44 protein-coding genes, 2 tRNA genes and 1 pseudogene (2 of these 47 only partly in view) are annotated in these 57,671 nt (G+C 32.9%); 30 read left to right on the top strand and 17 right to left on the bottom strand.

From position 1 onward, the window contains the following. On the top strand, window positions 1-441 hold the final stretch of the coding sequence (locus tag BUE22_RS18305) for an aromatic amino acid hydroxylase (protein ID WP_073397241.1). Its footprint begins 1,326 nt before the window's first position; only the last 441 of its 1,767 coding nucleotides appear in the window; its start codon lies beyond the left edge, outside the window; its stop codon occupies window positions 439-441. 276 nt (window positions 442-717) lie between these two features. On the opposite strand, the gene BUE22_RS18300 is transcribed toward BUE22_RS18305, so the two are convergent. From BUE22_RS18300 to BUE22_RS18280, 5 genes are all read right to left on the bottom strand, one after another. Next, the gene (locus BUE22_RS18300) at window positions 718-1,347 is read right to left on the bottom strand and encodes a DUF4230 domain-containing protein (RefSeq protein WP_073397239.1); all 630 of its coding nucleotides are present in this window, start codon (window positions 1,345-1,347) and stop codon (window positions 718-720) included. 164 nt (window positions 1,348-1,511) lie between these two features. After that, on the bottom strand, window positions 1,512-3,827 hold the full coding sequence (gene tamL, locus BUE22_RS18295; protein WP_073397238.1) for a translocation and assembly module lipoprotein TamL: 2,316 nt from the start codon (window positions 3,825-3,827) through the stop codon (window positions 1,512-1,514). Further along, entirely contained in the window at window positions 3,811-8,913 is a 5,103-nt protein-coding gene (locus BUE22_RS18290) for a translocation/assembly module TamB domain-containing protein (protein ID WP_073397236.1), read from the bottom strand. Before BUE22_RS18290 ends, tamL begins: the two co-directional genes overlap by 17 nt. Window positions 8,914-9,119: 206 nt before the next feature. Beyond that, window positions 9,120-10,079 carry a GSCFA domain-containing protein gene (locus tag BUE22_RS18285; protein ID WP_073397235.1) on the bottom strand — a complete coding sequence of 320 codons (960 nt, stop codon included), beginning with the start codon at window positions 10,077-10,079 and terminating at the stop codon, window positions 9,120-9,122. 95 nt (window positions 10,080-10,174) lie between these two features. After that, on the bottom strand, window positions 10,175-10,993 hold the full coding sequence (locus BUE22_RS18280; RefSeq protein WP_073397234.1) for a hypothetical protein: 819 nt from the start codon (window positions 10,991-10,993) through the stop codon (window positions 10,175-10,177). A 168-nt stretch (window positions 10,994-11,161) separates the two neighbouring features. Between BUE22_RS18280 and BUE22_RS18275 the strand changes: the two genes are divergently transcribed. Further along, window positions 11,162-12,304, top strand: coding sequence for a M12 family metallopeptidase (locus BUE22_RS18275; protein ID WP_073397232.1), 1,143 nt, complete (start codon window positions 11,162-11,164; stop codon window positions 12,302-12,304). 78 nt (window positions 12,305-12,382) lie between these two features. Here the strand turns inward: BUE22_RS18275 and BUE22_RS18270 are convergent, their stop codons facing one another. Next, window positions 12,383-13,186: a hypothetical protein gene (locus BUE22_RS18270; protein ID WP_073397231.1), complete on the bottom strand. Its 804-nt coding sequence runs from the start codon at window positions 13,184-13,186 to the stop codon at window positions 12,383-12,385. Window positions 13,187-13,333: 147 nt separating this feature from the next. Between BUE22_RS18270 and BUE22_RS18265 the strand changes: the two genes are divergently transcribed. Further along, window positions 13,334-15,079, top strand: coding sequence for an ABC transporter ATP-binding protein (locus tag BUE22_RS18265; protein WP_042563968.1), 1,746 nt, complete (start codon window positions 13,334-13,336; stop codon window positions 15,077-15,079). A 306-nt stretch (window positions 15,080-15,385) separates the two neighbouring features. Here BUE22_RS18265 and alaS read toward each other — a convergent pair whose 3' ends face one another. Then, window positions 15,386-18,022 (bottom strand): alanine--tRNA ligase, encoded by a 2,637-nt coding sequence (gene alaS, locus BUE22_RS18260; RefSeq protein ID WP_073397230.1) that lies wholly within the window; start codon window positions 18,020-18,022, stop codon window positions 15,386-15,388. A gap of 257 nt (window positions 18,023-18,279) precedes the next feature. Between alaS and BUE22_RS18255 the strand changes: the two genes are divergently transcribed. The 8 genes from BUE22_RS18255 to BUE22_RS18220 all read left to right on the top strand — a co-directional run bounded on the left by BUE22_RS18255 (window position 18,280) and on the right by BUE22_RS18220 (window position 25,848). After that, complete coding sequence (locus BUE22_RS18255) at window positions 18,280-19,257, top strand: M23 family metallopeptidase (protein ID WP_073397228.1); 978 nt, start codon at window positions 18,280-18,282, stop codon at window positions 19,255-19,257. 47 nt (window positions 19,258-19,304) lie between these two features. After that, a complete protein-coding gene (locus BUE22_RS18250) occupies window positions 19,305-19,637 on the top strand; it encodes a MerR family transcriptional regulator (RefSeq protein WP_042563965.1) in 333 nt (110 codons plus the stop codon). A 40-nt stretch (window positions 19,638-19,677) separates the two neighbouring features. After that, the gene (locus BUE22_RS18245) at window positions 19,678-20,259 is read left to right on the top strand and encodes a LemA family protein (protein WP_042563964.1); all 582 of its coding nucleotides are present in this window, start codon (window positions 19,678-19,680) and stop codon (window positions 20,257-20,259) included. 77 nt (window positions 20,260-20,336) lie between these two features. After that, on the top strand, window positions 20,337-20,774 hold the full coding sequence (locus BUE22_RS18240) for a TPM domain-containing protein (protein WP_042563963.1): 438 nt from the start codon (window positions 20,337-20,339) through the stop codon (window positions 20,772-20,774). 3 nt (window positions 20,775-20,777) lie between these two features. Then, a complete protein-coding gene (locus tag BUE22_RS18235) occupies window positions 20,778-21,617 on the top strand; it encodes a TPM domain-containing protein (protein WP_073397362.1) in 840 nt (279 codons plus the stop codon). A 108-nt stretch (window positions 21,618-21,725) separates the two neighbouring features. Beyond that, window positions 21,726-22,139 (top strand): RrF2 family transcriptional regulator, encoded by a 414-nt coding sequence (locus BUE22_RS18230; protein ID WP_042563962.1) that lies wholly within the window; start codon window positions 21,726-21,728, stop codon window positions 22,137-22,139. Between the two features lie 247 nt (window positions 22,140-22,386). After that, complete coding sequence (locus BUE22_RS18225) at window positions 22,387-24,936, top strand: TonB-dependent receptor (RefSeq protein WP_073397226.1); 2,550 nt, start codon at window positions 22,387-22,389, stop codon at window positions 24,934-24,936. Window positions 24,937-25,110: 174 nt separating this feature from the next. Beyond that, window positions 25,111-25,848 carry a DUF2490 domain-containing protein gene (locus BUE22_RS18220; RefSeq protein ID WP_073397224.1) on the top strand — a complete coding sequence of 246 codons (738 nt, stop codon included), beginning with the start codon at window positions 25,111-25,113 and terminating at the stop codon, window positions 25,846-25,848. Between the two features lie 78 nt (window positions 25,849-25,926). On the opposite strand, the gene BUE22_RS18215 is transcribed toward BUE22_RS18220, so the two are convergent. From BUE22_RS18215 to era, 3 genes are all read right to left on the bottom strand, one after another. Continuing rightward, entirely contained in the window at window positions 25,927-28,683 is a 2,757-nt protein-coding gene (locus BUE22_RS18215; RefSeq protein WP_073397222.1) for an outer membrane beta-barrel protein, read from the bottom strand. Window positions 28,684-28,816: 133 nt separating this feature from the next. Continuing rightward, window positions 28,817-30,127 (bottom strand): ribosome biogenesis GTPase Der, encoded by a 1,311-nt coding sequence (gene der, locus BUE22_RS18210; protein WP_042563958.1) that lies wholly within the window; start codon window positions 30,125-30,127, stop codon window positions 28,817-28,819. A gap of 389 nt (window positions 30,128-30,516) precedes the next feature. Then, entirely contained in the window at window positions 30,517-31,398 is an 882-nt protein-coding gene (gene era, locus BUE22_RS18205; protein WP_073397221.1) for a GTPase Era, read from the bottom strand. 116 nt (window positions 31,399-31,514) lie between these two features. Here era and BUE22_RS18200 point away from each other — a divergent pair. Next, window positions 31,515-31,587: transfer RNA gene (locus BUE22_RS18200), tRNA-Met, on the top strand. A gap of 83 nt (window positions 31,588-31,670) precedes the next feature. On the opposite strand, the gene BUE22_RS18195 is transcribed toward BUE22_RS18200, so the two are convergent. The 5 genes from BUE22_RS18195 to BUE22_RS18175 form a co-directional block, all read right to left on the bottom strand. Then, entirely contained in the window at window positions 31,671-32,087 is a 417-nt protein-coding gene (locus tag BUE22_RS18195; protein ID WP_073397220.1) for a hypothetical protein, read from the bottom strand. Window positions 32,088-32,693: 606 nt separating this feature from the next. Continuing rightward, entirely contained in the window at window positions 32,694-33,554 is an 861-nt protein-coding gene (locus BUE22_RS18190) for a hypothetical protein (RefSeq protein WP_073397219.1), read from the bottom strand. A 155-nt stretch (window positions 33,555-33,709) separates the two neighbouring features. Further along, window positions 33,710-34,648 carry a hypothetical protein gene (locus BUE22_RS18185; protein WP_073397217.1) on the bottom strand — a complete coding sequence of 313 codons (939 nt, stop codon included), beginning with the start codon at window positions 34,646-34,648 and terminating at the stop codon, window positions 33,710-33,712. Between the two features lie 160 nt (window positions 34,649-34,808). Continuing rightward, on the bottom strand, window positions 34,809-35,579 hold the full coding sequence (locus tag BUE22_RS18180) for a hypothetical protein (RefSeq protein WP_073397215.1): 771 nt from the start codon (window positions 35,577-35,579) through the stop codon (window positions 34,809-34,811). Between the two features lie 377 nt (window positions 35,580-35,956). Continuing rightward, a complete protein-coding gene (locus tag BUE22_RS18175) occupies window positions 35,957-37,969 on the bottom strand; it encodes a M13 family metallopeptidase (protein ID WP_073397213.1) in 2,013 nt (670 codons plus the stop codon). A gap of 213 nt (window positions 37,970-38,182) precedes the next feature. On the opposite strand from BUE22_RS18175, the pseudogene BUE22_RS18170 reads away from it, so the two are divergent. After that, window positions 38,183-38,878, top strand: a pseudogene (locus BUE22_RS18170) (pseudouridine synthase). Window positions 38,879-38,951: 73 nt separating this feature from the next. Here the strand turns inward: BUE22_RS18170 and BUE22_RS18165 are convergent. Next, window positions 38,952-39,410 (bottom strand): RNA methyltransferase, encoded by a 459-nt coding sequence (locus BUE22_RS18165; protein ID WP_042563926.1) that lies wholly within the window; start codon window positions 39,408-39,410, stop codon window positions 38,952-38,954. A 261-nt stretch (window positions 39,411-39,671) separates the two neighbouring features. Here BUE22_RS18165 and BUE22_RS18160 point away from each other — a divergent pair, with 261 nt between their 5' ends. Beyond that, window positions 39,672-40,808, top strand: coding sequence for a helix-turn-helix domain-containing protein (locus BUE22_RS18160; RefSeq protein ID WP_073397212.1), 1,137 nt, complete (start codon window positions 39,672-39,674; stop codon window positions 40,806-40,808). A gap of 88 nt (window positions 40,809-40,896) precedes the next feature. Beyond that, window positions 40,897-41,451 (top strand): porin family protein, encoded by a 555-nt coding sequence (locus BUE22_RS18155; RefSeq protein WP_073397210.1) that lies wholly within the window; start codon window positions 40,897-40,899, stop codon window positions 41,449-41,451. Window positions 41,452-41,627: 176 nt separating this feature from the next. Here the strand turns inward: BUE22_RS18155 and BUE22_RS18150 are convergent, their stop codons facing one another. Next, complete coding sequence (locus BUE22_RS18150; protein WP_243396796.1) at window positions 41,628-42,752, bottom strand: acyltransferase family protein; 1,125 nt, start codon at window positions 42,750-42,752, stop codon at window positions 41,628-41,630. A gap of 215 nt (window positions 42,753-42,967) precedes the next feature. Between BUE22_RS18150 and BUE22_RS18145 the strand changes: the two genes are divergently transcribed. The 15 genes from BUE22_RS18145 to BUE22_RS18080 all read left to right on the top strand — a co-directional run. Next, complete coding sequence (locus tag BUE22_RS18145; protein WP_073397208.1) at window positions 42,968-44,104, top strand: helix-turn-helix domain-containing protein; 1,137 nt, start codon at window positions 42,968-42,970, stop codon at window positions 44,102-44,104. A gap of 154 nt (window positions 44,105-44,258) precedes the next feature. Beyond that, window positions 44,259-45,317, top strand: a complete 1,059-nt coding sequence (locus tag BUE22_RS18140; protein ID WP_073397206.1) for a serine hydrolase domain-containing protein — start codon at window positions 44,259-44,261, stop codon at window positions 45,315-45,317. A gap of 323 nt (window positions 45,318-45,640) precedes the next feature. Continuing rightward, window positions 45,641-45,712: transfer RNA gene (locus BUE22_RS18135), tRNA-Glu, on the top strand. A 306-nt stretch (window positions 45,713-46,018) separates the two neighbouring features. After that, window positions 46,019-47,113, top strand: coding sequence for a Ppx/GppA phosphatase family protein (locus BUE22_RS18130; protein WP_073397204.1), 1,095 nt, complete (start codon window positions 46,019-46,021; stop codon window positions 47,111-47,113). Window positions 47,114-47,790: 677 nt separating this feature from the next. Further along, window positions 47,791-48,393: a Pvc16 family protein gene (locus BUE22_RS18125; RefSeq protein ID WP_073397202.1), complete on the top strand. Its 603-nt coding sequence runs from the start codon at window positions 47,791-47,793 to the stop codon at window positions 48,391-48,393. Beyond that, complete coding sequence (locus BUE22_RS18120; RefSeq protein ID WP_073397200.1) at window positions 48,390-49,232, top strand: hypothetical protein; 843 nt, start codon at window positions 48,390-48,392, stop codon at window positions 49,230-49,232. Before BUE22_RS18125 ends, BUE22_RS18120 begins: the two co-directional genes overlap by 4 nt. 18 nt (window positions 49,233-49,250) lie before the next feature. Continuing rightward, entirely contained in the window at window positions 49,251-51,344 is a 2,094-nt protein-coding gene (locus tag BUE22_RS18115) for a phage tail sheath C-terminal domain-containing protein (RefSeq protein WP_073397199.1), read from the top strand. A gap of 30 nt (window positions 51,345-51,374) precedes the next feature. Continuing rightward, a complete protein-coding gene (locus BUE22_RS18110; RefSeq protein WP_042563917.1) occupies window positions 51,375-51,803 on the top strand; it encodes a phage tail protein in 429 nt (142 codons plus the stop codon). A 2-nt stretch (window positions 51,804-51,805) separates the two neighbouring features. Next, window positions 51,806-52,252, top strand: a complete 447-nt coding sequence (locus tag BUE22_RS18105) for a phage tail protein (RefSeq protein ID WP_042563916.1) — start codon at window positions 51,806-51,808, stop codon at window positions 52,250-52,252. Between the two features lie 2 nt (window positions 52,253-52,254). Further along, window positions 52,255-52,413, top strand: a complete 159-nt coding sequence (locus tag BUE22_RS23810; protein ID WP_165768479.1) for a DUF5908 family protein — start codon at window positions 52,255-52,257, stop codon at window positions 52,411-52,413. A gap of 2 nt (window positions 52,414-52,415) precedes the next feature. Then, the gene (locus tag BUE22_RS18100) at window positions 52,416-53,099 is read left to right on the top strand and encodes a CIS tube protein (protein WP_042563915.1); all 684 of its coding nucleotides are present in this window, start codon (window positions 52,416-52,418) and stop codon (window positions 53,097-53,099) included. Beyond that, window positions 53,099-54,844 (top strand): type VI secretion system tip protein VgrG, encoded by a 1,746-nt coding sequence (vgrG, locus tag BUE22_RS18095; RefSeq protein WP_073397197.1) that lies wholly within the window; start codon window positions 53,099-53,101, stop codon window positions 54,842-54,844. Before BUE22_RS18100 ends, vgrG begins: the two co-directional genes overlap by 1 nt. A 4-nt stretch (window positions 54,845-54,848) precedes the next feature. After that, window positions 54,849-55,139, top strand: coding sequence for a PAAR domain-containing protein (locus BUE22_RS18090; RefSeq protein ID WP_073397195.1), 291 nt, complete (start codon window positions 54,849-54,851; stop codon window positions 55,137-55,139). A gap of 2 nt (window positions 55,140-55,141) precedes the next feature. Further along, the gene (locus BUE22_RS18085; RefSeq protein WP_073397194.1) at window positions 55,142-55,552 is read left to right on the top strand and encodes a GPW/gp25 family protein; all 411 of its coding nucleotides are present in this window, start codon (window positions 55,142-55,144) and stop codon (window positions 55,550-55,552) included. Window positions 55,553-55,918: 366 nt separating this feature from the next. Continuing rightward, window positions 55,919-57,671: the 5' portion of a baseplate J/gp47 family protein gene (locus BUE22_RS18080; protein WP_073397192.1), read on the top strand. Its footprint extends 1,430 nt past the window's final position; the window shows 1,753 of its 3,183 coding nt (coding positions 1-1,753); it begins with the start codon at window positions 55,919-55,921; its stop codon lies off the right edge, out of view.

Here is a 57,671-nt window from a genome sequence, read left to right as displayed (position 1 = left end):
ACTATTTTGTTTCAGCCAGAATGGGGAAATTATGATATGGCAATTGGTAAAAAAGTAGTTTCTGCTTTTTCCGGTCCAGCCGATGTAAATAGTTTTGATCTTATTAATAATGTTCCGAAAACTACCACTATAAAAGCAAAACATACAGACGAGCGTGATGATTTAGAAGTTTTATATCAAACAGTTCGTATGATTAGAGAAAACAAAGATTCTAAATCTGAACTGAAATCTGTTTTTGAAAAACTGAAACACAATCATCAAAACGATTGGTTGCTTTCTATAGAAATTGCTGAACTTTTAAAAGATTCTGAAGAAAAACAACTTTTGCAGGAAGTCTTGGTTTATCTGGATCAACTAAAAGAAAAACGTCCTGAAGTTGCACATTTAATTGCTGGCGGATTGGATTTGATTTTTGATAGTTCTTTGCCACAAAGGCACTAAGGCGCGAAGTTTTTTTGTTATTGCGGAAATTTTGCCCACGGATTTTACTGATTTAAATCGATGAACGCAGATTGATTTCTCAAAGAAAGCAATAAAATACAAGCTTTTGTCATTTCGACGGAGGAGAAATCACACTAGTAATTCCGCAAAGAATATTGTCAATCTTTGTCGAGTTTCGCGTGTGATTTCTCGTTCCTCGAAATGACAAACAGTATATTAATGAACAATTATCTTAACAAAAAACTTTGAGCCTTAGTGCCTTCGTGGCAAATCAAATTACAATTTCAAATCTTCGTTAAAATCTTTGTCAGATTCTATTGTTTTTCCATTGTATTGTAGTTTCCAACCCATAGAATTTGTTAAAATCAATATCTTAGATAATTCGCTGATTAACCTATTTTGGGCATTACTTTTAAGTGAAGATTTATCGATTTTTTTAGCCAGATTCGCTTTTACTGATTTGTTGATTTTATTGTAATCGTCGCCAGTAAATGGATTTAGTTTGCTTTGTTCGACATCATAAAACTGAATATCGGGATTGATGGTAATTTCTTCTTTGGGAATATTTAAAATCGTAATGGTTTTGTTTTTTTCGTCGATATCGTATTTCATTTTATGCAAATCGTAGGCAACGGTAACATTTGCATTTACAACAACTAATGCTTTCTTCTCAAAAGAAACCATATCCATTAAATATTTCTGTTGATTTTTATAGGTGATAACTTCAGAGAAATGTCCTTCGGTAACAACCAACTTTCCAACGTTAAGAATTTGCTGCTGAATTAGATTGGTATTGTAATCAATTGTAAAATCGTCGTCTTTTTTGAACTGACAATATTTGAAAGCCAAAACAACCAAAAGCACGACCGAACCTAAAACTATAATCCTTTTTATTAAATTTTGCATTCTATTAATTTATTAGACCAATTTACAAAATGTGAATTAAAGTTTGCCACGAATTGCACTAATTTTCGCTAATTATAATTTACACTTAAAGAATGGTTTTAAAAAATAATTCGTGCCAATTCGTGAAATTCTTGGCGAAAAAGAATAATTTGTGGCTAAAAAAACTAAAAAGGATATCCAATAGCAATATTCAAAATTAGGTTTTCTTTTCTCCAGGGACCGCTTCCAAAATCAATATCTTTTATTACCCATCTTTCGTTTTCAGGCAAATAGGGTTTTCTTAACGGAAATGCCAAATCAGTTCTTAAAATCAGGAACGACAAATCAAAACGTAATCCGGCTCCGGCACCAACGGCAATTTCTTTCATAAAATCTTTCGAAAATTTAGCGCCGGGTTTATTTGGGTCTTCGTTCATCAACCAAATATTTCCAGCATCAACGAACAATGCGCCTCGCACGATACTAAAAAGTTTCGCGCGATATTCGGTACTAAATTCTAATTTTAAATCTCCAGATTGATCCGGCAGATAATCATTTACAGTTGGCACATTGAAATAGCTACCCGGTCCAAGTGATCTCGCTCTAAAGGCACGAATACTATTTGTTCCTCCCACTACAAACTGTTTTGATGTTGGCAATGAAAGTGAATTTCCATACGGAATTCCTGCACCAACTATAATTCTGCTTGCTAATTCGCTTTCTTTACTTAATTTCAAATAATGTCTAAAATCAGCACGAATTTTTACGTATTGACTAAACGGAACATCAAATATATTTTTCTGATTGCCTTCTTTAATATTGGCTCCGGTTACCAAACCAGTTACGTTTCCTGCCAGATCTATTTCTCCGTTAAAATAGAACGTATTTTTTTTACGCTTCTGCATCGTATTGGTGTACGTATATTGATATGTTGGCCCAAAAATTAATTGTTTTTCGATCACTTTTCCCAATGCGGGATCTGCATCGATGTCAGCCTGATATTCTTCAGTAACATTATTCGGACTTACATATGTTACATCCAAAACATTCAATTGATGTTCTTTCCTGATGTTTTCTTTCCATAAATATCCAAAAGAAGCATTAAAAGAATTCAGTGCATAAAGCTGTGTCCTGTTTTGAAATTCATATCGAAGTGTGGCTTTGGTCCTTGGCACAAATTCACTTGAACCGGCAATTTTCTTAAAAGGCACAATAAATCTTGGCCAGGTCAAACTGGTTTCTGCACCGAGTTTATAGATGTTTTTTCCGTTATTGGCTCCGGAAAGCTGAAAATCGGCACCTCCAAAAACAGAAACCGTAAGCAATTCCGCACCTCGAAATAAGTTTCTGTTATTCCAGTTTACATTGACTTCTGTTCCGGTATAACTCGCTGAATTTGTTTTTCCTAAAACCTCAACACGAATAAATTTTTTCGGCAAAAGTGTTAAATAATAATACGAATCCAATGTGTTTGGTAAACTATCCGATTGCCTGAATTCATTTTTTACAAAATTAAACGTCCCCAGATTTACAAATCGGTTTAAGGTTAAATTATGGTCTTTTCTGTTATAAAGATCCCCTTTTTTAAAATATATAGTTCTGTCAAAAACCCTCGGGTTGAAAGTATTTGCCGTATCTATTATCGTAAAATCATTATACTGCGTAATATCTTTTTGAGTGTATTTTATACTGTCTTTTGAAATCGAAAAATTGGGATACACGACAATTTTACCAATTTTATATGCTGTTAGCGCTTTTGGCGGTGCATCGGCTTTTATTACCAATTTAATTTTTACCTCGTGATCGCCTTTACTGCTATCAACCTGAGCCAAAATATAATCGGGATTAAAGTAATAATATCCTTTTTCTTTCAGTCTGGCATCGATACGCTCCCGTTCAGATTTAATGACTTCTAAATCATACGGTCTACCGACTTTTAATAAACTTCTTCGACTTGATCTTCCAATTATTTTTGACATTTTTAAAGAGTCATCCGGAAAAGTCACACTTTTAATGATGTATTGTTTTTTGGGTATGACAGTATATTCAGCTGTCGCTCTTTTATTTTTAGCTGTAGAATCTGCACTTACACGTGTTTTAAAATAGCCGCGGTTTTCGGTATAGTTTCTTAATACTGACGCATTATAATCTAAATCGACTTTGCTGAAAAGTACCGGTTCTTCTCCCACTTTATTTCGCAGCCAATATCGTATTCCTTTGTCTTTTTTAGGTTCTCCTGCAATATTATAAATCCATAATTTAGGTCTTAATCCTAAAAATTGTTTGTTGGGTTTCGGGCGTAATAAATCTTCTAACTCTTTTTCAAGTTCTTTTCTTTGTTTCTTTTTAATCACAGAATCCTTTACCTCAACAGAAGCTCCTGTGTATAATAGATCGCCTTCCGGCAAATATTTTGTGTTGCTGCATCCAAAAACAAAAAACAAGGATACCAGCATCATCAAATATTTTATATCTTTAATATGACTATGTTTTTTGCTCATTTCCTTCAATTTGGTCATTCTCCTGATTCTGTTCTTTTTCCTTTTCTTCTTTTTCTTTCTGTTTCTTTTTTTCTTTACGAAGTTTCTCTTCTTTAATCATTTCCTTTTCTTCTGCAGAACGATGAAAAAGTTCACGAAATTTATTGTAACTCATTGTGATAATAAAAGCAACTCCGGTTTCTATAACCTGCCCTTCTACCGCAACCTGATATTCATTTTTTCGATACGCACGAACCATGTATCGTCCGTCTTTTGTAAGCTGATAATCTAATGCTACATCTCCCGCAATATTGGTACTTTCTTCATTGGCGCGTTCCTGGCCTTCAACTCCAAAACTGCTTCCTACGGTCACTTTTAATCGGTCATCCAAAAGCTTTTTAGAAACCCCAACATTCAAATCAGTTCTGTTTTCTCTGGTTCCGGTGGTGTAATCATCTGTAGATTCAAGGTCGAATTCTAATTGAACACCTTTAATTAATTCTCCGGCAAGATCATTTAATTGCTGCGAAAGAATTTTGCTCACACTTTGTCTCGCCAAAGATTCAGCACTTGTTCCGCCACTTTCACTTGCAAATGGATTTTCGCCAATAAATCGGTTCAGTAATAAAAGTGCAAAAACCTGTTTGTTTAGTTCTGCCGGTTCTTGTCTAAGCTGTTCCAGTTTTGCCTGAGAAGCCGAAACAATATCAGATGAAACATCATAATTTCCGTCTGGCAGAACAATATCAAAACTAATTTCGGGTTTTAATAATTCACCTTTCATTTTCAAATGTGTCTCAAACGGAATTTTCTGTTTGTAGGTATTTTTAACTGTTGAACTAACTGATCCTAATTGGTTTCCAAGCAAATCAATTGGAGCGGTTTCTACTTTATAGATCGCCGTAATATTTAAAGTTGCCATCGTTGGCTCGCCGTTCCAGGTTATCGAACTCCCTTTTTGAATATTAAATTTTCGACGAATCATATTGAAATTCATTTCATACGCTCCGTCTGTAAATTCATATTTCCCTGTTAAAGTTGTTTTTCCAGATGGATCAATACCGCCTGTAAGCTGTGCTTCACCTTTAAGATTTAAATAATCCCCGTTTCCTTTATCGATCACCAAAGTAAGTTCTGCTTCTTTATCGATCGTAATATCAACGCTTACGTCCATTCCTTTTAACTCAGACTGATTGAGTTTTTCCTGCATTGCTGCGGTTTGTTTCAGATACAAATTATCTTCGTCAACAAATTCTACAATTCCTTCTCTATCAGCAATTGAAGGATCTGATTGCGGTAAAACCACAGAGAATTTTGTTTCTTTATTGATCTTTATATTTCCATTAATAACGGGGCTTTCAAGCGTTCCTTTGACATTTAATTTGGTATCTAAAAATAAATCGCCGTAAAACAAATCATTGTCTGCAGCTTTTGAATGAATCGCTCTAAAATCATTGGCAACAACGGTTAAACCAAAATTGTATTTTCTAAAATCAGGGGATTGAATTGTTCCGTCTAATGATAATTCGTTGTCGTTTTCATCTATAAGCGTAAACTTATCAAACGAAATCACATCATTTGAAAAAGTAATTTTTTCCTGATCTGTTTTAAAATATGAATTTAGCTGAGTTACTCTAAAAGCCGTATCGTTAAAGTTTAATTCTCCGCCAATTTTAGGAGCAGAAGCATTTCCTGTAATTTTGAAATTTCCTGATAAATAGCCTTTCCCTTCGGTAATATTCCCCATTGTGAATCCCTGAATACTTTTGATATTCAGTTTGTTGATATCCACATTAAAATCCAAATTTCCACCATTTATCGTATAATTTCCGGTCAATTTTACGTCATTATCCTGTCCGGTTAAATTGACATTTGCAGCCAGAATATTATTGGTTTTATTATCAACTTTGATTTCAATATCGCCCACAGGTTCTGCTTTAAAGGCAAAATCAGTAATTTTAATGTCCGAAGTAAAAGTTGGGGTTGTCATTACGTTTTCAACAACGGCATTTCCGTTTATCAATCCCTGCATCAACAACTCGTCTTTTTTTACCATATTTAAAACAGTTTCGATTTTGAAGTTTACAAAATCTACCTGCAAGGGCGCATTATCCTGAGTTCCCTGTGATTGTATTTTTAATTCATTTCCGGCATTGTCCAAATAAAATTTATTGATATAAAGGCGTTTTCCTCCAAATTCAACGACATTTTCAGTGTCAATATTCCATTTATCATAATTAAGAACAAAATTTTCGGCATCAATTTTAAAGATATTTTTACTATCATCACGGTTTAAATTTCCGGCGATAAAATACTGTTGTTTGTCTTTTGCATCTTTTACTTCAAGCGCATAGGTCAATATATTATTTTCGACTTTACCTGATAAACTGGTAAACGGAATTTTCATCGAACCGCTTTCGATTGTTGCGACAGAAATTTGGTATTCTAAAGCATTTTCTTTGGCTTCGATATTTATTTTTCCGTCGGCAATTGTATTGTTGTTGTACACAATTCGCGGAATCGTTCCTTTTATTTCTAATGAATCGGTTACGTTGTTGTATTTTCCTGTAATTTTAATTGGCTCTAAACCAGTTAATTTCGGAATTAATTTAAAAATCAGCGGATCGTTATCTACCGTTAATGTAAAAGCCAATCTTTGTTCATCAGATTCTCCGTTAACTTTTGGATTTTGTAAATCAAGATATTTTGATAATGACTTTTTTATCGCCGCTGTTAAGGTTGTCAGTTTGTATTTACCGTCAACCTCAGCTTTTAAAAACTGAGACGAAATTTTGATATTATTTCGACTTTCGTCTGAAAAAGCAATTACGCGTATCGAATCCAATACAATTGGTTCTGCATCCTGCAAAATCTGAACGTTAGAAAGAAACACTTTTCCGTTTAAAAAATCCGGATTACTATTGGCAATATCAGCGTCAATATTTCCGCGCAACTTCATTGGTCCGGCATGAAGATTTAGTTTTTCAAGATCGGCAATATCCAGGTTTAATTTTAATTGAATAGATGGGTATTTATCTTTGGTATTTCCGCTCGCGGCTAAATTAAAGTTCAAATTTGGGTCGTTCATTCCTGATTTTACGTTAAAAGACCCGTTTTTAATATTTCCATTTAAAGCTAAATCCCTGTATGTATATTTATTAAATACCGCTTTCTGAACCAAACCATCCAATTCTGCCTGAGCCGTTTTGGGGTCTAAACCTTTGCCTTTTACTTTCGCTTTAAGCGTAATTTTTCCAATCGAATCATTTTTGATTAATCTCCCTAAATCAAAATCAAGCAAATAAACGGTTGCATCGTATTTCTCTTGTTTTTTAATTCTTTGATCGAATAATGCATCGACTTTTGCATTTCCAAAACTACTGTTTAATGCCAGATTTGTTTTGAAATTCTGAACCGAACCTTTAAATTTTCCCTGCAAATTAAATTGAGATGGCAATTGAATATTTTTCGGAATTGTTCCAGCAGGCACAAACGAGTATACATCTTTTGATGTACTTGATAGCTTTTTAATATTCAGATCATAATAGGCTTTTTGAGCATCTGGTAATCCTTTTATTTTTCCCGAAAGAGAAACTTTTGTAGTACCGATTCCGCTCATTTCAAATTGCGGAATATCAAGGTCTTTTATTTTTCCACTTAAGCGTGTATTGAGATATAAAATAGCATTTGGATTGCTTTTAAACGGATTTGTTTTTTGCAAATCTGGAGCAAAAAGCAAAATATCTTTAAACCCAATTTTGGATTGATTTAAGTTTGCATCTAAAGTCAGGTTTCCTAAATCTTTTTTTAATGCGTCAAGCGAAGTGTATTTCACTTTAATTTTATTCTGCAAAAGCGTTTGAGGCGTTCTTACATATAAATTTTCTAAAGACGCATTTTTTGGTCCGTAAAAGAAATTGGTTTTTAGAGACTGAATTTCCAATCCACTTTTTTCATTTGCGGCAAGCGATTTTATATTTCCGGAAATTACACCGTTTCCATAATAAAGTTCTTCTCCTTTCAGATTAAATTTACTCAAATCTAAATGGCTGTAATCAATTCCTTTTTGAGTTGGCTTTGATTGCATATCATCAAATTTGAAAACTATATTTTGTATGTCAACATCATTCAGTTTCACCTTCCATCCGGTTTGTTTTATGGAAGTTGAATCTAAACTTGGTGCTTTTATTTGTTTGTCTTTTACGCCTAATCTTAAATTCCCTTTTAAGTTTTTTAATTCGAAAGAATCAAAATCTAAAAGCTGCTTATTTAAATCAATTTCGTTAACGGTTAAATCTAAATTTCCCAGCTTAATTCCGGAATCTAATTTTGAATCTTTATTATCATAAGAAACATCAATTTTAGACAAACTGATTTTATCTAATTTTAATTTAAAGTCTTTCCTTTTCGAAATTGTATCAACCGTTTCAACTGAAACTTCGGCAATTTTCTCCACGGCATCCTGATCTAAAACCAATTTTAATCCGTTTAAATTAATATTCGGGATATCAAAATTCATTTTATCCAATTCAAATTTGTTGAATTTAGTATCAAAATGTGTCAGTTTTACTTTTACGTCATTTTTGGCGAAATCATCTTTAAAATTAAAATTAATGTTATCCAGATTTACTTTTACGACTGAAATTTTGAAAGGTTTGCTATCCGGATCTTCCACTTTTGGTTCTTTCGATTCGAATGCTTTTATGATATAATCGAAATTAAAAACGCCATTTTTATCTCTCGAAATATTAGCTGTTGTGTTTTCTAATGAAACAGAATTGATTTCTAATTCGCTGCTTATCAGCTTAAATAAATCAACATCAACTTCTAAACGTTTTCCGGCAAGCAAAACTTTCTTTTTTTGGTCTTCAAAATAAAACCCTTCCAGAACTACATCTTTGGGGAATTTGATTAAAATTCGGTCTAACGAAACTTTGGTTTTTATTTTATTATGCAGATACGTTATGGCTTTATCTTTAGCGTAATTCTGAATTGATGGGATTTGGATTAAAATAGTAAGAAGAAGTAAAAGTGCAACTATAGAACCCACGCACCAAAGTAGTACACGTAGTCCTTTTTTAAGAAAATGAATGGGTTTCTTATTCATACGTCAGTAAAACACAATTAAGATTAAAGTTGCATTATTTATAAAACTGTATTTCTACAGTTTACAAAATTGTAAATTTTAATTCTTAACAATTTACATAATTATGCACAATTATTCTAAAATTATACGAACAAATAGTTAATTTCTTACTTTAAGATTTGCCACGAAGACTTGAAGACACAAAGTATTTCTCTCGCTAACTGCGCTTAAAATCTAATGTGTGGTAGTTTTTCTCCCAAAATATTTATTCTTTGCTGAAGTTTGGCTAAGAATTTCTGATGCTGTTCTGATTCCGGATTAAAGCTTCTGTGGCGCAGACTTTTTTGAATTTCTTCTATTTCATTCATGATCGAAATCGCGTTTTCAGCAATATAATTTTCACTGAATTTATGCCAGATATAATCAATTGCAACGGCATTGGGATGCAGCATGTCTTCTCCATAAAAGCGATAATCGCGAAGTTCGTCCATCACGATTTCATAAGAAGGAAAATAGTTAGCAGTTATGAGTTTTGAGTTATGAGTTTTTAGAACCTGATGAAGTGCAGCAAACAAATGCGATTTACTCAATTGATTCTCAGCGAAACCATCTTTTATATGGCGAACGGGTGAAATGGTAAAAATGAAGTTTATATCCGGATTTAATGTCTGGATTAAATTGATGGTGTTTTGAATACTTTTTTCGATTGCATCGACAGTTAATAATTCTTTTGAAAACTGCTTTTGAGGGACTTTATGACAATTGGCAACGATTTGTTCACTTTCCAGATTTCTATAAATCCAGGACGTTCCGTACGTAATAATGATATGAGTTGTCTCTTTTAATTGTTTACGAGTTTCTGAAATCGCTTTGTTTAAAGTTTCCAATAATTCTTGTCGATCTGAATTGCTTAAATCAGAATGCACTTCAAAACTATGCCAGCGTTCGTTGTGAAAGAAAACATCTTTTTCTGTAAACCATTTTTCCTGAACTGTCCTGTCAATTATTTTCTCAATCGAAACCGGATTAAAAATAATTCCAAATGGATTTGTTTCATTTTGAAACTTAAAATAATCAAATTTATTGGCCATATTTTCTGCAAAGCAGGAACCAAAAGAAAGTACTTTCGAATTATAATCGATTGGATTATTGGTTTTAGAAAGCGGGATTTGGGTTCTGAATTGCATGGCTTTTTATTTAAACACGAATTTCACCAATTTTCACCAATAAAAAAACCAAATACAGAAAGTATTTGGCTTATATGAAAATAAACTTTTTTTGATTAGTAAGTGTATTCGATCGTTTCGTTTACTGATCCATCTTCATTGTAAGACGTTTTTTTGGTTGGATAACCTTGCTTGTTATATTCATAAACACTTTTTTCAGAATAGGGTTCAAATACCATTCCATCATAAGGATCCAAAACAATTTCTGGATCGCGACTTGTAGATACACTATATTCTTTAATATTATTTATTGAAAAAAAGTTAAGTTCTGAAAAACCTAAATTTGCTTGATCTAACAACAAATTAAAACCTAAAATATTTTTAAAAGCATTATTTCTTACATCATAACCATAATGATAAGTATGAATATAAGCTCCATCGGCCCAATGTAAAACAGATTTTATTATATTTCCTTTTTCAAATGTCAACATGTCAATACTGTAACTTTCTGACTGTTTTCCTGTTTTGATATCAATTTCATATATTTCTTTTTTAATCGTTCCATCACCATTATCAATATATACACATTTTGTCTTTTTTCCGTTTAATGATTTTGTAACAATTTTAAGATTATCATTTGAATAGCTATATGATTTTTCAGTATGGCTTTCACCATAATTCCTATATTGATTTTCTTTTACTATACGATTACCATCATAAGTAAAATCAATGTATATATTTTCACTAGAAATACTTTCAATTTTATTACCATTATAACTAAAAATTGTTGTTTGATAAATCTTGTTGTTTTTATCCCTATATGTTATTCTTTTTGGCAGAATCGAACTATTATTATCACTATTTTCATCATTTGTACAGGAAGCAAAGATTAATGCTACAGAAGCTATTAAACAATAAAGTAATTTGGTTTTCATAATAGTTTGTTTTGAAGATTAATATCATGTAAAATGACATGTTTTTATTAAATAATAATCGTCACAATACGGTATAATTACAACACTTTAAGACATATCTGAAAATTACGTATCTGAAATAATCTTTTGATGATTAAATTGCGTGTTAACTTTGATTAACCGCAAACCATGGAAAGATTAAAAATTATAATCGCCTTTTTAGCATTAGGATTTTCATCCTGCGCTCAACAAAATGAAGAAAATAGCAGTAAACAATTCTCGCCTTCATCCGGTAAAAAAGCAGTAGATATGTGCGCTTTTGATCTTATAAATTCACAAGATGATTTCATTTCAAAGCCTGATGCCGCAATTTTACAATGGCCATTATGGAAACCGGGCCAAACTATTAAAATTAAATTTTTGGATGGCGATAGCGCTTCTCAGGAAAAAGTAAAAAGAATCGCAGCACAATGGACTTTGTATGCAAATCTTAAATTTGAATATGTAACTAAAGACGAATATGCAGATATTAGAATTGGTTTCCAAATAGGTACTCCCGGCGCTTGGTCAGAATTAGGAATGAGATCTGCTTATGGCGATTTAGACAGACAAACAATGCGTTTAGGTACTTTAACTGGTGATGAAGCCTCTTCAAGAAGAACAATATTACATGAATTTGGGCATGCATTGGGACTTATCCATGAAAATGCAAGTCCAATAGCTCAGATTAATTGGAATTTATCAAAGGTATATCAGTATTATAGTGAATGGTCTAAAGAAGAAGTAGATCGATTTGTAATAAAAAGTCCTGAACAAACAAATTATACTACATATGATCCTTTATCTATAATGCATTACTATATAGATCCTTCTCTAACAACTGATGGAGTTGGTATAGCTGAGCAAACCGAATTATCAAAAATTGATATAAAGTCAATAAATAAGTGGTACCCGTTTCCTATAGTATCTATTTTAGAATCGGGACAAAGTATATACAATCTTCCTTGGGATAAACGTATAAAATCTCCTAATGGAAGATATTCGCTAGAATTTGATCCAGGCCTTCTAAAAGTTATTGATTTAGATGAAAAAAAAGCAATTTGGGAAGTTGGAAATTCTTCTTATCGTCGTAAACCAAGTTGCTATTTCGAATCAACAACCGGAAATATTATAATTAAAGGTTCAAAACTTAGTGTGCTTCCTACAAGCATAATCTGGACAAGTAATACAACTGGATTTCCCGGAGCAACATTGCATTTAAAAGATGATGGCAATCTTCAATTAATTCATAATGGTATTGTAAGATGGTCCTCTAAAACTGGAAAAATATAAACTCAATTCTTCTAATAAAAAAGTCCAACAGGTTTAATATTCTGTTGGACTTTAGTATTTTAAAAACTTTTAAGATTCTTAATACGTGTACTCCACTTCATATTCTACAGATCCTCCCCCACTTAATGATGTTCTTTTGGTTGGATAATCGCTATCGTTATAAACATAAGTAGTTACGTAGTTTGCTTGTGTTGGAAAATCACTTAATACACTTGTGGTTTTAATAACATTATTTTTTCCAAATGCAGTAATTTCATTTAATAATAAGTCAAATCCCAAAATATTTTTTAGAGGATTATGCTTTGTATCATATTCATAGGTTCTTGTTCTTGTCGATGATCCTGAAATTTGCACTTCTTTGATGAGATTTCCATCTTTATAAGTCAAAGTTCCTTCGCTATTTTTAACTTCTTCTTTTGTATTTTTATTCACATTATAATTAATATATGAAATAAGGCTGGAAGAATGTATATAAACGATTTTTTCAATATACTCTCCATCAGGATATGCTGGTCTAATATCCTCCTTAAAAATTCTGGTCTTTAATTTACCATTTTCATATCTATATTCAACTTCTGCACTTTTAATTTCATTCCCTAATTCATTAATATCAAATTGTTCTTGTTTTACAATTATGTCACCATCATAAGTAAATACTGTTTTTGAATCATTTTTAACACTGCTTATGATCTTGTTACCATTATAGGTATTTGTACTGATACTATTTGTACCCAAAATTATATCCGGATAAGTATAAGAAATAGTTTTAGGTAATACAGAGTTATCTTCTGAAGAAGAATCTTCCGTAGAAGAACTTTCATCATTTGAACATGATGTCAGTACCAATGCAAGAGCAAAAAAAAGAGATAGAAGTTTTTTCATTTTTAGTAGGTTATATAGTATCAATTGAACAAATATAATCGAAAATCAAAAACATGAAAATATTTAATAGTTTTTTAAACTAAAAATCAACTTTACAAAGCAAAACTATTCACTACTTTTGCATCTTCCATAAATCTAAATTCATATATGAAATTATTATATTCTTATATAATCAAACATAAAATGCTACTATTTTTTGCTTTGATTATGGCTGCTATTAACATCTGTTTCAGCTTATCAGATTCTATTATTACCGGTAAATTAATGCAGGATTGCGGTGTTGGACTGCATAAATACAAAGGAAACGAAATTGGATTCATTAAATCTCTGTCCTTTTGGTTAGGACTTTCGCTTGGTGCTGCAATGATTTCCAGAATTACCAAAAACTTTCAGGATTATTTTACCAATGTTGTTATTCAGCGAACAGGCGCGCAAATGTATACTGACGGAATTAAAAAATCACTCGATTTACCTTATGCAGAATTCGAAGATCAGCGAAGTGGTGAAACTTTAAGCAAATTGACCAAAGTACGTATTGATTCTGAAAAATTAATTACGCTTTCTATTTCTTTAATCTTTCAAACCGTTATCGGATTTATATTTGTAATTCTTTATGTTGCCCGAATTGATTATCGTATTTCGCTTATCTTTTTGGTAACGGCTCCAATTATTGCTTTAGTTAGTTCGTATTTAGGTAAAAAAATTAAAATTGTATCTAAAAAAATCGTTAATCAAACGAACGCTTTAGCGGGTTCTACAACCGAAAGTTTACGAAATATCGAACTTGTAAAAAGTCTTGGCTTAACGTATCAGGAAGAAAAACGTTTGAATCTAAATACATTTAAAATCCTTCAGCTTGAATTACAAAAAATCCGTTTTATCAGAAGTTTGAGTTTTATTCAGGGTACAACAGTTCACTTTTTAAGAACTTGTGTTGTTTTTACTTTATATTATTTCTTATTTGGAGGAAAAATTATTGTGGGCGATTTGTTGACAATGGTGTTTTTTACTTTTTTCATTTTTGGACCTTTACAGGAATTAGGAAATTTTATCATTGCATTGAATGAAACAAAAGTTTCAATGGAAAATTTCAAAATTTTACTAAGTGCTCCAAAAGAATTCCGCCCAAAAAATCCAAAGCATGTTGGAGCAATTCAATCGTTACTTTTTTCTAATGTAAGTTTTCAGCATAAAACAGCAAAATTCAAAGCTGTTGAAAATATCAATTTTGAAATTAAACAAGGGCAAACCGTGGCTTTTGTTGGTCCGTCTGGTTCCGGGAAAACAACTTTAGTAAAATTATTGGTTGGTTTATACACCCCTGCAGAAGGGCAAGTGCTTTATAATGAAATTGATTCGACTGATATTGATTTATTAGACCTAAGAAAACAATTAGGATTTGTAACTCAGGATGCACAATTATTTTCCGGAACAATTCGTGAAAATTTATTGTTTGTAAAACCCAATGCAACCGATGAAGAAGTTTACGACGCTCTGAAAAGAGCAAGTTGCGAAAAATTACTAAACCGTGCCGAAGATGGCTTAAACACCACAATTGGTGAAGGTGGAATCAAAGTTTCGGGTGGAGAAAAACAACGTTTATCAATCGCAAGAGCTATTTTAAGAAATCCGAATTTGTTGATTTTTGATGAAGCAACTTCTGCATTAGATTCTATAACCGAAGAAGAAATCAACGCAACAATTAGAAATATATCTGATAAAAACAGAATCACTGTTTTAATCGCCCACCGTTTATCAACTGTAATGCATGCTGATAGAATATTTGTTTTAGAACAAGGTAAGATTATCGAATCAGGTAAACATGAGGATTTGATTGTGGAGAAAGGTTTGTATTACGCTATGTGGCGTCAGCAAATTGGGGAACGCAAATAAGTTTTATTAGCTGCAAAAAATAATCTCGCAAAGAGGTAGAGTCGCAAAGTTTTTTAAGCTTTGCGGCTTTTCTTTTTCTATATTTTAAGTTTAAATAAAAATCGCGCAAAGGCGCAAAAGTTTAGTTTTAATTTTTTTTGCGCTTTTATGAGATTCAAAAAAAACTACTTAAAAAAAGACAAGCTTATAAAAACTTTGCGACTCTGCATCTTTGCGCGATTAAAAAAGCTACTTTAATCACGCTACAAAAAAAAGCCGCAAAGCTTAAAAAACTTTGCGACTCTACCTCTTTGCGAGATTAAAAAATTACTTCACAAAATCAATTGCGTGAGCCAAAGCCTCAGCAACTCCATTTGCATTTTTACCTTTTCCGGATGCGAAGAAAGGCTGCCCTCCTCCGTTTCCGTCAATATATTTTCCTAATTCTTTAATAACAGCATTTGCGTTTAAGTTTTTGCCTGCTACTAATTCTTTAGCAATATAACAATGAATATTTGGCAAACCATCTTCAATTGAAGCTAAAAACACAAAAGAATCAGCTTTTGAACTTCCTAAAGCAGAAGCCAAATCTTTAGTTGATGCCATGCTTAAATCTACTTGTTTAGCAAGGAAATTTACGCCGTTTACTTCCTGAAAATCTTTTTCTAATTCAGTTTTTAAAACACCTATTTTTTCTTTTAGCAATTGCTCGATTTGCTTTTTCAGTTTTGCATTATCATCCTGTAAAGAAGCTACTGATTTTAAAATATCCTGTGGATTTTTTAATGTTTCTTTTATTTCAGCTAAAGTATTCTCCTGATTTTGATAGAAGTCTTTTACTGCATCGCCTGTAATCGCTTCAATACGACGAATTCCAGCCGCTACAGCTCCTTCAGAAATGATTTTGAAATGCCAGATTTCTGCCGTGTTTTTTACGTGAATTCCACCACAAAGCTCTTTACTTTCACCAAACTCGATCATACGAACATTATCTCCGTATTTCTCTCCAAATAAAGCCATTGCACCTTTATCCAATGCTTCTTTAATCGGAATATTTCTGTGTTCTACCAATTGCAATTGTGCTTCAATCTGCGCATTTACACTTGCTTCAACCTGACGTAATTCATCCTCTGAAACTTTAGAAAAATGCGAAAAGTCAAAACGTAAATAGTTCGGATTTACCAATGAACCTTTTTGCTCTACGTGAGTTCCAAGAAGGTTTCTTAAAGCCAAATGCATTAAATGCGTAGCAGAGTGATTTTTAGAAGTTGAACCTCTTAAATCGTTATTTACTTTTGCCACAAAACCAGCTTCAATATTTTCAGGTAACTGTTTTGCAAAATGCAAAATCAAATTGTTTTCTTTTTTAGTATCGATGATTTCAATCGTTTCGTTTGCAGAAACCAAAGTTCCTTTATCACCGACTTGTCCTCCACCTTCCGGGTAAAATGGTGTATTGTCTAAAACAATTTGATAAAGAATTCCGTCTTTTTTAGAATCTACTTTACGTATTCTGGTGATTTTTACGTCATTTTCTACTTGATCATAACCTACGAAAGTTTCAACATTTCCTGGAATCAAAACCGTCCAGTCTTCCGTTGAAACTTCAGATGCTGCGCGTGAACGATTTTTTTGTTCCTGCATCGAAGCATCAAATTCTGTTTCATTAAAAGACATTCCTTTTTCTTTCAGAATCAAAGCCGTTAAATCTTTTGGGAAACCAAAAGTATCATAAAGCTCAAAAGCTTTTGCTCCCGAAACTTCAGAACCTGTAGTTTGTGCAATTACATTATCTAACAATTGTAATCCCTGATCAAGAGTTCTTAAGAAAGAAGCTTCTTCTTCGCGAATTACATTGGTAACCAATTGTTGCTGCGATTTGATTTCCGGAAAAAATTCTCCCATTTGGTTTGCCAGAACTTCAACCAATTTATTGATAAAAGGTTCTTTCGTACCCAAAAATGTAAATCCGTAACGAATTGCACGACGTAAAATTCTACGAATTACATAACCTGCTCCTGTATTTGATGGCAATTGTCCGTCAGCAATTGCAAAGGCAACCGCACGAACGTGATCTACCACAACACGAATCGCAATATTAGTTTTATTTTGTTCTTCACTGATGTTTTTTACTTCATCAGATGTATATTTTAAACCTGTAATTTGTTCTACTTTCTCGATAAGCGGAGTAAAAACATCTGTATCATAATTTGATGTTTTTCCTTGCAACGCCATACACAAACGCTCAAATCCCATTCCGGTATCTACGTGTTGTGCAGGAAGTTTTTCAAGAGAACCATCCGCTTTACGGTTGAATTCCATGAATACATTATTCCAGATTTCAACTACTTGAGGGTGATCGTTATTTACCAGACTTTTTCCTGTAACCAATGCTTTTTCAGATTCCGGACGTAAATCAACGTGAATTTCAGAACAAGGTCCGCATGGTCCCTGATCTCCCATTTCCCAGAAATTATCTTTTTTATTTCCAAGAATAATTCGGTCTTCGTCGATTAATGTTTTCCAGATATCCCAGGCTTCCTGATCAAATGGAACATTATCTTCTTTACTCCCTTCAAAAACAGAAACATAAAGATTTTCTTTTGGAATTTTATAAACTTCTGTCAATAATTGCCATGCCCAGTTGATTGCTTCTTTTTTGAAATAATCACCAAAAGACCAGTTCCCCAACATCTCAAACATTGTGTGGTGATAAGTATCAAAACCAACATCTTCAAGGTCATTATGTTTTCCTGAAACACGAAGACATTTTTGCGTATCGGCTATTCTTTTACTTTTTGGTGTTCCGTTTCCTAAAAAATATTCTTTAAACTGGGCCATTCCCGAGTTATTGAACATAAGAGTTGGATCGTCCTTAAGAACGATTGGAGCAGAAGGAACAATTAAATGTCCGTTGCTCTTAAAAAAGTCTAGAAATTGTTTACGTACGTCTTGTGATTTCATATTTTATTAATGTGACAATTTGATAATGTGTCAATTAGAAAATTACTAAATATTTCAATTTGATAATCTGATAATTTTAACTAAAAAACTTACTGCCTTAAACAATAAATAAGCTAATTCATACATTATCTAATTATCTAATTGTGTCAATTATCTAATTGATTTTATTCTTGAAAAAAGCTGTCAACAACTGAAACATTTATTAAATTTGTTCGACAAACTATTTTACAAGCTGCAAAAATAGGGTATTTTAAAATATGGCGAAAGTAAAATATTATTACGACTCAGAAAATCTGGCTTATACGAAAATAAAAACCAGAAAAAGAATCAAAATCGGTTATGCATTACTGTTTTTGCTGGCTGCGGCGCTCTTTGGATTTTTCATTTTTGTGCTTTTAATAAACACTCCTTACTTCGAAACGCCAAAAGATCGTTTACAGGCACGTGAAATTGAAAATTTAAAATTGCAATATGCTATTTTGAATAAAAAAATGGACGAAATTGATGCTGTAACCGAGGCACTTGAAGACAGGGATAACAATATTTACAGAGTTTATTTTAATAAAGCAGAAATTCCGGATTCTATTAGAAAAGCGGGTTTTAGAGATATTAACAGATATAAGGATTTAGAAGGCTACAACAATTCGCAATTAGTGTTAAATACAACAAAACGAATTGATAAACTTTCAAAACAATTGGCTATTCAGTCAAAATCATTAGACGAAATTTTGAAACTGGCGAGTGTAAAAGGAAATCTGTTGCTGGCAATTCCTGCCATTCAGCCAGTTCGAAATGAAAACTTAAGACGTGTCGCGTCAGGTTTTGGATATAGAATTGACCCTTTCACGAAAGTGAGAAAAATGCACAACGGAATGGACTTTACAGCCCCTACAGGCACTCCTGTCTATGCAACCGGTGATGGTGTTGTCGCAAGAGCCGATGACGCAGCTTCGGGATTTGGAAATCATGTTGTGATCAGGCATGGTTTTGGATATGAGAGTTTGTACGCACATTTAAGCAAATACAATTGCAGAGCCGGACAACATGTTAAAAGAGGCGATATTGTTGGATTTGTTGGAAGTACAGGAAGATCTGAAGGACCGCATTGTCATTATGAAGTACATAAAGATGGAAAAGTTGTGAATCCGCTTAATTTTTATTACGGAAATATCTCGGCTGTTGAATACGTTGCTATTTCACATATGGCAAATCAGGAAAACCAGTCATTAGATTAATACTATAAAAAGTAGTAATTTTGGAATAAATAAGAAAAACAAGAATCATGCACATTGAACTTTCTAAAGATAAAAGATATTACAGCATTGGCGAAGTTGCCAAGGCTTTTAATGTCAACGCGTCTTTGATACGTTTTTGGGACAGCGAATTTGACATTTTGAAACCTAAAAAAAATGCCAAAGGCAACAGAATGTTTACGCCGGAAGATGTTACCAACCTGCAATTGATTTATCATTTAGTTAAAGAACGTGGTTTTACGCTTGAAGGTGCCAAAACGCATTTGAAGGAAGGACAAAAGAAAACATTAGATAAATTCGAAATAATACGTAAATTAGAGACCATAAAAACACAATTAACAGAAATTAAAAACGAATTATAATAATATCAAAAACTAGAAATAAACTTAAATCAGAACAAACATGAAAAAATGGTTAATCCCCGTAGGAATTATAATAGCCTTAATTGCTATAATTGCTTTTTGGTCAATCGGAATTAAAAATACTGGTTTGCAAAAAAATCAAGCAGTTAATAAGGAATGGGGAAATGTGAGTACTACTTACCAAAGAAGAAATGACCTTATCGGAAACTTAGTTAACACAGTTAAAGGTGCTGCAGATTTCGAAAAATCAACATTGACAGCTGTAATTGAGGCTCGTGCAAAAGCTACTTCCGTGACAATCGATCCAAGTAATGTCACTCCTGAACAATTGGCTCAATACAATCAGGCTCAAAGTGGCGTATCTTCATCTTTGTCAAGATTGTTAGTTTCTGTTGAACAATATCCGACTTTAAAAGCAAACGAAAACTTCCTGAAATTACAAGACGAATTGGCAAGTACAGAAAATCAAATTTTAACAGCCAGAACTCGTTTTAACGAAGCTGTACAAGATTACAATGGTTACGTTCTTGCAATTCCAAACAGTTGGTTTTTAAGTTACAAAGAAAAACCATACTTTGAAGCTGTTGCAGGTGCTGAAAAACCAGTTGAAGTAAAATTCTAAAAAAAAATATTTTTGGTTAATGATTCAGGTTTAGCCTGAAATCTAATATCTGAAATCTAAACTCTAAAATAATTTCAATGTCAAAAGTAGAAGATTTTTTATCCAAAGAAGAAGAACAAGAAATTGTTGAAGCTATTCGCGTGGCCGAAAAAAATACTTCTGGCGAAATTAGAGTACATATAGAAAAAACAACTTCTAAAGTTCCTTTTGACAGGGCTTTAGAAGTTTTTCATGAATTAAAAATGAATGAAACCCAACTTCAAAACGGTGTTTTATTTTATTTTGCCATCGAAGATAAAAGCTTTGCTATTTGTGGAGACAAAGGCATTAACGATGTTGTTGCAGCAGACTTTTGGGATTGTACCAAAGATAAAATGGTGGAACAATTTAAAGCAGGAAATTTTAAACAAGGAATTGTCGACGGTATTTTGAACGCCGGCGAACAATTAAAAAAGAACTTCCCGTGGTCTGAAGGTGACACAAACGAATTATCAAACGAAATTTCAAAAGGTTAAATGATGAAAAATTCCAACAATACAATTTTAAATTCCAACGGAATTTTTCAGTTTACTTTTTTATTTATCGCATTTTTTGTCTGCAATAGTATTTTTGCTCAATTTACTATTCCCGAAAAACCAAGTTTTCAGACTTCAGTTTACGATTATGCAAATATTTTAAGTGCATCAGAAAAAACACAGCTTGAAGAAAAACTGGTTCGTTATTCAGATTCTACCACAACTCAAATTGTCGTTATTACAATCGAAAGTTTAAAAGGTGAAGATGTAAGCCAGCTCGCTACAAAATGGGGACAAACCTGGGGAATTGGCGGAACAAAGCAAGATGATAATGGTGTCATTATTTTATTGGCCAAAAACGAGAAAAAAATTGCTATTAATCCGGGATATGGTGTTGAAGATCGTTTGACAGCCGGAATTGGAGGAACAATCATCAGAAATATTATTATTCCCGAATTTAAAGCAGGAAGCTTTTACAACGGTCTTGACAAGGGAACTGATGCTATAATTGATGTTTTTAAAGGAAAATTTAAAGGCGAAAGAAAACAAGCTTCTAAAGGAAACAATTTCCCGATACTTCCTTTTATTGTTATTGTCGTAATTGTATTAATTTTGATGTTCCGAAATAAAGGCGGAGGAGGAAATTCTGGCAATAATAACGGAGGAGGACCAAGTTTAATGGATGTAATTCTTTTAAGCAGTCTTGGCAGAAGCAGCGGCGGAGGATTTGGCGGTTTCGGCGGAGGATCATCAGGAGGTGGTTTTGGCGGCGGAGGCGGTGGCTTCGGCGGAGGTTTTGGCGGCGGCGGATTCTCTGGTGGAGGTTCTAGCGGAAGCTGGTAATTTTACAGTTTTCAGTCGCAGTTTTCAGTTTTCAGTCGCGGTTTGCAGTTACAGTTTTGAGTTTCTGTAATTCATAATTCACAATTTATAATTCATAACTAAATATAGATGTTATCACATAAAGCAAAATACGCCCTTAAGGCCTTACTTTATTTAGCAGAACAAGACGAAAATCACATTTCCAGAACTGTGGAAATTGCTGAGGGAGCTAACATTCCTAAAAAGTTTTTAGAGCAAATTTTATTGGATCTAAAACGCGGACGTTTTGTGAGCAGTAAGCAGGGAAAATTCGGTGGATATTATCTGATAAAATCAAAAAATGAAATTACTCTGGCAGAAATTCACCGTTTATTTGACGGTGCAATTGCACTTTTGCCTTGTGCTTCTTTAAACTTTTACGAACCATGTTCTGACTGCAAAACTGAGTCAGAATGCAGCTTACATCATGGTTTAGTGCTTATTAGAGACAAAACTTTGAAAGCCATGGAAGGCATCACAATAGCTTCATTAGTAAAGAAATAAAAAAATATTTTCTAATCCCTAGTAAATCTATAGAATTTACATATATTTGCAAAAAAATATAGTAACCAATTAGAAAATTTTAACCAATGAAAGTAAATTACAATCTATCAGGTGTAGCTGAAAATCTTTTGCAAAGAAACCAAAATAGTTCATTCACAATTGTGGAAAGTATTTCGTGTATGATGTGTATGTGTTGTTAAAAAAAATTTATTTTAAACTCTACTAATCACATATACTTAATATAAAAATGAAAACTATATATAAAATATCACTTACAAGCATTTTTTTACTTTTAGCCTTCACAACATCTTACGCACAAAATATCGAAGGTGTCGTTAACACAAACGAAAACATTCCATTAGAAGCTGCGAATGTTGTTATAAAAGGAACAACCTCAAGCACTACTACAGATCAAAACGGAAAGTTTAGTATAGATTCTAAAGGAAAACTTCCTATTACACTTTTAGTTCAGTACGTAGGCTATAAAACTACAGAAATAGAAATTACAGCATTACCAACAGCGCCTTTACAATTGATTATTCGCGAAGAAAACGAACTTATTGAAGTTGTAGTTTCTTCCAGACGCCGTATCGAAAAAGTTCAGGATGTACCAATTGCGGTTTCTGTAATTACAGGAAAACAAGCAGAACAAACAGGAGCTTTTAACGTAAATCGTATTAAAGAATTGGTTCCTTCTGTTCAATTATATTCTTCAAACCCAAGAAATACTGGTATTAACATTCGTAGTCTTGGTTCTCCTTTCGGACTTACAAATGACGGAATCGACCCTGGTGTTGGTTTTTATGTAGACGGTGTTTACTACGCACGTCCGGCTGCAACAACGCTTGATTTTATCGATGTTGAGCAAATTGAAGTTTTGCGCGGACCACAAGGATCTTTGTTTGGAAAAAACACTACTTCGGGAGCATTTAACATTACAACTCGTAAACCAAGTTTTACTTCCGGAGCTGATTTTGAAGTGAGTTATGGAAACTATTCTTTCCTTCAGGCCAAAGCATCTGTCACAGGAGCTTTGGGTAAAAAAGTTGCGGGACGTTTATCTTTTTCAGGAACACAACGTGACGGTTTAATTGATAATGTTGCTACAGGAAGAGCTACTAATACATTAAACAATCAGGGAATTAGAGGACAATTGCTTTGGACTCCAACTGTAAATACAAACATTATATTGGCTGCTGATATTACAACACAGCGCCCTGACGGATATGCTCAGGTGGTTGCTGGCGTTGCACCAACACAAAGAGCCGCTTATCGTCAGTTTGATGCTATTATTGCCGATTTGAATTACCAATTGCCAAGCAGAAATGCATTTGACCGCAAAATTGACCAAGATACTCCATGGCGTTCTAATCAGGATATGGGAGGAATATCTCTTAATATTGATACGAAAATTGGAGGCGGAACTCTTACTTCAACAACTGCATGGAGATTCTGGAATTGGGATCCGTCAAACGACAGGGATTTTACAGGATTACAGGTATTGGCAAAATCTCAAAACCCTACAAGACAAACTCAAATTACACAAGAAGTGCGTTATGCAGGTCAGTTAACATCAAGAATAAGTGGTGTTGCAGGTGTATTTTTTATCGATCAGACCTCTCAAACAGATGGTACTGAAGAATCAGGAAACGCACAATGGCGATTTGCGCAAAGTTCAACAAGCGCACTATGGAAAACTCCGGGACTTTTTGAAGGATACGGAATAAAAACTGATGCCAATATCAGAGCATCAAGTGCTGCAGTATTTGGTCAGATTGACTGGGCTATTACAGACCGTTTGCATATTTTACCAGGTGTGAGATATAATTTTGACAAAAAAGATGCTCATTATGCCCGTACAACCTACGGAGGGTTACAAACGACAGATCCTGCTTTACTTGCATTAAAAAAACAAGTGTATTCTGATCAGGCATTTGATTCAAGCACAGACAATACAGATTTTTCAGGAAACATAACTGTATCTTTTAAAGCATCTGATAAAATTAATGCTTATGCAACTTATGCAAAAAGTTACAAACCTGTTGGAGTAAATGTAGCCGGACTTCCAACAAATTCTGCTGGTGCGCCATTATTGGAACTTGCTGTTATTAAACCGGAAAAAGTAAATCATTATGAAGTTGGAGTAAAAACTTCACCATTCAAAAATTCAATCTTCAATTTAACGTTTTTTCAAACAGAAATTAAAGATTTTCAAACCAACGTTCAGGCAGCTGAATTAGGTGTAAATCGCGGTTATCTTGCTAACGCAGATAAAGTTGAAGTTAAAGGCGCAGAATTAGATGCAAGCTTTGTTGTAAGCCCACATTTAACGATAAACGGAGCAGCAACTTATACGGATGCTAAATACGTTAAATTTACAAATGCCCCACTTCCATTAGAAGAAACCGGAGCTCCGATTTCCTTTAAAGATGTATCCGGATCAGCTTTACCGGGTGCTTCAAGATGGGCAGGATCTTTAGGAGGTGAACTTTCTAACAATGCAAAATTCTTTGGAAATGCAGGAAAAGTATTCTTAGGGGTAGATTCTTATGCCCGTTCTGAATTCTCATCAAGCCCTTCTGCTTCAAAATATTTAGTTGTTCCGGGATATGCTATTTTTAATGCTCGTTTAGGTTTCCGTGCATCGCAGGGATTATCTGTTCACTTCTGGGGTCGTAACCTTTTAAACAAAGATTATTACGAACAATTATTACCAGCAGGTGGAAATACAGGACAATACGCAGCTGTATTGGGAGATCAGAGAACTTATGGTATTACTTTAAAATATTCACTATAAAATTGAGTTAATTTAGATAGTTGAAGCGAGATAGATTTTAAAATTTATCTCGCTTTTTTTATATTCTAATTTTTACAAAATCACAAAATTGAAAAGAAAACCAATTTAAAAGTCAATATATTACCTCATAAATCAATTCTCATTTGTATATATTCGCAGCTTGGATTTATATAAATGAAAATTCTGAGGATATTTTTCTTTTTTACTTTTTTGACTCAAATTGGCTTTGCTCAAACCAAAAGAAATTTTGATCAGCAAACACTGACCTGGATTCGGTATTATAATATTTTGCCTTTAACCGAAAAGTGGGCCTTACATTCTGAATTTGATAATCGTAGTTTTATAAATCCTGTTCATGAAAATCTTTTTGTCATAAGAATTCAGGGAAGATATCGAGCCACAAAACTTGTAGATTTAGGCGGAGGATTTGCTTATTTTAATGTCAATACTCAGGATCCGAACGTTGATCCTAATTATTCAGTTCCTGAGTATCGAGCTCAGCAGGACATTACTTTAATTAATGATATTGCAAAAATTACTTTTCACAATCGTTTTCAACTCGAAGAACGTTTTATACAAAAAGCAACTAAAACAGAATTACTGGATGATTTTTCTTTTGCTTTTAGGTTCAGATACCGGTTACAATCGACTTTTGATCTTTGGAAAAAAGAAAAACGAAGTTTAAAAGGCACTCTTTCTGATGAAGTTTTATTCAATTTCGGAAAAGACAATAAAAGAAACACTTTCGATCAAAACAGAATTTACGCGGCATTACGTTATCATTTCAATCCAAATATTGGTTTAGAATTAGGGTATCTAAAAAGCCTTCAAAGACGTGCAAGTGGTGTCGATTTTTATGATCGGGATATTATTCGTTTTACAATTTATCATAGAATTGATCGGAGATTTTAGATTTTAGTCCCGAGGCTTCGGGATTTTTTTTAATCTTTATTCCTTTGCCACTTTGCACCTATGAACCTAAATAAAAAACTAATCTCTTTCTCTTCTTTTTCCACCCTTCTCTGCTCCTTTAAAATTTCCAATTTTATAAGCCAGAGAAAACATCACATAACGTTTTAAAACGGTGTTTTCTTCATCACGAATAGATGTTGCAGAAATTGTTCTTGTGGCGCTTAGATTCTGATTTAAAACGTCGTATACTTTTACTTTTGCGTATAGTTTTTTATCCAAAAATCCATAAGACAAACTCGTATTCCACAGATAAAAATCTTTCTTGAAATCATCAGAAATATTGGAGTTGTAAGTATATCCAAAATCATTTCCAAAAATTAAATTCTCCGGCCAATAAGTCGTTGTTTGCAAATTGATTCTGTGAACCACATTTGAAGTCGCATCTCTTGAATAATTCTCATATTTTGACTGATTGTATGATAAATTATAAGATGGTGCAATGGTTAATATTTCTCCGTAATCGTATGACAAATATACTTTTGGTGTAATTGATGTCGATTTTGCGTTGTATAAAACAGCATTTGTAAAGCCTTTATCAAAAGTATAACCGGCGTTTAATCCTAATCCGTATCTTAAAGTATGTGCACCACTTTTTACAGATTGATTCCAGTTTGCACCAATCGACGCGTTGTAAACTCCTGAAATGTTTACATAAGTTGTCGTTCTTTTTCCGCTATCGTCATATAGTGAAGTCGATACAATATCATTATCATAATAATCTCCTTTTACATATAAACTGTAACCGGAACGCGAACGGAAATCATAATTTTTAAAATTAAAGCTTACACTGTTTTTTTCAATCGGTTTCAAATCCGGATTTCCAACAATTGTATTCAAAGGATTATTAAGATTTATAACCGGCATTAACTGAGTTGCAGATGGCAGTGCATTTGAATAATCGTACTTGAAAGATAAATTTTTAGAACGACTAAATTTGTACCTTAGCAATGCAGTCGCAAAAGGCAATGCATACTTTTTATTTAAATCTGTGGCATTATTTAGATATACAGAATGATTGTCAAAATTTATAATCGAAGTTCGGCTGTCAAGATTCAGGGTAAACTTGTTCTTTTGCAGCGTAACTCCAACTTTTGGCGTAACCGAATTTTGTATTGAACTCGTATAGTTACTCAAAGCTAGATTCAAATCTGTATATTCTTGTGTAGCAGGATCAAAATTAAATGTTCTTTCGTCATTTGCAGAACTTTTCCAATCAAAATCAGATCCAAATCTAACTCTTAACGAATCAGTTATAGGCTCTGTATATTCTAGATCTGCTGAATAAGAATCGCTGCTGCTTCTCTTTTTTGTATTTTGATTTCTTTCGTCATTTGGCTGATTGTCCTGATAAAAAATCGTTTCCGAAAGATTTCTTGTATTTCCATCAGAACTTGTATTATTATTAGACAAAACGAAACTTAAATTTCTTGACTTTCTTTCAAAAGCTTTATTAAAATTGATGGTATTCCCAAAACTAAAATTGTTACTTTCGGAATACGAATTTGCATTACTTTCATTTAAAGCGTTTCCATTTTCATCTTCAGAAAAACTAGAAGAACTTGAGTTGCTATTGGTGCGGGATTGATTGAGTCTTGGCGCAACTACAATTCGCATTGTTGGATCAATTTTATATTCCAGCTCAAAATTAACATTGTTTCCTGTACTTTCATTTCTCGATTTAGAATCGGCCGTTGTAATAATATTTCCGGTTGGCAAAAAACTAAGCTGATTTGATTTACTATCATTTTTATTAACTGTATTAGAAAAATTATAACTTCCCATGGCAAGCAAATCCTTTGTCCAGTCATCAGAATAATTTAAGCCTACTAAATTAGATTGTGTAATTCCTTTTCCGCCAGAGCCTGAACTTCCGCTTTTGCTATTACTATTTCGTCCGCCAGCCATATTATCAAAAACATCATCCATAGAAAATCCTGTAGAATTGATGTTATTGGATGAAGCTAATAAACTAATTTTCTGTTTATTATTAAAGAAATTCAAATTAACGTTTGCCTCATATCTGTCATCAGATCCGTAACCTCCCATTACTTTCCCAAAGTAACCTTTGTTTTTCTTTTCGTCAATCGTAATATTAATACTCGAAAAATCCGAAGTCGATTCCTGTTTAGAAAGCTCTTCTTTCTTGGTTTTAAAATCAGAAACCTGAATTTTCTTGATGATATCTGCAGGCAAATTTTTGATGGCAATGGCTCCATCTTTATCAAAAAACGTTTTCCCATTTACTAAAACCTGATTGACCTCTCGTCCATTTACGGTAATTTTTCCGTCGTTGTCAACATCAAATCCGGGCAATTGTTTCAATAATGTCTCTACATTAGAATCAGGGCGGACTTTATAAGAAGAAGCATTAAATTCCAGTGTATCTTTTTTGATGGTTATTGGTGCTGCTTCTGATTTTATAATAACCTCATTTAGGGCATTTACATTTTCGATTAAATATACTTTACCAAAATCCTTACTTTCCGTGAGTCCTTTATACTCTTCATAATAAGTTTGGTATCCCATATAATTTACCTTTAAAAATACAGGCTTATCATATTTTTTAATGTTCATTGCAAAGTTTCCGTTCTTGTCTGTTGTAGCATATTCAATAACAGTAGAATCTTTTACGGTAGTAAAGTAAACAGTTGACATTTCCAGTGGCAATTGCGTATTAACATCAAGAACAGTCCCTCTAACAGTAATGTCATTTTGAGCATTTGCAGTAAAAACAAAAAGGAAAAAAAGTGCTAAAAAAGAATAAATTTTGGTCATAAAAAATTGGTTAGTTTTAGTTAGACTACAAAAAAACAAAAAGGTTTAATTGTAGTTTTTACATTTATTCAAATAGTGTGCCATTAAAAAAAATTACTCATAAAAAAGTCCCCAAATTTGGGGACTTTTTATTTTATTTCTCTCTGATATAAATATCGATTGGCACTCCCGAAAAATCCCAATTTTCTCTGATTTTATTTTCCAGATAACGTTTGTAAGGTTCTTTTACATATTGTGGCATATTAGCAAAAAACACAAACTGAGGCGTTAATGTTGGCAACTGCATGCAATATTTAATTTTTACATATTTACCTTTTGTCGCTGGCGGCGGATAAGCTTCGATAACTTTCAACATAAATTCGTTGAATTTTGAAGTAGGAATTCTTTGTTTTCTGTTTTCAAAAACCTGAACTGTAGCTTCCAATGCTTTCAATAAACGTTGTTTCGTTAAAGCCGAAACAAACAAAATTGGCACATCTGTAAAAGGCATTAATTCTTTTTTAATTTTCTCTTCGTAATCACGAGTCGACATGGTATCTTTTTCAACCAAATCCCATTTGTTTACTAAGATTACAACACCTTTACGGTTTTTCTCTGCCAGCCAAAAAATACTTTGGTCCTGACCTTCAAATCCGCGGGTTGCATCGATAACCAATATACAAATATCTGCATGCTCAATCGCACGAACAGAACGCATTACAGAATAAAATTCTAAATCTTCCTTAACCTTAGCCTTACGACGGATTCCCGCTGTATCAACCAAATTAAATTCAAAACCAAAACGGTCAAATTTTGTATCAATTGCGTCACGAGTGGTACCAGCAATATCGGTAACCATGAAACGTTCTTTACCAATTAAAGCATTGATAAAACTAGATTTACCAGCATTAGGACGTCCTACAACAGCAAAACGAGGCAATACAACTTCTTCCTGAACTGGCTCTGGTTTTACCGGGAAAGACTCGATTAAAGCATCTAATAAATCACCGGTTCCACTTCCTGAAATACTTGCAAAAGTAAAATAATCTCCTAAACCAAGATTATAAAACTCAAGAGCATCTTTCTCACGCATTGCGTTATCTACCTTATTTACAGCCAATAAAACCGGTTTTGTTACCTTACGCAATAAGCGCGCAACAACATCATCCATTGGCGTAATTCCTTCTTCTACATCAACCACAAAAATAATAACATCAGCTTCGTCGATAGCAAGCTCTACTTGTTTGCGGATTTCACCTTCAAATACGTCATCAGATCCACGAACATATCCGCCGGTATCAATTACAGAAAACTCTTTTCCGTTCCACTCGCTTTTACCGTAGTTTCTGTCTCTGGTAACTCCAGAAACCGAATCTACAATAGCTTCTCTTCTTTGTATCAGCCTATTAAAAAGGGTTGATTTCCCTACATTAGGTCTTCCTACTATCGCAACAATGTTATTCATTTTTTTTTAATTTTAGATTTCAGATTTTCAGATTTTAGATTCTGCTTTTGACAAAATCATATTAAATTGTAAATCCAAAATGCTGTATTTTAATTTTTTGCAAAGGTAGTTAAAAAAAGTTGCTGAGAGGCTAAGTTTCTAAGTACCTAAGTTTTTTATTATTTTTCCTGTTATTTTAGGATTGTTTTTTGGAGCTATTTCCTGCTATCCGTTTCAATCTTTTGTTCCGCTAAAGCTTCACAAAAGGATTTCCACTTCTATCAGGGCTAGGGCTTCAAGGTATCAAGAACTTTTCGGCATCAATCGTATTTCAACATAAAACCTGAAACAATTTATACGTTCCAATTTCGCATTTCAAACTTGAAACCTGAAACTTGAAACAATTTTTTTTATTGATTATACCCGAAACGCTTCAACATATTTGCGTTGCTTCTCCAGTTTTTATTCACTTTAACCACAAGTTCAATGTGAATTTGTTTTCCGAAGAACTTCTCCAAATCAGCACGAGCTTCAGTTCCAACTTTTTTCAAAGCGGCACCTTTATGTCCAATAATGATTCCTTTTTGCGTTTCGCGCTCTACCATAATGATTGAACGGATTCTGATTATATTTTCATCCTCAAAAAATTCTTCTGTAACAATTTCGACCGCATACGGAATTTCTTTGCTATAATTCAACAAGATTTTTTCACGAATCGTTTCGTTTACGAAGAAACGTTCTGGTTTGTCTGTTAATTGATCTTTTGGGTAATAAGCTGGAGATTCTGGTAACAATTCGATGATTCTTCCAAAAACTTCCGGTACATTAAAATTCTGTAAAGCCGAGATTGGAAAAATTTCAGCATTTGGCACTTTTGCTGTCCAAAAAGCCACTTGTTTCTCTAATTGTTCCTGATTTGAATTGTCGATTTTATTCAACAACAACAAAACCGGAATTTTAGCGTGGATTATTTTATTAAAGAAAGCTTCATCTTTTAAGTCCTGCTCTCCTATTTCAACCATGTAAACCAAAATATCAGCATCTTCAAAAGCCGACTTTACAAAGTTCATCATCGACTCCTGCATTTCGTAAGCCGGTTTGATGATTCCGGGAGTATCCGATAATATAAGTTGAAAATCTTCGCCATTTACGATTCCAAGAATACGGTGACGAGTTGTTTGTGCTTTTGATGTAATGATTGATAATCTTTCTCCAACAAAGGCGTTCATCAACGTTGATTTTCCAACGTTTGGATTCCCGATGATGTTTACAAAACCTGCTTTATGTGACATTTGTGAATTATTTATTTTGCAAAGGTAGTCATATCAACTCAATACAGAAAATAAAACATTTTTTAAAGTTTTCGTTGGATTTCTCAAAAAACGGCGTATCTTTGCACCCGAAACATCGCGGGATAGAGCAGTAGGCAGCTCGTCGGGCTCATAACCCGAAGGTCACAGGTTCGAGTCCTGTTCCCGCTACTACGACAAAAAGCTTCAGAGAAATCTGGAGCTTTTTTGTTATATTACTTTGTCACGAGCAAGACGCTCGTGAACGCAAAGTGCTATTTTTCAGCGGTATCAGATTCTGTTTCTTCCTTTCTATATTCAATCTTTACTTTATAAGTAAAATAATTTTCGCAATCGTCATATCTTTTTCTTCCTTTTGGGCTTCCTTCATAACCTTGGCAATATGATGTCCCTTCAGACTCTGGTTCTTTTTTTAAAACTAAATCTCTAATTGCGTCACCAATATTAAAACCTCCATTATAACATTTTGGATTCTTGCAATTTATATATTCTCCAATTGATGTCTTTCCATAATGTGATGTTCCAGAATCTCTATATGGGCCTTTTCCTTTTTCGTTTACTGTTACAGAAATATTTTCAATTTCAGGAAATGCTTTTTCAAATGTTGTTTTTTGTGAAAAGATGAAATTTGTATCATTAAAAACATCTTGTGCTTTTTTTCTGTCCTCCATAATTGTTCGTTTAGTTTAATCCAGAATCTCTAATATTCCTTTTCCAAAAATCTATTGTCTGTTAAATTTCGGTCTTAAAATCTTCTATTTTCGGAATCGGAATTTTATGATTTGAAATGTTAGTTCCAAGCTTTCTTTTATTAAACATTTTTGAAAATTCAAAAGTAGCCTTATCAAGCAAATCGAATAAAACTCTACTGTTGGTGTCTTTCCATTATTTTTCACTTTATAGCAATTAAATGTTTTTGTAGAGAAGACAATTCCGTTGCTAGAATTTTTAACATTTCACTCTATCCAAACATTAAAACAACAACATTCAGGTTCGTTTGGATCTTGCGGTGAAATTCCAAGTGCATGTTCGTAATTAATTGTATTACTTCCGATAAACTTCATTACGTCGTTTTCTAGTTTCCAATCTTCAATCTGTTGATCGTAGTTATTTATTACTTCCATGTCAAAGTATATGTTTTTTAAATGAGTGTTAACGTTCCGCTACTACAGCGGGTTTGAGACTAAATTAAGTCAATTCTTCGGATTTGCCAAATCATCCCAAATACAAAACTGACTTTCCATTAAGCCAATTGCCCAAATCTGTTGTAGTAGTTGTTAGTACCAGTTTTTATATACGTTTTTAAATTCGGTTATAATATCATAAGGAACATCATAAACTTGTAATGTATGAGTTCTTTCTTTACTTTCTGTTATCTCATAAACCTTTATTTCATTTGTTGCAGTTTTACGATTTCCAACAAATGTTTCAATATTATCTATTGCTTCATTGAGAGTTACGCCTTCAACTCTGTAAATGTACTTTTGTATAATAGTAATGTAATGAGTTAGTTCATTTATCAAAGGAATTAAATCGAAATCTTCATTAAGCTTTAAAAGGTCTTTATATACTATGCTTCCAAATAAATCTTTTTCAGCGATTAGTTTTTCAATATGCAATATAAATTGGAAAGTGTGACGACTATTTTCTGGATTTTCGTGGTTAAAATTAATGTCTAAATGTATAACTTCTAAAGGAAAACCCAAGTGAATTGCATAATTTCTCAATTTGGATAAAAACCTGTAGGCAAATGATTTGTCAAAGCAATCATTAGTTAATTTTATGAAGTCTGTTGCAATTAATGATTCCTTACCATAGTTTCTTTTAAGATACGTTTCTGCATTATCAAGAAAAAATTTAAAGCCCATTATAACATTTAAAATCAATCTATTTGCCTCTAACACGAAATGAATGTTTGTTGGAATTGCAAAATTCATTTTATAAGCAGGTACATCTGACCATTGATTAATAAATTTTGAATACTCTTTAATATTTAATTGCAGAAATTTAAAAACAACGAATTGAGTATAAGAATTCTTAATAACTGTACAATCATCTTGTAGTGAGTTATAACTTTCTTTACTTAAAGTCTTGAACGGTTCAAAAGAGTTATTTTCAAAAGTAGATAATCGTATCATAAATATTCTTTAAAATTGGCACTAACGTTATAGGTCTACAAGATGTTTGTGAGTTATAAAGCTGAGTATCTTCAGCTTAACGTAAACGTGATGAAAAAACGTTAGTTTCACTAAATTCACAAATATCTTGTAACGGCTGTTGTTCGATCGGCTTTTTACTCTTTATTTTCGTTTATCCACTTCGCTAATAGATTCATTGCGTCATTGGAAATTCCAACATATTTTGAATAATCGTTAGCTTTATCAAAACGAATATTACCCATAATCAGTTCACAATATCCAAATTTTTCAAATCGATTATTGTATTCATTTTCTTGGAAGAATAATTCATATTCCACACCACTATTGTCACGATTTGGAATTTCAATAATTTTTAGCATATCGACTTTCATTCCGTTCGGAGCAATTTCATATAATAGCGTAACGGGTTTTAAATCTGTTTTTGGTAAATTAAGTTTTTTTTGATAAAAATATTTACTTATTTCTAAATATCTTTTATTGTGGTTATAATTATTTAATCTTTCAATACTTACTTTTTTTGATAATTTGTAGTTGTCATTTTTAGAAATAGTTTTTAAATCTTTCCAACCATTTTCAAAATATTTCAAAATACTTTTTTCAAGATTATTTGATAAATTAATAAAATCATTTTTTAGAATTATTCCAATACTTTGTATGTTTTCATCTGGGACATTATCTAATGTTTGGTCAAGATTTGCAAAATAATCTTGTATAAAATATATTTCTTTCAAAACATCGTTAGACAACCAATGAGAATTATTATTTGCTTTAATGAACAAATCTTTTTTCCAATCTAAATAATTTTCTCTATTTGCTAAAATTATTGGAAAAGTAATAGGTTCAAATTCAACCGTAAACTTGTTTTCCGATATTGTTGAACGAAGATATTTTGCTAATTGTAGGACATTTTCGTGAGCTTCAAGTTTTTTATCTAATATTTTTTCAGATATTTTTAGACGAGTTTCTTTTTTTTTCAAAAATGATGACGAAAAAAAAGCTAAAAAAGCACCGATAATCACTCCAATAAAACTCAAAAGAGGAGTTATTAATATTTCCCAATTTAATTCATTCATAATTTTCGGTTTTTTTAGCTGTTACACAACGTGCTTGTACTACATCGAGTTTGGGACTAAATAATCCCATTCTTCTGATTTGCCAATTCATCCCAAATGCAAAACCAACTTTCCATTAAGCCTATTACCCAAATCTTTATAGCTGTTGGCAGCAGTACTTCTAAAGTTCAGTATATAATTTTATTTCAATCACTTCTTCTGGATTCCTTTCCCCCTCCTCCTCGTCATAAAATATTTGATCTCCAATTTTTTCTTTTAATGTTTGACAAGATTTTGCTTTTTCCTCTGAACAAGGATATGCATGAGACACAGCACTTGATTTATTTATTTCAATTAATATATATTGACTCTCATCACCTTCATCTGTAACCCCCATTTGTTTATTACATCTAACCCCATATCGAATCGTTTCACTTACTATGATTTGTTTGAAAAAAGGTTTAATAGTTTTTATTAAAATATCATCTAGTTCCATTACGCTAATATCATGGTAGAAATACCCCGCGCTTTTTCGAATTGCCAACTTTTTTAAATCCGTAACGGTCATTTTCTTATGGGGAAAATGCTTTTCATAAATACTGCTATCCGCCATCATTGATGTTATTGACTTTGCGCGCTCTGAAAAATCATTTTTTGCCTTTTCAATCCAATAAGATAAATTTATGGCTAATGGTTTAAGTTCGTCGAAATCGTCTTCATCCAATTGAAAATCTCTTTCCTCGTCATCATCGAAAATATATTTAGCTTCTGCATTTATTTCATGCACAGAACATACATCTTTCCAAAGCCAAATCAATTCATCTTGTAATAAATGATATCGTTCACCAGGTCTAACAGAAAGAGGGCAATCAAGATGTACTTTAAAATAATCTCGTAATTGCTCCTCATTAAGCGTTAAAATATACTTTTCGTTTGAAGGCATTATATCCATAGGGTTCTTTTATATTACTGCCAACTTAGTCATTCCAGTCATAAAATGGCATTAATACATCTTTGTAGGAGAGTTTGAGCTATAAATGGCTTTCTTCGAACGAATATAAGAAATATTTTTACTAGAAATTAATTATGCATTTTAAAAAAACAATGTTATAGCAGTAAGTAAACGTACAATTAAGCATATAGGATTTCAATAAAATCTTATATAAATCTGTTAGATATTTGAATGCTTCCCGCTATTTAAACAAAAGCTTCAGAGAAATCTGAAGCTTTTTTGTTTTAATCTAAAACGCAAAAGTTAGGGGACTTTTATAAAATTTAATAATTTCTAAAACAAAAAAAATTGCGCAAAGTTCACAGAAAGCGAGGACATTACCAAATTGTTATCCTATCTTTCTTCGGCAAAAACATTTTATCTCCAGCTTGTACATTAAATGCGTCGTAAAAAGGTGTAGTATTCATTAGAGGGCCATTAACACGCCAATTTGGTGGAGAATGTGGATTATTGTTAATCCACAAACGCAGGAACTCGTCTTTCATTTTTACTCGCCATATTTTGGCTATAGAAATAAAGAAGCGCTGGTCTGGAGTAAAACCATCAATTTTTGTGTTTCCTTTTCCTTGTTCGGTCATTTTAAAGGCATCGTAGGCAACAGCTATTCCGGCAATATCCGCCGTATTTTCGCCAACTGTCATTGCGCCATTAATGTGTACATCACCTAAAACAGTATAGGTACTATACAAATCGATAACTTGTTGTATTCTTGACTTAAACTGTGCATAATCTTCTTTTGTCCACCAGTTTTTTAAGTTGCCATCCTTGTCATATTGAGCACCCTGATCATCAAAAGTATGGGTTATTTCGTGACCTATCACCATTCCAATTCCTCCATAGTTAAGTGCATCATCCGCATTATTATCAAAATATGGGGCTTGTAAAATACCTGCTGGAAAAACAATTTCATTTGCAGTGGGATTATTATATGCCGTAACGGTTGGAACTGTTGTATACCATTCTGATTTATCGACTGGTTTGCCCAATTTTGCCAATTGAAATTGATATGCAGCTGTAGCGACCGAAACCATATTCTCAAAATAGGTATTCCTTGCTATATGTACCATACTATAGTCTCTCCATTTATCCGGATATCCTATTTTCTTAGTCATGGCTGCCAATTTTTCTTTAGCTTTTTGTTTCGTACTTTGACTCATCCATTCCAGGTTATCAATTCTTTTGGCATACGCTTTTTGCAGATTATTCACGAGGATCAACATGCGTTTTTTGGCATCTTCTGAAAAATATTTCTTTACATACAATTCACCCAACGCTTCGCCTAAGTAAGTATCAAGGACACTAGCCATTTTTTCACCACGTGATTTTTGAACAGCCTGACCAGAAAGCACTTTGGTATACTCAAATGAGGCATCTACAAAAGGTTTACTTAAATCATCTGCATATCTTTCTAAAGAATTTGCTTTCAGGTAAATTTTCCAATTAGTAATGGGGATGGTTTTTAATAGCTTATTAAGTACGTCATAATAAGCAGGTTGGCATACATTAATAGAATCGGTTTGAGCACCTAAATTATTTAAAAAAGTGTTCCAGTCTATGTTGGGATGTCTTTTTACAAGATCTGTCACAGCCATTTTATTATAATTTGCCTGTACATCCCGAAGTTCAACTTTTGTTTTATGCGAAACGGCTAGTTGTTTGTCAATATCGTAAACCAAATCAGCATTCTTTTCAGACTCTTTAGCATTGCTGCCTGTTTGTTGAAATAATGTAGTAAGGTATTTTTTGTACGCCTTCTGTATGGCAACAGTTGATGAATCTGATTTGAAATAATAGTCCCTGTCAGGCAAACCAATACCGGTTTGATAGATTTCAGCAATGTTCATACTGCTGTTTTTCTGATCGGGTGACACTCCAAAAGCTATAATAGAAGAATTGCCCACTTTTTCTTCAGTAACTACAAATTTCATTAAAGAAGGTAAATCGCTAATTGCTTCAATTTTGGCAAGCAGGGGTTTGATAGGTGCATAACCGCGTTTGTCAATCGTTACAGTATCCATACCTGATGCATAAAAGTCTCCTACCTTTTGTGCTATACTTCCTGCCGGATTTTTACTTTGCGAAATACTGTCCAATATTCCTTGCAGGCGAATTCGTTGTGGAAAATTCATAAACATATAGGCACCAACTCCGGCTTGGGATGCAGGTATTGATACAGAATCGTACCATTTGCCATTTACATATTTAAAAAAATCATTACCCGGTCGCAATGTGGAATCTATTCCAGTGATCGCAATATTTTTTTTACCTTCATGTTTTGAGCACGCTGTAAAAGCTAAGAATGCTACGAAGAGCATTAATGATTTTTTCATAATCTGGACTATTTCTATTAAAATGAACTGAAAAACGGCAGAACAATATACGAATTCAGTTTTTAATTTTAAAGTTTTTATTAGAAATACTACTTATAAAAGTCAGAATTATAAGCGGTAATCCAGCATAACGTTCCGGGACTACGAATAAAAGTATAGAAACAAATAAGTCATAAAAGTGGTTTTAGTCGAAATCTCTTCTACTTTTGCCAAATGTTAGAAATTCTTTACCAGGACGAATATATTATAGCTATTAATAAACCAAGTGGATTGTTGGTTCACAAATCATTTTATGCACGCGATGCAAAAGTTTATGCTATTCAGGAATTGAGAAATCAAATCGGGCAACACGTTTATCCTATTCATCGGTTGGATCGCAAAACATCTGGCGTATTGTTATTTGCGTTGGATAAAGAAGTTTTGAAAATTATGAATGATCGTTTTGCTACACGGGAAGTCTAAAAAAAATATTTAGCCATTTTACGTGGCTGGTCACCCGAAGAGCTAACGATTGATTATGATTTAACTAATGATGATGACATTACACAAAATGCAATAACATACTTTCATCGATTGCAAAATGCCGAAGTTGAGTTAGAATTTAATAATAAACCAACATCACGATATTGTTTGGTAGAAGCAATTCCTGAAACAGGGCGTATGCATCAATTACGAAAACATTTCAAACATATTTTTCACCCCATTTTAGGAAGTCGTCCACATGGTTGTAACAAACAAAATAAATTATGGCTGGAGAATTATGACCTCAAAGGAATGATGCTTCATGCCCATCAATTAATTTTTAATCATCCAATAAAAAACGAACAACTAATCCTGAATGCAAAGATTAACGAAGAGTTTAGCAGAATAGGTACTATTCTTAATCTGGATTTGAATAAGTATAAATAGAAACAACTTTGCGTTCACAAACAGAACCTTCGCCAGCAGAAGAATAATTACTTATAACAACTGAGGTTTTATTTTAAGATCTCGGTTTAGGCAAATTTCTGTCGTACATAATAATAGTTCCTGCGACAGCCACATTCAGACTTTTTACCGATTTAAATTTTACTAGATGATGGCATTTATCCATAACTTTTTTGGATAGACCATGATCTTCTGCTCCCAATAAATAAACACAACGTCTTGGATGCTCAAAAGTTTCTAAATCAGAAGCTTTTTCATCTAATTCTACACCAACCAATCGTGCCCCTTTTGGTAAGTTTTCAAAAAAAGCTTCAAAAGTATCATAATGAAAATAAGGAATTGCTTTTACCGCATCATGAGTATCAGAGGCTTGCTTGGCATATCGATTACCTATGGTAAAAATAAAAGTAGCACCTAAGTTTTGCGCTGATCTCCATAAAACACCCAAATTTTCAGGCGTTTTACCATTTTGTATTCCAATCCCAAAATATTCATTTATAAAATTATCATTCATAAGGGCAAAAATACAAACTGCAAATATAAAAATCAATTTTTATTGAGTTGAAAGAAAGAAAGAAAGAAAGAAAGAAAGAAAGAAAGAGCTTCTTCGGGAAAGAGGCATTTTAGTTAATCATTTCTTAATCCCTTAAGAAAGTAATCAGTATTAATATAAATTCGTTTTACCAATTCATATGAAATAAGTTATGTTTTAAAAAATGACTAATTACCACGATATCCAAAAACAGATCTTAAAAATAACTTTTATATTAAAAAATTGATATATACAACACTTTTAAATATTGCGATTTTTCAGGGAATGGTCTTAGGCTTAATTATTTTAAAGTCTTCTTTATTTAATAGTAATTCAAATAGATATCTCGCCTGCTTACTATTTACACTTTCCATTGTTTTACTAAATTATGTTTTTGAACTTGAAGATGTATTTACATCCTATCCCTTGTTACGTTTTATAGACGCTATTGACTGGATATTTTTATTACCTGTTTTCACATTTCTGTTTATAATAAACCGCATTGATGACGCGGTAAAAAACAGACAAAAAATTTATTTGTGTCTTATTCCATTTGCCTATTCTGCTGTTCTTAATATTACACAAGATCTTGATCATGTTGCAGGAATTTACACTATTCCTGAGTCAGGTATTGATCTAATCAATATACTTGGTCTGATTCATCTTGCTTTAGCCGTAACATTCATGCCATTCCTACCGATTTATTCTTATTTTATGATAAGACATTTAAAAGATTCACAGGAAAAAAAATGGATAATTACTTTATTAACAATTATTTCTTCATTGGTATTCGCTTTTCTTATTACTGCTCTAGCCGGCTTATTTCTTCAATATGACATTTCTTCTACTATGAGCGTCCTGGCTTTATCTGCAACATTCATAATTCACTGGACAGCTTATATAGGCATTTACAAATACAAACTCGCCAAGAACAAAGATGCTGTTTACAATTTTCTAAATAATGATTTCGCTATTTCGTATAGTAATCTGGAAATTGTAGAAAATAGTACACCAGAAGAATATAGGGAATCTATCACGGTAGATAATCTTTATTTTCAAAAACTGGAACTTCTCTGTAAAGAGCAGCACATTTATACGGACAGCACATTAAACAGAGAAAAAGTCGCCGAAAAACTAGGCATAAGCGCCGGATATGTTTCACAAATTATAAACACAATAACAGGGGACAATTTTGCCAATTACATCAATCAATATCGGGTTGAAGCTGTTAAGGAAATGATGTCAAATTCTGAATATGAAAACTATAATTTACTGACGATGGGATTAGAATCTGGGTTTACTTCAAAAACAACTTTTTACAAAGCCTTTAAAAAAGTTACTGGCCAGACACCAAATGAATATAAAAATACCAGCAAATAAGTACCATTTTATACACTTTTAAGCTTTTGAAACCTCGCCTAATTTTTCTTAAGTGAATTTTGCATCAAATAATTCAAAAACACTTTTTATGAAAAAAATTTTATTACTAGCTGTCGTTACAGTTTTAGGATTTACAAATGTTAATGCCCAGGAAATTAAATTTGGTGTTAAGGGAGGTTTAAACTTTGCAACTATTAGCGGAGATAATACCAAAGGTATTGATGTTGTAACATCATTTAATTTTGGTGTTGTATCTGAAATTCCCGTTTCAGATAAATTTTCTTTTCAACCTGAATTAATGTATTCTGGTCAGGGATACAGTTTCAATGACAATACAGTTGCCTTAAGTTATCTGAACGTTCCTTTAATGGGAAAATATTATGTTACAAAAGGATTGAGTGTTGAAGCCGGACCGCAAATAGGTTTTTTACTTGCTGCTAAAAATGAAAAGACAGATGTAAAAGATTCATTTAATACTGTTGATTTTGGTGTTAATTTTGGTTTGGGCTACAAACTTGAAAACGGACTTAATTTTGGCGTAAGATACAATCTGGGATTAACTGATATTAATAATGTAGATAATTCTTCTTTTAAAAATAAAAACGGGGTATTTCAAGTATCTGTTGGTTATTTCTTTTTCTAAAACTTAGTAATATCATCGTTTTGACACTAAGAATACTTGGAAAAATATTTAAATAATTAAGCTAAAAATCCTTATTCAAAAATGAATAAGGATTTTTTTTACAATCATAACTAGTTATTAATCTTGTGAATATGCCAAAGAAAAACAATTGGTTGACTGTTTTACCTAAATAACATTTATATTTCCTTTATGGTTTTGTTCCTTATTTTCATAAATGGTTTTTCTATTGTCAAGTGAAGAATATATGCTCCTAAGATACAAGTTATCAAACAAATTAGAAGCATTACATTATTCTCTATTTCAAAATCTTTTAATAGTTTGTGGGTTGTCGTAATTATTCCTTTATGTGTCAAATAAATTGAAAAAGAAAGATTAGCTATAAACGTTGTAATTTTTGAATTCATTTTATATAAAAAACTTGTAGAGCTAATCGAACCTACAACCATAAAACCAAAACCAATTGCAATTAATGGAAATCCAAAAACAGATATTTTGAAAGTCTGTAAGTCTTCACATAAAAAATAAGCACCTGTCAAAATACATAAACTTAATACAAGAAACTGATTACCATATTTTGAAAGTCTGGTCCATAAATTTGGTAAAAATTGATAAATTCCTGCAATAGAAACACCAACTAAAAGTCCGTCTAAGCGATTGTAAGTCGGATAGTAAATAAATTTATACCAATACACCCAACTATTTTCTTCACCAATTTTCGGCAGATACAAGTAATTAAAACTATAAAATCTAATCGCAAAACCAAATAAAAACAAGCCTATTAATAGCCAATATGATTTAGAGAACAGTTTTGAAGTCTGTAGAAATATTAAAATAATGGGTAAAAAAAGGTAAAAATGTTCTTCTACGCATAGCGACCAGCAATGTGAAAATGTTCCATAATCCTTTAAATTAAGATTGAAATTTTGAGTAAAAGTAAGAAACCTCCAAATTGAAGGCAGTGCTTCTTTTTCTCTAAAATAAGGGAAGCAAAAATAAATACCAACAGTTGCTAAATAGGCAGGAACAATTCTAAAAAATCGTTTGATGAAAAAAACTTTAAATGAGATTAATTGCCCATTTTTAATTTGTAGAAATAATTGAGAAGAAATTAAAAATCCACTTAACACAAAAAATAAATCAACTCCTGTCCAGCCAAATGAAGCTACATCAGGAAGCCATTCGGGCTCTCCGTCACTTATAATATAATAATGAAAAAAGAAAACTAAAATAATAGCAAAAGCTCGTAAATGATCAAGCCCAAATAGTTTTTTATGAACTTTAATTTCTGATTTATCTATCACTATACCTTTCTAATTTTAAGTTTATTTTTTCGCTGAACTGTGAACAAACATAACACTTAACTTTTAACTATACCTAAAAAAATTCATTGAAAAAATTTCTAAAAAGCTAAAAATTTGTACTAATAATATTTATTATATTCGCTTGAAGGAAAAATACCTAATAAAGGTAAATACTAACTTTTCCGAAACAAAAACAACGAACAAAAAAATGATTAATGGATAAAATTAATTTATTGGTTACAATCTCTATAATAATAACTTTCATCGCATTATTTTTATCATTTTTTTTACTTACCGTCAAAACAGCACATAAATTAAGTAATCGTCTTTTTGCTTTTTTTCTCGTTTTGACTGCAATCGATATTAGCGCAAATCTTGGCGATTTATTAGCAATTTCATTAAATGTGAGAGTTTTTATAAGCTCATTTTTTTTCTTGCAACTTCCTGTTTTTTATTTATATGTACTATCTGTGTGCTATTCTGATTTTAAGTTAAAACCAAAGCATTTACTTCATGGTCTTACTTTTTTAATAGCAAATTTAATCTTGTTGCCCCGCTTTTACGCAGTCGATCTGGAATCTAAAATCAGTTTTCTTGCAAATATCAGCAGTATGCCAGAAGTACAGTTCAATCATATTTTAATGCATATTCAAATGGCATTTTACATTGTTGGAGCTTTTATGATCTTGAGAAAAGCGAAAAAAATATATCTTGAAAATTATGCAGGAGCAAGCATTGAATCCCTTAATTGGCTGTTTCAGTTTACTATAGCTCTTTCAGCTTTTTATTTTATTGCACTAGTAAAAAACATCTTTAAATTTACCCAATATCCTAACATTTCAGAAGGATTAAAAATTGGACTTCTCTTATTTGAACTGATCATTATTTTTTGGTATTTATTTAAGGCTTTAAATAATCCAGGGCTTTTTAGAACTATTGACTCAAAATTAAAGCTTGTACAACATATAATTTCTGAAGGAAAAAATACTACGCAATTAGCTATAAATGAAAAAGAACATAATGAAGAGTTGTTGAAATTGCAGCAATATATGGTTGAAAAAAAACCATTTCTTAATCCTTCTTTAACCATTCAGGATGTTTCTGCTGCTATTGAAATTCCTGTTCGTAATTTGTCTCTTTTAATTAATCATACATTAGAACAGCATTTTTATGATTTTGTTAATTCCTATCGCATAGAAAATGCAATGGAGATTTTAAAAGACGACACAAAAAGTAAAGTCACTATTTTAGAAATTCTGTATGATGTCGGTTTTAATTCAAAATCATCATTTAATACTGCTTTCAAAAAACACACCGGTTACACTCCAACTGTCTATCGCAAAACACTATAAAACAGTATTTTGTAATTACTCGTACTTATTTTAAAAGCTACTCGTACTTATTTTTTGAAACAAATGCGTTCGACTAATTTTATTCGGTCGCACAGGTTTAGCTTCTTCCACATCTTTGTATCGAAATAAATTTTAACCTAAAAAAAACGATACAATGAAAACATCATTAAATTTCTTAACCGCACTATTATTAATAAGTACTTTTTCTTTCGGACAAAACTTCACTAACAAGATTGACTCAATCATAAAGGACAATTATCAAAAGAATCCTAACGTTGGCATTAGCGTCGGTTTTATCAATAATAATGAAGAATTCCATACTGCTTATGGTAAGTTGAATGCAGAAAGTCAAGCAGAGATTAATAAAAACTCTCTATTTGAAATTGCCTCTATCACAAAAATTTTGACTTCAAATTTAATTGCACAAGCCGTTGTCGAAAATAAATTTAAAGTAGACGATTATATAGATAACTACCTTCCAAAAGAATATATTTTACATTCAAATCTTAAAAACAAAATAAAAATTTCAGATCTGGCTTCGCATCAATCAGGTTTGCCAGATATTGATTTTGGAAAGTTAATTGAACTAAATCCACAACAGCCAATAAGTAATGTGACTCAAAAAACATTGACGGACATAATCAACAATTGTACTGAACTAAAAGACTATGGCCAATATCGTTATTCTACAATTGGATATACATTACTCGGACAAATATTAGAAAAAGTGTATGGCAAAAGTTATGATGAAATTATTAGAGAGAAAATAATAACGCCGTTAAAGATGAAAAACACATTGACTAAGGACTTTAATGTAAAAAACAGAACAGTAGGTCATAATTCAGAGGGTGGCGCTCAGGAATTCCTAACCTGGAATGTTACAGCTCCAGCCGGTTTAGTAAAATCCAATGCATTTGATATGATTACGTATTTAAAAGCAGTTTTAAATAAAGAAACGCAAATAGGAAAAGCGGCCATTATTACGGAAAAAAAATTCTATAAAGTAGAAAATAGAGAATTGGGATTAGGAGTAAACATCGTGACGGATGATAAAAACACTATTTATTTAAAGTCTGGAGATTCTATGGGACAATCTTCTATTATATGTTACAACAGAACTAAAAATTGGGGTATAATAATACTTTTAAATCAAAGAAATTCAAAAATGAGACAAGATCTTTTGAATAAAATTTATGATACAGTCTTGAAATAATAAAGGTATAAAAGAGCAAAATCGAAGGAACACAACGATATGTAATAGTCAAAATTCAAAAGAATATTCTTTCAAACTAAATAACTTTAAAAATAATTTTCAATTTTCTAAAAAATTATCATTTTAATAAAAGAAGAAAAAAAATACTTTTCTATGTAATCCAAAAAATTATTAATCAAATAAATACATCTCAAACAGCTAATTTTATTTACGATTGATTATTTACAAATGTGATATTTTGGGAATAACTAAAAACAATTTTCTAAAAAATATTTTTGTCAATTCTAAAATTAATTGCATTTTTGCACCCGCATAGAAAAACAGGCCCGTTCGTCTATCGGTTAGGACGCATGGTTTTCATCCATGTAAGAGCGGTTCGATTCCGCTACGGGCTACAAGAGAAAGCTTCAGAGAAATCTGGAGCTTTTTTCGTTTTAATCAGTTTCACTACTAAATCAATTTGACGAATATTCTTTCTCAACATCCTGGAAATAATAAAAATCGCACATAATTGTCCTCAAAACACTATCCTGCTAATTAAATTCCATATTTTACAATAACTGCATTTATCTTAGTAAATGTTTTTATAAATTTGTGATCTTATATTAAAACCCGTTATTTTTAATTTAAAATTATGACTTTCGCATAATTACTTTAAAAACTTTATTCAAATAAATATATTTTAACCATAATTAAATCAAATGCTTAAAAAAAACAGACCCCAGGTTCTTATTCTTATTCTTTTAAATTTACTTTTTTCCATTAATGCATTTTCGCAAAAAAGTCTTTATGCAGGAATTGAAATCGGTCGCAGAGCTATAAAAGTTTCAGTTCTGGATGTAAACAATATCAAAAAAGCTGATTATAAGATTCTTTATTTCTGGACTGAGAGAATTAATTTTGCCGAACATATTGATAAAACCGGTGAGCTTACTCAGGACGATATTGACAGAACAAGTACAATAGTTGTTGATCAATTAAAAAAAATAAGAGCAGAATATAAAATGCCTGAAGAAAACATCTTTCTTGTGGCTGCTCCTCTTTTTACATCTGCCCGCAATATTGACGTTTTAAGAAATAAAATAACTTCTCTAATTAACAAAGATGTTGAGATCCTTAATGTTAACGAAGAAGCTAAAACGCTGGTTAAAGGTGCTATCCCGCCGGTTGATTATGCTAACGCTTTTCTGCTTGACATTGGAGCGCAAACTACCAAAGGAGGATATATAGATGAGCTTAAAGATGACAAATTAGAGTTTATTCCTTTAGAGCTTAATTTCGGCACAATGACACTTACTGATGCTGTACAAAAAACGGTTGTAAACCAAAACCAGGTTAATGATATGTCGGTATATCAGGAAAAATCTTTTGATTTTAATTCGGTGCTGCTTAAGAAAGTAAAAGAAATGTTTGACAAAAATCCTCTTTTATCAAAAAAGGATAAAATGTATTTATCAGGCGGGGCAGTTTGGGCGTTTGCAACTCTATATTACAATGAAAACGTTAAAGAACATTATGTTGCTTTAAGTAAAGAAGATGTTATTAATTACGATGCAATCTTAAAGAATAATTTCACCAAGTTTACTACTCTTTCTAAAACTAACAAAGAAGCTGCCAGAGTTTTAACTACCTATGACCAGAAATACTTAATCTCTGCAAATAACATTTTATTATCTTGCCTGGAAAGCATTCCGGATTTAGAAAAAAAGAAAATATTCTTTGTAAAAGAAGGACAAACAATTTGGCTAATCTCATACATTGCAGATCGCTCTAAAAAAGTAAATACTAATTTTTAAATCTAGTTTTGCTATTAAAGAAGCCTTAGAAATTTAAAATTCTAAGGCTTTTTTGTTATCTAAAAGTCATATTTTAATTGCAACAAATGCACTTTCGTTAAAGCACATGGGATGTTTAAAAACTATTTCACAAACTACAACAAACTCACAAACATCTACTTAGTATTAATATTTCTGCAAAAAGCCTGTAAATCTCACATTACAGGCTTTTTTTATATCATCATATTCAAAAATTTATCTGATTTGAAATAAAACTAAAAATGAATTAATTCAACGAAAAACAGTTTTTTAAAATTCTCCATTTTTTGTTCCCGCTTAAATCTAAAACTTGAATGTTTTAGATTTTTTTTTCACTAAAATTTTATCGATTTCAATAAATTACGACGTTTGCTTTTTTACAAAAGACAAAATTAAACTATTTTTAATACGTAACCAATTGTAAATCAATCACATAAAAAACAGTTTAACCCTAAAAAAAAGGGCTATTTTCCCCTTTTTTGATACACTCCCATTGTTCTACTTTAGACAAACCTACCAGCCTTATTTCTATTTCAGTTTTAAAGCAAAGTCAAAAGCCTCCATTTTTATTTTTCAACCTACATATTGATAATGAGCTTTTTAGCAATTTATCATAACTATATAAGTACTGATTTTTAAAATTAAAACTTTATCACAAAATGGTTTTTGAAGTTATTCAAATAATTGCAGAACAAGTAAACAACTATCTCGACGAAATTGGGTTAGAAAAAACAGTTGTGGCTGAAAATATTGCTTTTTTAGAATCTCAAAACGAAACCGTATCCGGAAATTTAGAAGATAAAGTAGCCCTTACCCTAATCAATTTGGATGAAGAAGCTACTTTAAAAAACTTTCCCAATCATTCTGTTGAAAATGCTAAAACAATTTACAAAAATAGCGTCATCAATTTAAACCTGTATTTACTTTTTAGCGCCAATAGAAATATATACATCAACTCGCTTAACGATATTTCAAAAATCATTGCATTTTTTCAAGGGAAAAGACTCTTTACACAAGCCAACACTATTTATAACAGAAATAATATTGCAATGGCAAATATTGATGATTTCAGATTTTCAGTTGAACTCTACACGCCCACTTTTGAGGAACTGAACTATATCTGGGGAACATTAGGAGGCAAGCAGCTTCCCTCTGCTTTATACAAGGTAAGCATGATACAAATTGAACGCAATATTGCACAAGCCGAAGGACAGCTTATCAGCAAATTTAAAGGTTTAACAAAAACAAAAGAGCAATCATGAGTTTTGATTTTACATACGAACTATTATTTGAAGTAACGCTTTTTCACAATTATTTTCTGAATAGCGGTGAAGATACTTATACAGGAATGTCTTTAGCAGATAAAGAAAAAATGCTGCAAAAATTCGACAGCGGCTCATTTGCAACTATAGTTCCAACCATAGAAACCAATACAAGATTAAAAAATTATAAAATGGTTTTTAAGTCTACCAAAACAGGTTTTCGGGTATATACTAAGGTCAAGGAAGCTGATGAAACTGATCCGTTTATAAGTATTCCGGCAGATTTGAAACTGGACTTTAAAATCTCCATCAACGATTATCAGTTTGAGAATTATACCGATTTGGATTTTTTCCTAAACCAAATGTTTTTATTCAGTAACGTGAAACCTACAACGGAACCCGTAACATTTAAATACATTCCCAAAAACAATGAAAACATCCTGATTTCAAATGCTTTTTTAGTATCCGAAAAAACAACGGCGCATTTTTTATCCGAACTCCATTCACCAGAAAGACAAGATGTTTTCGGAATCATCTCTTTGACAATGAAAGGCGATACTAATCCGGGAAATATTGTAACTAATTCGGGTAAAATACTAAGTCCTCATTTTAAAATACATTTTGACAATAGAAAAACGTTCTGGAAATACATCAACAAAAAAGCAAAAACCGAGATCAAAACCGATACTGTAAAACCCCTAACCTATTCGGGTTTTGTTGAAATTGACCCTCTCAACGATTTTACGCCCAAAGAGCCGGTAAACAGCCAGTATCCAAATCCTTCTGTAAAATCAATAACAAAAAGCAATGGCGATTATTATTCGGAAATATTTATTTAATAATTAAAACAATCAATTATGGCAACAACTTACAAAACACCTGGTGTATATATTGAGGAAATCGTAAAGTTCCCTCCCTCTGTAGCTCAGGTTGAAACAGCGATTCCCGCTTTTATTGGCTATACTGAAAAAGCTACGAACAAGATTAATGGAGATTTAAAATTACAGCCAACCAGAATCACATCTCTTTTAGAATATGAACGTTTTTTTGGCTTTGCAAAACCAGAAACAACAATTAGTGTTACAATTAATGATGTTTCCGGTAATAGTGGCGACACGAGATCTATTATTGTAGATCAGCCAACTTCAAAACAACCTTTCTTAATGTACTATTCAATGCAGTTGTTTTTTGCAAATGGCGGCGGTCCTTGTTACATTATTTCAGTTGGTCGTTATGGAAATGATTTAGATGAAACAGACTCTCCGGTTACAGTAATCACCAATAGCGATGCACTCAATGATGGATTGGCAGAATTAGAAAAAGTAGACGAACCAACACTAATTTTATTTCCTGACGCAACAAAAGTAGATGGAATACTTCCAGATAGTTTTTATGGATTATACAACAATGCGCTTGCACAGTGCCATAATCTTCAGGACAGATTTACCTTAATTGACACTCTAAGTTACGACGAATCAAGTCCAACAGATCCTAACATAGACGCTTTAAGAAATATAATTAGTTCTGAAAAAGATACTATTAAGTACGGTGCAGTTTATTATCCTCACCTGGAAACCATATTGGACTATACTTTTGATGCCAGCAAAATTACAGTAAAACATTACTCCTATACAGCAAAAGCATATGATCAAATTGCTGCAGGATTGGAGCTTATAGAAGGCCCTACAGGAATTGACGCAACCGTAGCCAAATTGGTTGACGATTCTGTTGCAGGAGATATTGCCGGTGAGGTCAGTGACATGTTTTTACAAATGTATAGTAACAATGCAACGGGTTTTAATTTAGGAGTGACTTTTGTTACCGACGCAGCCAAAAAAACAGCTTTTTTAAAAAACCTGGATAAAGTACTTGCTACTTTAGAAAGTTTAACACTTTTGAGAAACTCGCTAAACGACGAAGCAAATGCTGCAATCAGTACAATATCTGATGAAGATATGGTTATTGCAGGTAATATTTCAAGTGCCTTGACAGCCTTTAATTTGAATTTTACTGCCACAAATAAAATTGATTCTGTATATAAAAATTTAAAAACATTAAAGAAAAAAATACAGGACGAGAACACAGCAGCTAAAATGCTTAAAATTATATCAACCGATGATGTAAGTTTTGATAAAGAATTAAAAAAACTGCTAATCTATGATCAATTGAACCTTCAAACGGGAATTACAGGACTTACAAATAATTTTTCCGGTGTTAAAGGAACGTTGCTTACACTTTTAAACCACATTAAATCTGTTAACGGAAAAGATGTAAATAATGGAGCATTAAACGGAAGAAAATTAAGCGCTTTAGAAGATATTGACAACGCAACGTTCAATAAAATACTTACCGAAATTTACAATTTACCCATAACACTTCCTCCTAGTTCTGCTGTTGCAGGGGTTTATGCCAGAGTTGATCGTGACAGAGGCGTATGGAAAGCTCCTGCGAATGTAAGCCTGAACTATGTTATAAAACCAACCGTTAAAATAACAAATACAATTCAGGATAATTTAAATGTTGATACTGTGGCCGGTAAATCCATCAACGCCATCAGAAGTTTTACAGGTAAAGGAACCTTGATTTGGGGATCGAGAACCCTGGCAGGTAATGACAACGAATGGCGTTATGTACCGGTACGACGCTTCTTTAACATGGCAGAAGAATCTATCAAAAAAGCAACCGAACAATTTGTATTTGAGCCTAATGATGCCAATACCTGGATAAGAGTCAGAGCGATGATTGAGAATTTCTTAATTCTTCAATGGAGAGCCGGAGCTTTGGCCGGAGCAAAACCTGAACAGGCTTTTTATGTTAGAATCGGAATAGGACAAACCATGTCGGCCTTGGATATTTTGGAAGGCAGAATGATTGTTGAAATTGGAATGGCAGTAGTTCGTCCGGCAGAGTTCATCATCCTTCGTTTCTCTCACAAAATGCAGGAATCTTAACTAAATATCAACATTAAAAAAATATAGATCATGAGTTATCCATTACCAAAGTTTCATTTCTCAGTTGACTGGGGAGGAACAAAAATAGGCTTTACAGAAGTCTCCGGATTAGATGTAGAAACTGAAGTTATCGAATACCGTCAGGGCGCAAGTCCGGAGTACAGTAAAATCAAGATGCCGGGCATGCAAAAATTCTCTAATATCACCTTGAAAAGAGGAACTTTTAAAAGTGATAATGAATATTACAACTGGTGGAATACGGTAAAATTAAACACTATCGAAAGAAGGGACATTACCATCAAATTACTGAACGAAGAACACGAACCGGTAATTACCTGGAAAGTAAAAAATGCATGGCCAACCAAAGTTCAGTCGACTGATTTAAAAGCCGATGGAAACGAAGTGGCGATAGAATCAATGGAATTAGTTCATGAAGGTTTATCGATTCAAAATGATTAATCATGGCTAACTATTATCCACCTGTTGGTTTTCACTTTTTAGTTGAATTTGAAGGTCTTGGCTCACAGGCAAAAGACCATCAGTTTCAATCGGTTTCCGGTTTATCTGTTGATATTGAAACTGAAGAGATAGCCGAAGGTGGTGAAAACAGATTCAAGCATAAACTTCCGGTAAAGACAAAATATCCAAACCTGAGTTTAAAAAGAGGAATGCTCATAGATTCTGCAGTAATCGACTGGTGCCGGGATGCTATCGAAAACTTCTCATTTAAGCCAGTTAACCTGACAATCAAATTGCTCAATGAACAGCATCAGCCTTTGATTTCATGGAATGTGGTTCATGCTTATCCTGTAAAATGGGCTGTTGAGGATTTTAATGCTCAGGAAAGTAAACTCGTTGTAGAAAGCTTTGAACTCACATACAATTATTTCACTTTACTTAAAAGTTAGTCATGCCGATAGAAATAAAAGAGCTTCACATCAAAATAAATGTGAGTGAAGGATCAAAACCGAATTCTTCTGCCAGCGCTCCAAAAAGCAAAGGCGAAGATCCGGTAGCGGAATGTGTAGAACAGGTAATGAAAATTATTGAACGTAAAAAAGAAAGATAGCCATGGCTGGAGAATTAGAAAAACTTAAAGTTGTTGCTTACAGTGATCCGGAATTTAACACAAAAATTGCCGATGGTGAATTTTCTACTTTAATGAATCCGGAAAAGTACACCTATCATTATAAGATTGAAACCGATGAAAATCAGGCTGCAGGCACAAGTACGGTTTCTCCAAAGTTCAATAAAAAATTACCCGAAAATCTGGAACTCGATTTTGTTTTTGACCGAACCGGAGTAATTAACGGCTTCGAAAGTGTTCCAAATGGAATTATGGATGACATTGATAAATTCAAAAAAGTCATCCTTGATTACAATGGCGACGAACACAAGCCCAATTACCTGATTATTTCGTGGGGAACATTGCTTTTTAAAGGTGCTTTGACCGAAATGAATATTGAATTTAAACTCTTTAAACCAAATGGAACGCCAATAAGAGCGATTGCAAAAGCAAAATTTCAGGGTTTTGTTGAAGATCAGTTAAGGGCTGCAAAGGAAAACAATAAATCGCCGGATTTGACACATTTCAGAACCGTAAAAGATGGTGATACATTGCCTCTGATGTCCTTTACTATCTACGGTGATTCTAAGTATTATCTGGAAGTTGCCAGAGTAAATAACATTGTCAATTTCAGAAAATTAAAAACAGGGCAAAAACTATTTTTCCCACCCTTACAAAAACAATCCTGATGAACAATAGCGGAGTCATACAAACCAGTAAAAATGCCGATTTAGTAACGCATAAAATTTTAATTGAAGGAACAGAATTATCTAAAACCTATCAGGTAAAAAGTATTGTGGTACAAAATGAGGTTAACAGGATTCCTATGGCTCAAATCGTTCTGACAGATGGAGAAGCTTCTGAAAGAGATTTTAAATTAAGTAATGAAGATTTGCTGATTCCGGGGAAAAAAATTGAAATAACAGCCGGTTATCACAATGACGAAGAAACAATTTACAAAGGCATTGTCATCAAGCATTCTATTAAAATAAAAAGCGGGACTTCGTTATTGATTATCGAATGCAAAGATGAAGCGGTAAAACTTACTATTGGCAGAAAAAGCAAATATTTTTATGATGTAAAAGACAGCGAAGCATTTGAGGAAATTATTGGCGCTTACGGATTACAAAAAGATGTAGAAGCGACCAATTTCAGCCACAAAGAACTCGTTCAGTATAATACATCCGATTGGGATTTTATGGTTTCGCGGGCGCAGGCAAACGGCAAACTTTGTTTTGTTGAAAACGGTAAAATTACCATTAGCAAACCAAACGTAAAATCATCATCTGTTGAAACAGTAACTTTTGGAGCCAGCTTATTAGATTTTGATGCTGAAATAGACGCCAGAAATCAATTTGCAAAAGTGTCTTCGTATAGTTGGGATTACAGCAATCAGGAATTGGTTGAAATTGAAGCAAAAGATCCGGGTATTTCCTTAAATGGAAATTTAACGGCATCAGATTTAGCCGAAACCATCGAACTGGAAAACCTCGAGTTACGTCACGGCGGAGCAATCACCGAAGCTGAACTTCAGGATTGGGCAGATGCAAAATTACTTTTTCAGCAATTATCAAAAATTCGCGGAAGAGTGAAATTTCAGGGAATTCCGGCAGTAAAACCTAACACCATTATTACGCTTGAAGGCGTTGGTGATCGATTTAACGGAAAAGCCTACATCACGGGAGTTTTTCATGAAATAGCAGAAGGAAACTGGACTATTGATGCGCAATTCGGATTGAATCCGGAATGGTTCTCTGAAACATTTGACATTCATACGCCGACCGGTTCCGGAATTATTCCCGCTATAAAAGGGCTTCACACCGGAATTGTAACACAGCTCGAAAGTGACCCGAATGGCGAAGACCGAATTTTGGTGAAGATTCCAATCATCAATAATGAAGAACAGGGAATTTGGTGTCGCGTAGCTTCTCCTGATGCGGGAGAAAACAGAGGTGTTTTTTTTAGACCTGAAATTGAAGATGAAGTTATCATTGGTTTTATTAATGAAGATCCAAATAATGCCATCGTTTTAGGAATGCTTCACAGCAGCGGAAAACCTGCTCCGATAACGGCTTCTGATGATAATCATCAAAAAGGAATTGTTACCCGAAGCGAAATGAAAGTTTTGTTTGATGATGAAAAAAAATCAATTGGAATTGAAACTCCGGCAGGAAAAAAAATTACGCTTGACGAAGACAAAGGTGTTATTGTTATTGAAGATGAAAATTCGAACGTAATCACCATCGACAGCAACGGAATAAAAATGGAAAGCGCCGGAAACATCGAAATAAAAGCAACCGGAGATGTTAAAATTGAAGGAACGAATGTTTCGATAAGTGCCTCCGCACAATTGAAGGCAGAAGGAAGCGCGGGCGCAGAATTATCGTCTGGCGCAACAGCCATCTTAAAAGGAAGTATTGTTCAAATAAATTAAAATTATGGGAGCACCAGCAGCAAGAGTTTCAGATATGCATGTTTGCCCAATGGTAACTGCAACGGTTCCGCATGTGGGCGGACCAATTTTACCTGCCGGCGTACCAACCGTTTTAATTGGCGGAGTTCCCGCAGCCTGTGTTGGCGACATGGCTACTTGCAGTGGTCCGCCGGATAGCATCGTAATGGGGTCATCAACAGTTTTAATTGGCGGAAAACCAGCTGCCAGAATGGGAGATTCAACCGCACACGGCGGAACAATAGTAGCCGGATTAGCAACAGTTTTAATAGGATAGTTATGGAAAGTGAGCAAGCTTTTTTGGGTACCGGATGGAGTTTTCCTCCAGAATTTAAAAAAACAACAAAATCTGTTGTCATGATTTCTGATGAGGAGGATATTAAAAGCAGTCTGGAAATTTTATTATCGACCAAAATTGGAGAACGTATTATGCTTCCAAAATATGGATGCAATATGGATGAACTTCTTTTTAATCCGCTAAACAGAACATTAAAAACCTTTGTAGCTGAATTAATAAAAACCGCTATTCTATATCATGAGCCAAGAATTGATGTAGAGAAAATCGACATCAATCAGGGAGATGACTTAAATGGTGAATTACTAGTGGTTTTAGATTATAAAGTAAGAGCGACCAATTCCAGAACAAATATGGTATATCCTTTCTATAAAGAAGAAGGAACGAACATTTGAATTAAAAATTGAGAATCAAAAATTAAAAATTTTGTGTGTTAAAATATTTGGCCACAGAACATAGCTTTTTTTGATAACGATTTGCAGGCTGAGCGAAAGTCGAATGTCAGGCTGAGCGTCCCGAGACTTCGGGAGAAGCCCACGTGCCAATTGGGGCGCCCTTCTCCCGAAGCCTCGGGACGCTCAGGGTGACAATTCAAAAAACAAACTATAAGAGAGAAATCTGCTTGATCTGCAAAATCTGCGTGAAAAAATTTTAAAACAAAAAAGGAATACCTACAAGGTTTTGAAAACCTTGCAGGATTAGCAGTAAATAAAAGATTAAAAATAATTACACCTCAGCGAAGGTTAATATTTAATAGTATTATGTGTAACAACAGCGACCATACAAACGATATATTATTCAAACGAAATGGCACAGACCAAGGCGATCGCCTGAATACTATTCTGGATCCCAACAATTTGCAGCTTCATGACTTTGATATGGAAGATTGGTTAGTTTTTACCTATAACTTCGCCAAACAGGTTAATTTTTTTGAAACAAATGACAGCCAAAATCCAGCTGGTAACTGGCAGGAAATCTTTGATCATTTTGGCATTCCCAAAGATATTTCTAACAGAAATGACAAGGTTTATAATAATGTAAAACAAAATATTTCAAAAACACTTCGCAACATTGAGTTTGAAGGCACATTAACACCACATATGACTCTTTTTGTGTGTTTCTTAAAACTATTGGAATTATCTAAAACACGTTTTAATTTAATTACAAAAAAACACCTTGATTTCTTTTATAAAGACATTTTGCAAATTGAAAAACTTCCTGCAAAAGCAGATAAAGTGCATGTTATTTTTGAATTGGCTAAAAAAAGTATCGAGGAACGAATTGCTTCACAAACTGAATTAGACGCCGGAAAAGATGCTGCAGGAAACAAACTTATTTATAAAACTACCGAAGAATTAATTGCCAATAAAGCTCAGATTACACAGCTTAAAAGTGTTTATAATGATATTGACCGAGGCAAAATAAAAGCCAGCGAAGTGGCAAATTCGCTTGACGGAAAAGGAGAAAGCCTTAAAGAAGAATCAAAATACTGGTTTCCTTTTGGATATACTGCTGTCGAAGAAAATTATACCGAACTACAGGCGGCTAAACTTGGTTTTGCAATTGCTTCTCCCCTGTTAGCATTACAGGAAGGAGAAAGAAATATTGATATTACAATCACTTTTAACAAGGCTCTTGACTTTAAACAAGAATCCTCTACCACAGAGGATCTTGTAAATAATATCAGTGTTTTTTGCAGTGGCGAAAAAAAATGGCTGGGTGAATTTAAATTGGATGGCGAGGCTTCGAGTATTTCAGAAGATCAATTAAGACTTGTTTTTCAGATTTCGAAAGATACTCCGGCAATTGTCAATTACAACCAAAAAATATTGGGCGAGCATTTTTCCAGTACACATCCTGTTATTCGATTTTTAATTCATACTGAAAATACAGAAGGACATTCTTTATTTAGAAATTTAGTCACAAAAACCGTTAGTAACATTAATGTAAAAGTGGATGTAACAGATGTTACCTCTTTATTGCTGGAAAGCGACACAGGTTTGCTTAACGCCGCTAAACCCTTCTACCCTTTTACAACCCAGCCTACAAAAGGTTCTTCATTTCTAATAAATTATCCTGAAATCTTTTCGAAAAAATGGAAAAATATTGACCTTACCATCAATTGGAAAAATACACCAAACTCTTTCGTAACACACTACGATGCTTATAAAACCATCTATCTGGACGCAAACGAGAATGCATCAAGTTCCATTGTAGATAAAGATGCGTATTTTACAGCTACAGCAGCTGTATTAAATAAAGAAAATTGGGTAAGCAAAGATGAAGAAGTTGTATTGTTTACAGCAAATGAGGCTACGAAGGGATATAAAACTGATTTTTCTGTAAAAGAAGATAATTATGATATTGACAAAAGCGGTCCGATACGATTGACATTAAACCAATCCTTTCTGCATTCTTTATACCCAAAAATATATACGCTTGCGATATTGAGCAAAGATGCAAAACCAACGATTCCAAACGAAGCTTATACGCCATTTATCGAAACCATCAGTT

The organism is Flavobacterium pectinovorum (assembly GCF_900142715.1).
Classification (GTDB): Bacteria; Bacteroidota; Bacteroidia; order Flavobacteriales; family Flavobacteriaceae; genus Flavobacterium; species Flavobacterium pectinovorum.
The sequence above is the reverse complement of the archived record's forward strand: the minus strand, read 5'-3'. Positions and strand labels throughout refer to the sequence as shown.

Bases quoted from the DNA above. Each gene is read 5' to 3' on its own strand.
- BUE22_RS18300 (WP_073397239.1), bottom strand. From the start codon at position 1,347: ATGCAAAATTTAATAAAAAGGATTATAGTTTTAGGTTCGGTCGTGCTT.
- tamL (WP_073397238.1), bottom strand. From the start codon at position 3,827: ATGAGCAAAAAACATAGTCATATTAAAGATATAAAATATTTGATGATG.
- BUE22_RS18290 (WP_073397236.1), bottom strand. From the start codon at position 8,913: ATGAATAAGAAACCCATTCATTTTCTTAAAAAAGGACTACGTGTACTA.
- BUE22_RS18285 (WP_073397235.1), bottom strand. From the start codon at position 10,079: ATGCAATTCAGAACCCAAATCCCGCTTTCTAAAACCAATAATCCAATC.
- BUE22_RS18280 (WP_073397234.1), bottom strand. From the start codon at position 10,993: ATGAAAACCAAATTACTTTATTGTTTAATAGCTTCTGTAGCATTAATC.
- BUE22_RS18275 (WP_073397232.1), top strand. From the start codon at position 11,162: ATGGAAAGATTAAAAATTATAATCGCCTTTTTAGCATTAGGATTTTCA.
- BUE22_RS18270 (WP_073397231.1), bottom strand. From the start codon at position 13,186: ATGAAAAAACTTCTATCTCTTTTTTTTGCTCTTGCATTGGTACTGACA.
- BUE22_RS18265 (WP_042563968.1), top strand. From the start codon at position 13,334: ATGAAATTATTATATTCTTATATAATCAAACATAAAATGCTACTATTT.
- alaS (WP_073397230.1), bottom strand. From the start codon at position 18,022: ATGAAATCACAAGACGTACGTAAACAATTTCTAGACTTTTTTAAGAGC.
- BUE22_RS18255 (WP_073397228.1), top strand. From the start codon at position 18,280: ATGGCGAAAGTAAAATATTATTACGACTCAGAAAATCTGGCTTATACG.
- BUE22_RS18250 (WP_042563965.1), top strand. From the start codon at position 19,305: ATGCACATTGAACTTTCTAAAGATAAAAGATATTACAGCATTGGCGAA.
- BUE22_RS18245 (WP_042563964.1), top strand. From the start codon at position 19,678: ATGAAAAAATGGTTAATCCCCGTAGGAATTATAATAGCCTTAATTGCT.
- BUE22_RS18240 (WP_042563963.1), top strand. From the start codon at position 20,337: ATGTCAAAAGTAGAAGATTTTTTATCCAAAGAAGAAGAACAAGAAATT.
- BUE22_RS18235 (WP_073397362.1), top strand. From the start codon at position 20,778: ATGAAAAATTCCAACAATACAATTTTAAATTCCAACGGAATTTTTCAG.
- BUE22_RS18230 (WP_042563962.1), top strand. From the start codon at position 21,726: ATGTTATCACATAAAGCAAAATACGCCCTTAAGGCCTTACTTTATTTA.
- BUE22_RS18225 (WP_073397226.1), top strand. From the start codon at position 22,387: ATGAAAACTATATATAAAATATCACTTACAAGCATTTTTTTACTTTTA.
- BUE22_RS18220 (WP_073397224.1), top strand. From the start codon at position 25,111: ATGAAAATTCTGAGGATATTTTTCTTTTTTACTTTTTTGACTCAAATT.
- BUE22_RS18215 (WP_073397222.1), bottom strand. From the start codon at position 28,683: ATGACCAAAATTTATTCTTTTTTAGCACTTTTTTTCCTTTTTGTTTTT.
- der (WP_042563958.1), bottom strand. From the start codon at position 30,127: ATGAATAACATTGTTGCGATAGTAGGAAGACCTAATGTAGGGAAATCA.
- era (WP_073397221.1), bottom strand. From the start codon at position 31,398: ATGTCACATAAAGCAGGTTTTGTAAACATCATCGGGAATCCAAACGTT.
- BUE22_RS18195 (WP_073397220.1), bottom strand. From the start codon at position 32,087: ATGGAGGACAGAAAAAAAGCACAAGATGTTTTTAATGATACAAATTTC.
- BUE22_RS18190 (WP_073397219.1), bottom strand. From the start codon at position 33,554: ATGATACGATTATCTACTTTTGAAAATAACTCTTTTGAACCGTTCAAG.
- BUE22_RS18185 (WP_073397217.1), bottom strand. From the start codon at position 34,648: ATGAATGAATTAAATTGGGAAATATTAATAACTCCTCTTTTGAGTTTT.
- BUE22_RS18180 (WP_073397215.1), bottom strand. From the start codon at position 35,579: ATGGATATAATGCCTTCAAACGAAAAGTATATTTTAACGCTTAATGAG.
- BUE22_RS18175 (WP_073397213.1), bottom strand. From the start codon at position 37,969: ATGAAAAAATCATTAATGCTCTTCGTAGCATTCTTAGCTTTTACAGCG.
- BUE22_RS18165 (WP_042563926.1), bottom strand. From the start codon at position 39,410: ATGAATGATAATTTTATAAATGAATATTTTGGGATTGGAATACAAAAT.
- BUE22_RS18155 (WP_073397210.1), top strand. From the start codon at position 40,897: ATGAAAAAAATTTTATTACTAGCTGTCGTTACAGTTTTAGGATTTACA.
- BUE22_RS18145 (WP_073397208.1), top strand. From the start codon at position 42,968: ATGGATAAAATTAATTTATTGGTTACAATCTCTATAATAATAACTTTC.
- BUE22_RS18140 (WP_073397206.1), top strand. From the start codon at position 44,259: ATGAAAACATCATTAAATTTCTTAACCGCACTATTATTAATAAGTACT.
- BUE22_RS18130 (WP_073397204.1), top strand. From the start codon at position 46,019: ATGCTTAAAAAAAACAGACCCCAGGTTCTTATTCTTATTCTTTTAAAT.
- BUE22_RS18125 (WP_073397202.1), top strand. From the start codon at position 47,791: ATGGTTTTTGAAGTTATTCAAATAATTGCAGAACAAGTAAACAACTAT.
- BUE22_RS18120 (WP_073397200.1), top strand. From the start codon at position 48,390: ATGAGTTTTGATTTTACATACGAACTATTATTTGAAGTAACGCTTTTT.
- BUE22_RS18115 (WP_073397199.1), top strand. From the start codon at position 49,251: ATGGCAACAACTTACAAAACACCTGGTGTATATATTGAGGAAATCGTA.
- BUE22_RS18110 (WP_042563917.1), top strand. From the start codon at position 51,375: ATGAGTTATCCATTACCAAAGTTTCATTTCTCAGTTGACTGGGGAGGA.
- BUE22_RS18105 (WP_042563916.1), top strand. From the start codon at position 51,806: ATGGCTAACTATTATCCACCTGTTGGTTTTCACTTTTTAGTTGAATTT.
- BUE22_RS23810 (WP_165768479.1), top strand. From the start codon at position 52,255: ATGCCGATAGAAATAAAAGAGCTTCACATCAAAATAAATGTGAGTGAA.
- BUE22_RS18100 (WP_042563915.1), top strand. From the start codon at position 52,416: ATGGCTGGAGAATTAGAAAAACTTAAAGTTGTTGCTTACAGTGATCCG.
- vgrG (WP_073397197.1), top strand. From the start codon at position 53,099: ATGAACAATAGCGGAGTCATACAAACCAGTAAAAATGCCGATTTAGTA.
- BUE22_RS18090 (WP_073397195.1), top strand. From the start codon at position 54,849: ATGGGAGCACCAGCAGCAAGAGTTTCAGATATGCATGTTTGCCCAATG.
- BUE22_RS18085 (WP_073397194.1), top strand. From the start codon at position 55,142: ATGGAAAGTGAGCAAGCTTTTTTGGGTACCGGATGGAGTTTTCCTCCA.